The following is a 57,671-nucleotide window of genomic DNA, read 5'->3' as shown; positions in this document are numbered from 1 at the left end:
CCGGTCAAGACTTTTGAAGGGGGCATTATTGAATATTTTCAGGGGATAGAATCACTTTGGTTTTAGGGGGCATCTTACACTGGATTTTCCACACGGGTATTGGATCAGCATATTTTCAAGGATATGCAAAAAGTGAATAGCTGTTTATCAGAGTTGGCTATATAATTATTATCTGGCAGTCTGTCCTTTCACACTTCAAAACAAAAGGATGGACTGCCATTATACAAAATAAATACAACCTCAGTTTTTAAAATTTTCTAATAGGCTTATCTTATTTGTAATATGTGATAAAGTAAAAATTCCTCTATATTGATGTTCTGTCCATTCTAGAGCTTCAACTAAAGTCTTATTATCCATAAATTTTGTAGTAAATAAAAGTTCACGATTTTTATTTGGTTCTTTGTCTGTTATCAATGAAACGTGAGCATATCCTTCAACCGCATAACATGCTATTAACTGAGCAATAGTAAATAAGAAAAAACGATTGCGATACTTATTATATGATTCATCTACTTTAAATATGCATTGAGGAATACTATTTTCTAGCCGATCTACCAAACCTTGAATATCATAATTCTTATGGCATATCTTCTCATATAAGTCCGATTCGCATATATGAAAATAAGTTAGCAAGAAAAGTACATCAGGACAAATATATTCATTATGCGAAAACATTTTTAATGACAACCGAGTATTTGTGAAAATTTTCTCTATTTGCCTTAAAGTTAAATTCTTATGTTTAAAAAGAGCTTGAGCGATTTTGAGAAAGTTATCCTGTTCATTATCTCGTTTGAAATATTGCCCCCTTTCTTCTGTTCCAAAGAATGCATCAAAATTATAAAATTCATATAAATAGCTACTGAATTTATCTACATCAGGATCTGGTAAGGTATATTCAATATCAATAAATCTCTTTAAGTATTCATCTGCATCTATTAAATCACTACCATAATATCCTCGTATAGAATTACTTAATTGTTGTTTATCTATGGATATAACAAATACAATATTAGGTATATTGAAAAGATGTTTTATCCTTTCCAATACCTTTACAGCATAATAAGGATTACACCTATCTAGTTCATCAACAATGAAAACCAAAGGTTTGTCGTTGCAAATATCTAACACAAAATTCGATAATTCGGCATGGAATTGCTCTAAACATAATTTCTGCTTCTCATAGCTTTCAATTTCTTCCTTTAATAAAGAAGCTCCTTCTTCTATACTATCGGAGCAAATATCAACAACATCTTCACCTGCATATTTTTTTAGTATTCCTTTAGCTATTGCAGGGGCTGCTTTCAGAACTATTTTTCCTGCTGTGCTTATAACTGATAAAAGTGCATCTTCTTTCTTCTTTTGTGAACTTACCTTTTTTAGTTCACCTAACAAACCAACAATCGGATCTGAAATAAAATCATTTTCCCATGCATTAAAATATAATGTATGAAAATCATCTAGTTTCAAATATTTTGCCCACATCTCAACAAACGTAGTCTTCCCGGTTCCCCACTTTCCATTTATAGCTAATACACACCCCTCATTGTAAGTCAAAACAATTGCTTTCAATATATCTGCATATTTTTCTCTGCCCAACTTACAGTTTAAGAAAGGATTCTCATCTGGTATATCTAGTTTTTGCAGTTTACATTTCATAAACGTATTATTATATTGTTAGAAATAAATATTCAAGATCTATAAATATCACAGCAAATATAGCGCATTTTAATGATTTAATTTTAAGTAGCATAAGTTTTCCAGAACTCAATATGAAGCATTGACAAAGGTAAGTTCCGTATTTAACCTGTTCAAGTCCAAGCCTTCGGTTTAGATGAAAATCTTCCTCTCATTTCATTTCGAGCGTATTTTCATCTAAAGACTTGCACAGACTAAATACTTCACTGGAAAAGTCAATGATTCAAATTAAATTCCGAAAAACAATGTTTTCGGGGTTGGCAATGAAGAAAACGTCTTCCACTTGAATAGAATTTAAACAAGTTTTTCATACAGTTTGAACCAATCCAGCCCGTAGTTGCCAAAGCCTAAATCTACGGTATCAATGTATTCAAAACCGCATTTCTCATAGAGGGAGATTGCCGGAAGATTATTTTCATACACATCCAAACGAATGGATTTTATGCCTGATTGTTGAGCTAATTCAAACGAATAGTTCATCAAAGCACGACCAATACCCATTTTCAAGAATGAGGGATGCACTACAAAAGTGCGTATCACAAAAATACGGTTATAGTCAGCTTCAATTTTCCACCTTACATTGTTATAGGCTTCATCGGGATGATGGTCTAAGATAATAGAGCCAGCTATCTTTTCATCATGCCTGACAACAAAAAGAGTATTATTTTCTATGCCAGCAACCGCATCTTCACGAATAGGATAAATGCCTTTTATCCATCCGGGATAATTGGTGGTAGCTGATAGATAATCATTCAGATCATCATATAACTTTTCTAATTCGTCAATGTCGGCAGTCGTACCGGATTCTATTACAAACTTCATAATTTCAACTGTTTGGGATGCAAAGGTATAATTTCCACCTTAATTAAAGAGCTTTCCTTTTAAGATAGTGGAAATCATACTCTTTTAGATAGTTATTCTTTCCAGCTTTCAAAGTAGTGCTTTTGGAGCAGCTTATCAATATCGCTCTGGCGATAGATGATTTTACCTTTTATCTGGATAAAGGGGATTAGCCCTGTATCTCGCCACTCTTGCAGGGTTCGCAAACTGACATTCAGTTTCTTGGAAACTTCATTATTAGAAAGAAAGCGTTCCCCGTTCAAGTGGGGCTTGTAATGCTTAACTATAGATTCAATGCCATTCAGCATCGAATCGAGTGAAGAAATAAATTCTTTGACTTGTGGGGTATCTTTATTTATTAGTTCCATGATTGAAAGATTGTTTTATTGAAATATTGATTTCAAGATGGCTAGATGGCTGGTTAGTTACACAGATAGTTACCCAGCGATGAAATGCTAAGTACATCTTTTGCCGGATCATAATCTACATAGAGCCGTTTGGATGTAATGGTAATAAAATACTGGCTACCATCTTGCTGTATCTCATAAGTAACGGGTGAAGCCTGTTTGGTGGGCGACAAGATATACAATTCTATAATATACTGATATTATGTTTTATGATTATTATTTAAGGCTAAATCCGCAAATTAGTACCATTTTAGTATCACTATTTAGCCTTTATGTAAATTATGGCTCACCTTAATATTTTGCCACTTTATCGGATTGATATATAGTGATGTTTGCGCACTGACGTAGGGACACAGAAGATTATGGATGAAAAGCTAAAAGTCTATAAGCGACAATGTGAATATCAATATCGACGCCATTTGAAAGTATTACCTTTCTTGCAGATTTTCACAATAATTCGACGGTGTCATTCCTGTTTGCTTTTTGAACATCCGGCTGAGATGCTGTGGATATTCGAAGCCCAATCCGTATGCTACCCGTGCAATGCTTTCACCTGTGGCAAGTTCGTTTTTTGCCAGTTGTATTATGTATTGGCGGATATAATTGCTTGCAGTATCACCCGTTGTCTTTTTTATCATATCCCCGAAATAATTCGATGACATGCAAAGTTTGTCGGCGCAATACTGCACCGTCGGCAAGCCGTGTGTCAGTTGCATGTTCCCGTCAAAGTAATCGTGCAACAAACGGTCGAATTTCATCAACATATCCGAATTATCGAGTTTCCGGGTGATGAACTGGCGGTTATAGAAACGCTGGCAGAAGTTCAGGACCAACTCGATATAGCCCACAATGATGGAGTCTTGAAGTTCATCGTGCCTTTTCTGGAGTTCATCCCTTATCTGGCGCATCAGTGCTGTCAAGATACCATGTTCTTCGTCGGTCATGTGCAGGGCTTCATTGACACGGTAATCGAAAAAGGAATAATTCTTTATCGCCTTTTCCAATGGAGTGCCGTGCAACAGGTCGGGATGGAACAGCAACGCCCAGCCCGTCAGTATCACCCGTTCGCCGTTGTCCTCTTTCCCGCCGATCTGTCCGGGGGCAACGCAAATGACCGTTCCCTTCTTGTAGTCGTACTTCCCGCAACCGTATGCCAGGTTTATTTCCGCTTCGTTATGAAAGAAAATGCCATAGATGCTGTAATTGTTCAGGCTATGACGTATAGGGGATACTTCCGCGTAGTCAATGACACTGACCAGCGGATGCCTGTCGGTATGTCCTACCCACCGGCTATAATCGCCCACGTTTCTGACCTTCAGAATTTTGTTCATAGCATCTTATATAACTCCTTTCTTGCGAATGCAAAGATACATTATTTCAATCACATAGCCGAATGTCAGGCATGAAATTCAGTAAAAGTGATACAAGTTACCCACTTATCGTTAAGTCCGCTGTCATGTAAGCCGGTAATTTTGCATCATCAAAAGAAATCAAATGATGAATGAACGAATTGACATTCCAGCGGAATTGTATGAAGATGAAGTCGTGTGCTTCTTTGCAGACCGTTATCATACTTCTACCGAAAATGTAGTGAGATGTTTTCTCGTGCAGGACGGGATTTGCCCGGAACAGGAAAATGAACCCATAATTTTCCGGTTGGAAGATAATGAAATGGAGATTATGCGGGGCTTGACTTATGGAGGTCATTCTTAAAAATTACAAGATTTATGGACAGAAGAGATTTTTTGAAAATGTCATCAATGACGGCCTTACTGGCAGCTGGGGAATGGACGGGATTGTCGAAAGTCTTTGCCCAATCTACGTCGCGGTCTAAAAACGGTTATTCGAACGGGAATAATCCATCGGGGAATATGGAATACAGAAACCTCGGAGGATTGGACGTGTCGGCCATCGGTCTGGGCTGCCTGCCGATGGTAGGCTATTATGGCGGGAAATATGAAAAAAGGGATATGATTGCCCTAATCCGACGTGCATACGACAAAGGTGTGACCTTTTTCGATACAGCGGAGGTGTACGGGCCGTACACCAGTGAGGAATGGGTGGGCGAAGCCTTGCAGCCGTTCCGAGACAAAGTGAAGATAGGGACGAAGTTCGGTTTCGGTGTGGAGGAAGGTAAGCCGACCACACTCAACAGCCGACCCGACCATATCCGCCGTGCCGTGGAAGGTTCGTTGCGCCGCTTGCGTACCGACCATATCGACTTGCTTTATCAGCACCGTGTGGACCCGCAGGTGCCGATGGAAGAAGTGGCAGAGATGGTAAAACAACTGATGCAGGAGGGAAAAGTGTTACATTGGGGATTGTCTGAAGCCAGCGCACGCTCCATCCGTCGCGCTCATGCCGTATGTCCTTTGTCGGCGGTACAGAGCGAATATGCTATCTGGTGGCGAGAACCGAAAACAAAGATATTTCCGACGCTTGAAGAACTGGGCATCGGTTTCGTTCCCTATTGCCCGTTGGGACGTGCTTTTCTCACGGGCGTAATCAACGAGAACAGCCACTTCAAACAGGGAGACCGCCGATGGAATCTGCCGCAATTCACACCCGAAGCCTTGAAGCAGAATATGCCGCTCGTCGCCCTTGCCCGCAAATGGGCGGAGCGCAAAGGCATTACTCCGGCGCAGTTCGCCCTCGTGTGGATGCTTTCGCGCAAGGCGTGGATAGCCCCGATACCCGGAACGACCAATCCCGCCCATCTCGATGATTTTCTCGGTGCGGCAACCGTTCGTCTCACTCCCTACGAAATGGAAGAGTTCGACAAGGAATATGTGCGAATAGACCTCATGGGACACCGCGCCGACCCGTTTACCGAAAGCCAAATCGACAAATAAAGAGTATAAATGATGAAAAAGTTTTTATTGATTCCGTTTTTATTGTTTGCCGTCTTTTCCATGGCGGCTTGCGGAGGCGGTTCTGACGAGCCGTTCACTCCTGAACAGCCCGAACAGCCGGAAAATCCGGGCGGCGGTGATGATTCCGACGATAACCCCGACACGCCTACTCCCGGTGGGAACGGTCGTTACCTCGTCCTTTATGCTTCCCGCACGCACAATACAGAGCGTGTGGCGCAACTGATTCGGAAGACACTCGACTGCGATATGCTTGAAGTGGAGCCGGAAACGGCATACGACAATGATTACAACTCCATGTTGGAACGGTCGCAAGAAGAACTGGCTGCCATCCGTCAGGGCAATTATCCGCCTGTCAAAACCTCGATGGAGAGTTTTGACGGTTACGACATCGTATTCGTCGGTTATCCAATCTGGTACGGCAGTATGGTAACACCGATGCAAACATTTCTACATTCCCATGCCTCCAAACTTGCCGGAAAACGAATCGCCCTGTTCGCCACCAGCGGCAGCAGCGGCATTTCCACTTCTGTCAATGAAGCCCGCTGTCTTTGCCCCGATGCAACGATAATTGATCGAACCCTGTTACTGACCTCTTCGGGCCTTTCGCAAATGGCGACACATGTCCCGTCATGGCTTGAAGAAATCGGGGCAAACCGGGATGAAACGGAAAGACCTGGAGAAACATCCATGAAAGTAAAATATCGGTCGGCAACCGCACTATTACCGCCACGATGGAGGACAATGCGGCAGGCAGGGATTTCCTCTCCCGTCTCCCGTTAGAGGTTACGCTGAACGATTACAACAACACGACCGAAAAAATATTTTATCCCGATCCGGCTCTGACGACCGAAGGAGTGACACGCGGCTGCACCCCTACACCCGGCGACATCACCATCTATGCGCCGTGGGGCAACGTGGCGATTTTCTGCAAAAGTTGGTCTTATAGCAACGACCTAATTAAAATAGGCCGTATCAATGGTGACGGCATCGAGGCTCTGAACATTGGTGGCGATATAGTAGTAAAATTTGAAAGGCAATAAGTATGACTATAGAAGATTTCAAGACATACGTAAAGACACGGAAGCCTCTTGATACGGAGGAAATACACCGTTTTATGGACGAGATGAGTAACGAGGCCCGTCGCGTCACGTTCCGCCTGAATACGGCTTATCATACGCCGGATGAAGTGCGCGAATTGCTTTCCGAGTTGTTCGGTTATGAAGTACCGCAATCGCTTCGTGTTTTCCCACCCCTCTATGCGGATTTCGGGAAAAACATCACCGTAGGCGAAAATATGTTTATCAACGCCTGCTGTCATTTTCAAGACCACGGTGGAGTCATGATAGGCGACGGATGCCAGATAGGTCATAATGTGGTCTTTGCTACGCTCAACCACGGTCTTGCACCAGAAGAACGAAAGTCCACTTATCCTGCACCTATCGTATTAGGCAGGAATGTGTGGGTCGGCTCGAACGCTACCATTCTGCAAGGCGTAACCATTGGCGACAATGCCGTCGTTGCGGCAGGGGCGGTCGTCACGAAAGACGTAGCGGCAAACACGGTCGTGGGCGGTGTCCCTGCACAGTTCATCAAGAATATTAACGACAAGTAATAACTTAAAAACAGACTGATATGTTAGGCAATTTCACTTTTCACAATCCCACGAAACTATACTTCGGGGAAAACTCATTGGAGAATTTGGGTAAAGAACTGGGCAAGTACGGAGAAAAAGTAATGCTGGTGTACGGCGGCGGGTCTGTCTGCGACTATTGCAAGGCGGTAGCCGGTTCTACCTACTGCGAGCATGACCCGTGGGAATATTATTTCAACAATTTCGGGGAAATGACCTGCCGTTGGATTCCTGTCGGCTGCGTGCTCACGATGGCGGGAACGGGGTCGGAAATGGACAGCTGTTCTGTTATCTCCAAGCACAGCGAGAACCGGAAGAAGTTCTATTATTTCCGCAATCCCGATTTTTCCATTCTCAATCCCGTTTACACCTATACCGTGCCCAGACATCATACGGTGACAGGCATTTACGACATCATGTCGCACATTTTGGAACAATACCTTTCGGGGACGGACGACAACACGACCGACTACATCGCTGAAGGGCTGATGCGTTCCCTCGTTGTCAGCTCCCGGAAAGTGCTCGGCAACCCTGAGGATTACGAAGCACGCAGCAACATCATGTGGACCGCGACATGGGCTTTGAACGGACTTCTCGCCTGCGGCAAACCCACCGACTGGATGGTACACATGCTGGGGCAGGCTGTCGCCGCCTATACCGACGCGACCCACGGGCACACGCTTTCGGCTGTCAGCGGGGCTTACTACCGTCTGCTCATCAAGCGTTCCGAAGAGGCGGTGAAGAAATTCCGCCGGCTGGCAACCATCGTGTGGGATGTTGTCCCGGCAGGAAAGACGGACAAGGAAATTGCGTTGGAAGGGCTTGCACGGATGGAGGCATGGATGCGGGAACTGGGACTGGCGATGGACATCACGGCTTGCGGTGCCGATGCGTCGCAGCTTGAAGGCATGGCCGATGCATGCCCCATCAACGAAAGCGGCTATGTCATCCTCACCCGTGAGGATGTAATCGAGGTGTTGCGTCAAAGCCTTTAATACCATTTTGAGGATGAGTAAATCAATATTGACCATCTTGTTTCTCTTACTTTTGCTGTCGTGCAATACGCGACCGGCAAAGGAGGGAAACAAACAAAACAGTACGGAAATGGGAAAGAAGAATATCGGAAACCTGCTTGCTCTCTATCCCAAACCGCTGACCGTTGTCGGTGCGGAGGTCGAGGGCAAGGTGAACTGGCTCGTCGTGGGGCATACGGGTATCATCGGTCACGACCGGATTCTCGTGAGCATGAGCAAAAGCCATCATACTAATCAAGGGATAAGGAAGTCGAAGAAGCTATCGATTAACCTTGTCAGTCGTGAAATGTTGCCCAAGGCCGACTATGTGGGCAGCGTGAGCGGCGCATCGGTCGATAAATCAAACGTATTCGAATACCATTGGGGAGAGAACGGTACGCCCGTAATCGACGCCTCGCCACTGACGATGGAGTGCGCCGTGGTGGACATCTATGAAACCGAAGGCTTCGACAATTTCATCTGTTCCGTGGCAAACACCTACGCCTCGCCCGATGTGCTTGACAACAACGGGAAATTGGATTATACGAGGCTGAAACCAGTCTTGTTCGAGTTCCCGACATACTCTTATCTTGCTACGGGAGAAGTTATCGGCAAATGCTTGAACTTGGACAAGCAGCCGGGAATGTGCGCCAAGGAGCCGATGACCGCCGACGGTATGGTGCGCCTGTCGAAAATCGAGGTTTACCCGCAATATCTCGACGAATATATGAAATACGCAACCGAGGTGGGCGAAGTCTCCCTGCGTACCGAACCGGGCGTATTGACGATGTACGCCGTCAGCGAAAAGGAGAATCCCTGCAAGGTAACAATTCTTGAAACATACGCAAGCCGTGAAGCATACGAGAAGCACATCGCCTCGGAACACTTTCAGAAATACAAGCAGGGAACGCTGCACATGGTCAAGTCATTAGTGCTGGCAGACCAGACGCCGCTCAACCCTGCGAACAAAATCAATAACTTCATTCAGTAAAGAATCATGAACCGAATTATTTTAATTACAGTATTCACCGTTTTAACATTTAATGTTATGGCACAGGAAAAGATAGTACAGACAGCCGGGCGCAACCAGTTAGGCGAGTTCGCCCCGAAATTCGCAGAACTCAACGACGATGTTCTTTTCGGCGAGGTATGGAGCTGCATCGACAAGCTCGGTCTTCGTGATCGCAGCTTGGTAACGATTACCTCTCTTATCAGTCAAGGTATTACGGACAACTCGCTGACATATCATTTGCAGTCGGCGAAGAACAATGGAATCACCCGTACCGAGATAGCCGAAATCATCACGCATATCGGTTTTTACGCGGGTTGGTCCAAGGCTTGGGCGGCATTCCGTCAGGCGAAAGACGTATGGGCGGAAGACACGACCGGCGAGGATGCTAAGGCTGCCTTCCAACGCGAAATGATTTTCCCCATCGGCGAACCCAACACGGCGTATGCCAAATATTTCACCGGCAACAGTTACCTCGCACCGGTTTCGCGTGAGCAGGTAAACATCTCGAACGTGACTTTCGAGCCTCGCTGCCGCAACAACTGGCACATCCATAAGGCCACGAAAGGCGGTGGACAGATGCTTATCGGTGTGGCCGGACGCGGCTGGTATCAGGAAGAAGGCAAACCGGCGGTAGAGATTTTGCCCGGCACGGTCATCCACATTCCCGCCAGCGTGAAACACTGGCATGGTGCGGCAGCCGATAGTTGGTTCGCTCACCTTGCATTCGAGATTACAGGTGAGAACACCTCCAATGAATGGTTGGAACCAGTCACCGACGAAGAATATGACAAACTCAAATAGTAAACATCATGTATAGGTTTTTATTGATATTGCTGTCGGTGGTAGGCATGGCGACCACCACCGACGCACAGCAAAGAAAGGATATGAGCAAAGGAAAATCAAACAACAATGTACTGGTTGCCTATTTTTCGGCGACGGGAACGACGACGCGAGTTGCCGAAAAACTGGCGAACGCTACGGGCGGAGAGCTTTATGTGATTACGCCTGCCAAATCTTACACGAGTGCCGACCTCGACTGGAACGACAAGCAGTCGCGCAGTTCGGTAGAGATGAACGACCCGAAGTCGCGGCCGGCAATCAAGAGCAAAAAGGAAAACATCACCGATTACGATGTCGTCTTCATCGGTTATCCCATTTGGTGGGATCTTGCGCCACGTATTATCAATACGTTCATCGAAAGCCACGACCTGAAAGGTAAGGCAGTCATTCCTTTCGCCACATCCGGAGGCAGCTCGCTCACAGGCAGTGCTGCGGCATTGAAGAAAACCTACCCCACGCTGAACTGGAAAGAGGGACGCCTGCTTAATCGTGCTGATGAGAGAAGCATTCGTGCATGGCTCGACAAGTTGGGGTATTAACGGTTTCCATTACACTGATCATTCGGAAACGACTGGTTAAAACAACAATAATTCAAGAATGAAAAGAATACTGATTTTAGGAGCATCCGGGACATTCGGGAAAGCTCTTGTCGAGAAGTTGAGCAATGACGAAGAGTGTCATCTGACACTTGCGTCCCGTCATGCCTCAGCTTTCTACCACGAAAGCGATCGATGCCATGTCATCGATTGTGACGCCATGAAAACTGATGATTTACAACAGGCGATGACGAGTTGCCATGTGGTGTATTGCGCCATTTCAGGTGACAATTTGCCTATCATCGTTGAAAACACGGTATCAGCCATGAAGAAGGCCGGTTTACGCCGTCTTATCTTTATGGGAGCCGTGGGAATCTACGATGAAATTCCGGCGGACATGGACGATGAAGACAACGTGAAAAACAATCCCGACCAAATACCCAACCGCAAAGCGGCGGATATTGTGGAAAACAGCGGTCTGGATTACACGATACTTCGTCCGGGATATTTACGGGACGGGGATAAGGATGATTACACATTGACTTTCAAAGGTGAACAGGCGAAAGGATATGTTTCGACCATCCCCTCCGTTGTCGGACTTGCCGTTCGTCTTATACATGATGACACGCTCTATGTCCGTCAAGGCGTGAGTATTACCCGTGATATGTTGCACACATAACTGATTCTAATGAAACATATTTCAAAAACAATCTTTGCCATGGTCCTTGCATTGGGAATGGCAATTCAAACAAACGCACAGAAAATGAATAAAGTACCAACAGTAAAACTGAACAACGGCATGGAAATGCCACAACTGGGAGTCGGCACGTTTCTGGTCAAGGACGATGCCGCAGAAAGAGTATACCATGCCATCAAGGTCGGGTTCCGCCTGATCGACACGGCACAGGGCTACGGAAACGAGAAAGAGGTGGGCGAAGGCATACGCCGGAGCGGAATAGAGCGCCGTGAGCTGTTCATCACCACGAAAGTGAACACTACGGAAATGCGCAACGGCACCGTGCGCCAGTCGCTTGATAAGAGCCTTACCGACCTCGGGACAGACTATATCGACCTTGTACTCATCCATTGGCCCGTAAAAGGACATATCAAGGAGACTTGGCAGATATTGGAGGAATACGTGGACAAGGGGAAAATCCACAGTATCGGTGTAAGCAACTTCAACCCGCACCACCTCGACGAGTTGCTGGAATGTGCACGCATACGCCCCGTCGTCAATCAAATCGAGATTGAACCGTACATGACCCAGCACAATGTCGTCGGCTATACGTTCCGCAAGGGCATTCAGTTGGAAGCATGGGGACCGTTGGGACAAGGCATTACCGGCGTGATCGATGACCCTGCAATCGGCGAGATTGCCGCCCGGCACGGCAAATCCGCTGCACAAGTCATCCTGCGTTGGCACATGCAGCGCGGACTGGTCACCATTCCACGTTGCGACAACGATGCGTACACAGACGAGAATATTCGCATCTTCGATTTCAATCTTTCGCTTGCCGAAATGGAGATTATTACCGGTCTGAACCGCAACCAGCGTGCAAACGAGAAGAACGATCCGGATAATTTCCCGTGGTAGCCGATAAATCACATCGGGGAATCAGTTGGCGGTTCGGTGAAAACAACCAACCAATATAGACGTTTTTTATTCAAAAGTGGCGTTTTCGTCCCTAACAGAAAATTTGAAGCATAGATGATACTTGTTTCTGTAAATTCTCCAATCATACCGTCCTTTGATAACATAATTCACTTCATAAGGGCAGACTGTCTTCTTATTCGGAGAGTCTGCCTTTTATGCTTTATAGCCTATCATTTTATACAAAAGACTTCTTCGTTTGCACCTTTTTCGTTCTTTTCTGATTTATTTACTTTGATTTTCGGATTCCTTTCTAACGACTTTGACCTGTTCACTGAATATGGTCAAAGTCGAATCTGAGCCAACCGTTTCCACCAGTTTCTCGTATGCCCCAACGGTTACAGCCAGTTCCGGATACAATTCGTTGAGCATGACCGTAGTCACTTGGTGTTTATCCGCAACCGTTCTTAACTGCCTGTTTTCTTCCCGGTAGTCATGCCATTGCACCCAACTGACGGCAAACAGGGCAAAGAACACGAGCATACAGCCTATACCAGCCCATGTGTAAGGGTTCTTGTGCCAGCCATCGGGAACTCTGTTCCATAACAGCCTTATTGCGTTTAACGCCTTGTTCGGGCGGATTGCCTGCCACAGTTCCGGTATGACACCTTGCTTTTGCCGCACCTGTTCCGAAGCCTGCTTGTCTTTCTCCACATGGGCAGTCAGCATTTCCAGTATCTTGTTGAGCTGTTCCTTAATAGTGGGAACACCATGCTCGCGCATATCCTTGTCGTTGGCTTCGGTATATAACCGTAAGCTCACAACCATTTCATCGCCCAATGATTTTTTATATTCCTCGATGGCTTTCTTGCTCCCGAAAATCCCGCTGATATTTTCCGGTGCATTGCCATTGAAGAACCGTATAACAGGCTCCAGCTTCTCCACCAGCCTTTCCAATGTTTCGTCATTGTCCGGGCTGTCCTTTACATCCAGCTTCTTCTTGATTTCTTCGATGTCCTCCGCCAATGCCCCGATAAGGTCGGCTATATTCTGTAAGTTGTCCTTCATCTTCTTCTCCTCCTTGGTTTATGTTTGTCCTTTTCGTTATCATTGTCACCCCAGCTGCTTTCGTTTCCTCCACCTCCGCCGCCGGATGAGACCTTAGCTTGGTTCGGCTGTACGCACAACTCCATGAGTGCGCCGATGGTTACTTGAACGATGTTTGAGCCGGATTCAGCAGGACTGCCGCCGTTGCTGTCCGTTTCCGCTCCGGATGGCAATGGTTGTCCTATAAAAGTCTCTGCCGTATGGCTGTCTGATACCACCTTCTGCCGGGTTGGTTGTGTCCGTCCGTCAAATCCGTTGTCCGGCAAACGGGGCTGCCATTCCATGCCGTCGGCGATGTGGCTCCCGAACAGCTTATCCAGCTTATAAAAGCTCATGCTCCGGTCTATCCGTGAGCCGCTGAACGAGATTTCATCCTTTGTGAACGACACTCCGAGGATTTTACCTTCGTTTCTATTGTATTTGAATTTTACCCCGATGCCTTGTTCTGCTAGCCTGTCGCACAAATCCGACCAGCAGTTACAACAGGGCAATGCCGCCTTGATAGCATCATAAATTTGGTATTTCACCTTGTCCTTTATTAAATGTGGCCTTAACACGTGCCAAGCAACGGTTTGTGGCTGTGGGAGATGGGGCGATTTGGTTGAGACAACCTTATTTCAGTAAGTTGAAAAATTTACAATAACTCTTAGCAATTCCAGTTAGTTTTTACCTTTTTTGATTCGTTTTTCTATGGCGATGGCACGCAGCGTTGCTTCTATCCGGACATCTTCCGTAGAATAATTGTCAAAAAAGTTTTCTTTAAGCTGGGCAACCATATACATCATTTATTATTTTATGCTTACCGTTTCTTTTGAATGTGATTCTTTATGGAATATGTAACGATTCCCCAAATAATAAAGTCATTTTCTGCTGTTACTTTAATAGGTTATTCGTATTTTGGATAAACAGAAAAAACGCTATAAAGCTCAATAATAAATTGAAAAAATTATTGAATGTTGCAGCTTTCGGGTTTAATGTGTGAACCATATAGCAATTAGCCCTGTTAGAGGCCATATAAACCGATTAAACTGTAGAGATTATGAAAGCAAAGGATACAAAAGAAAATGAAAACATAGAGCGTTTGGAAAATAAATATCCTGTAGAGCAATTTGCTACTGAAAATGCTCATAAAGTAACAGACAAGGAGGTTGAAGAAGCTGTTAAAGAGATAAATCCTGATAAAGACAGCCTGGGAAGCAGAGGATAAATAAATAAATCGTATCTTCGTCTGATATATGTAGCAAAAGTTTGTAATACTATTTTGGATATAAGATGCGATTCGTTGTTTTAACTGTTTTTGTTGTGTCTGGGCTTGTTTCTTGTTCTTTGAAACAAGAAGCGGTTTTGAATGAAAAAGAATTGCTTGGTAAAGCGATCTTTTTCGATGAGAATTTATCGGAACCGGCTGGGGAATCGTGTGCAACCTGCCATACTCCCGAAATTGGTTTTGCTGATAAGTATTCACGTATTACTTCTGAAGGCGCTGTTAAAGGACGGTTCAGTAACCGGAATTCAATGACTTGCGCTTATTCATCCTCCGTTCCTCCGTTGTATTATGATGAAAAGGAAGATACATATATAGGTGGCCTTTTCTGGGACGGTCGCGTTAATACACTGGAAGAACAGGCTGCCCAACCATTTGTTAACCCTTTGGAAATGGCGAATAAAGATTATCTGATGGTTGTGGAGAAAGTGAAAAAAGCATCCTATTATCCGCAGTTTATAAAAATTTATGGAGAACCATTATCTGATGATTCGATTTACGAATGTATTAATAATGCTTTATCTGTTTATGAGCGTTCTGCAGAAGTAAATCCGTTAACATCTAAATTTGATGCATGGAAAGAGGGAAAATGTAAACTTACCAAGCAAGAAAAGAAAGGATATAAATTATTTAAAGATAAAGGCCTTTGTGCCGAATGCCATATATTGGATAAAGACGAACGTGCCGGCCGTATATTGTTTACCGATCATACATATGATAACCTGGGAATACCTTGTAACCCTGAGAATCCATTTTATATGGTATCAGAACCTTATAACGTTCATGGCCGTGATACGATTGATTTAGGATTGGGGTCTTTCCTGAAAGATAGTGCCCAATATGGTAAATTCCGTGTTCCTACTTTACGGAATATAGCATTGACTGCTCCGTACGGACATAACGGATATTTCAGAACGCTGGAAGAAATAGTGCATTTTTATAATGTGCGTGATATCGAAGATTTTCCTCCTGCCGAATATCCGGCTACGGTTAATAAAGATGAACTTGGAAATCTGGGTCTTACAGTTGAAGAAGAAGCAGCTATCGTTGCTTTTATGAAGACATTGACAGACGGTTATCAAACTGACTAGAGCAACTGGAAATCTTTACCGGCTTCCGCAAAACTTTTTTGTTTCGGATATAGTTTTTATAAAACATAATAACGAAACAAAAAGCGAATTATCATGGCAAAGAAAGTTGCGGATCAATTGGTAGAGACACTCGAAAAAGCGGGAGTAAAGCGCATATATGCTGTAACAGGCGATAGCTTGAATGAAGTCAATGAGGCAGTTCGTAAAAATGGAAAGCTTGCGTGGATTCATGTACGTAATGAAGAAACCGGAGCTTTTGCTGCGGCGGCAGAAGCTCAGTTGACAGGCGAATTAGCTTGTTGTGCCGGAAGCAGCGGACCCGGACATGTTCATCTGATTAATGGATTGTATGATGCTCACCGTTCCGGTGCTCCGGTTCTGGCTATAGCCTCGACATTACCTTCTTATGAATTCGGCACGCAATATTTTCAGGAAACGAATACCATAAAGTTATTTGACGATTGCAGCTATTATAATCAGGTAGCTACAACAGCAGACCAGTTTCCCCGTATGTTGCAGGGGGCTATTCAAGCGGCCATATCTTCCCGCGGTGTAGGTGTGATAGGTCTGCCAGGCGATTTGGCAGCAGAGGATGCACAAGCTCCTCTTTCTTCTCCACAACCATTTGCTACACGCCAGCGTGTTTGTCCTTCTCAAAAAGAAATTGAAGAATTGGCCGGTTTGCTGAATAAAGCGGATAAGGTCACTATTTACTGCGGAATAGGAGCAAAAGACGCTCATAAGGAATTAGTCGAACTATCTCAGATACTTAAAGCTCCGGTTGCTTATTCATTCAAGAGCAAAATGGAGATACAATATGAAAATCCGAATGAAGTGGGAATGACAGGCTTGCTGGGTATGCCTTCCGGTTATTATAGCATGCATGAAGCGGATGTCTTATTGTTGCTGGGAACGGATTTCCCTTATGAGTCTTTTATGCCGGGCAACAATACAATTGTACAGGTCGATATTAACCCGAATCGTTTAGGCCGTCGTGCTAAAATCAAAATGGGACTTTGTGGCGACGTGAAAGATACTTTGCATGAATTGATTCCGTTGATTCATGAGAAGATAAACGATAGTTTTCTTCGTGAACAATTAAGTCATTATGAAAAAGTAGTCAAACATCTTCGCGAATCTGCCCGGATAAAGGGGAAAATAGATAAAATACAACCGGAGTATGTGATTTCCGTAATAGATGAACTGGCAGCGCATGATGCCATATTTACTGTCGATACGGGTATGACTTGTGTTTGGGGCGCCCGTTATCTGCAGGCTACAGGAAAACGGAAGATGCTGGGATCGTTCAACCACGGTTCCATGGCAAATGCAATGCCTCAGGCTATAGGCGCTGCTTTAGCTTATCCGGACAGGCAAGTGGCAGCTTTATGCGGTGATGGTGGCCTTTCGATGTTACTGGGCGACTTGGCAACGATAGCACAGTACAAATTACCGGTTAAATTGATTGTGTTCAACAACCGTTCATTAGGTATGGTAAAATTGGAAATGGAGGTTGCCGGATTGCCGGATTGGCAGACTGATATGTATAATCCCGATTTCTCACGTATTGCTCTTTCTATGGGCATGCCCGGATATAATGTGAGTAATCCCGATGATGTTATGCCTACACTGGTTACAGCTTTCGATACGAAAGGTCCGGTTCTTGTTAATATCATGACAGACCCGAACGCATTGGCTATGCCTCCTAAGATAGAGTTTAATCAGATGTTTGGTTTTGCCCAGACAATGTACAAGTTAATGATGGAAGGCCGTTCGCAGGAAGTGCGCGATACGATAGAGACAAATTTAAAGCATTGGAAAGAAGTGTTCTAAAGGTTCGTCTTATTTCTTCCCGATGATTTAAAAAAAAGATCCCGATGATTTTGTAAAACCATCGGGATCTTTTTTTATTTTATTTCAATCACTTTCCCCGTTTGCGCACTTTTGATTGCCGACTCCAGTATTTGTACAACAATCAGGTTGTTTTCCAAAGAAGCCAGGTCTGTGGGCTTCACTTCTTTTTGTTTGCGTACGGCAGCTTTCAGGTAATAGAATGAATCATTGTCGGGCACTACCAGTTTAGAAGCCGTAAGAGATTTTTCTTTTGCTTCTTTTTGTGTGTAAACACGCATTTGGGTTGGTGTGTCTTGGTAAATATAGCCTTTGCTTCCGTAAATATGCATATCTTTCCGGTTCATCGGCCAGTTCCACGAAGCCATAATCTGCACGGTCAGATCCGGATATTCAGCTATGATTGTTGCATCGTCATCTACTTTTGGATAAACAGCTGGTTTTTGTTGGTTCAGTACGGCGTAGACGCGGGTTGGTTTCTGTCCGTTCAATAGCCATGTAACAAGGTTTGCTCCGTAACAGCCAAAATCCATAACGGCGCCTCCTCCGTTTTGTACGGGATCGGTCAGCCAGTCGGTAAAGTCTTTTCCGCAACCTATTTCTATCGGGCCTTGATGGCCGTCATATACATTAATACGGGTGATATTGCCGATTGCTCCGTCTTGTATCAGTTGGTAAGCTTGGTGGTTGGTGTCGTACCAGGACGTTTCATAGTTGGTAAGGACTAATGTTTTATTGGCGCGTGCCAGTTCTGCTATTCTTGATGCATGCTGCATATTGACTGCCAATGGTTTCTCAACCATTACATCGATACCTCTCGGTGCACAGGCTTCCACTACTTCCAGATGATCGTATATACTGCCGTAGGCTACTACTGCTTCCGGCTTGGTTTTGTCCAGCATCTCGCCCAGATCGGAATAGAAAAGGGAGGCATCCAGTTTATTACGCAGGCCGTTGTTGTTTCTTATTTTGTCATCTTTTTCGGCAACGCCAACAATCTGGAAGTCGCCACGATCCATGCGGATAATAACTTCATGCAAATGAGCATGCGATACACCGGCAACTGCCAGTCGCAAAGGTTCTCCATTTTGTCCGAGAGAGTAAAAGGATGTGAGTAAAAGAGTGCTTAATACAGCAATGTATGCTCTGATTCTGTTTATCTTCATGGTATGTATTGTTTTGTGTTATAGTATTTCTGTTATGGTGTACAAAGATAAACGATAATTTTATACCTTTGCCTCCCGTTATAAAATATAAAAATTAAGAATATTATAATTATAAAGAAATGGCAAAAGAGCTGAAGGAACTTACTCCTAGAAGTGTGAACTATTCACAGTGGTATCAGGATTTGGTAATTAAAGCGGACTTGGCGGAAAACTCTGCCGTACGCGGTTGTATGGTGATCAAACCATACGGTTATGCAATCTGGGAAAAGATGCAACGTATATTGGACGATATGTTCAAGGAAACCGGTCACGTAAATGCTTACTTCCCGCTCTTAATCCCCAAGTCGTTCCTGAGCAGGGAAGCCGAACACGTAGAAGGATTTGCTAAGGAATGTGCCGTTGTGACGCATTATCGTCTGAAAACAAATCACGATGGGACAGGTGTGGTTGTAGACCCGGCTGCCAAACTGGAAGAAGAGCTGATTATCCGTCCTACCTCGGAAACAATCATCTGGAATACGTATAAGAACTGGATTCAGTCTTATCGCGATCTGCCTATCCTGTGTAACCAGTGGGCTAACGTTATGCGTTGGGAGATGCGTACCCGTTTGTTCCTTCGTACAGCCGAGTTCTTGTGGCAGGAAGGACATACGGCCCATGCTACGCGCGAAGAAGCAGAAATAGAAGCAAAGAAGATGCAGGAAGTGTATGCCAACTTTGCCGAAAACTATATGGCTATGCCGATTATCAAAGGGGTAAAGTCTGAAAGCGAACGTTTTGCAGGTGCACTCGATACTTATACGATTGAAGCAATGATGCAAGACGGAAAAGCCCTTCAGGCCGGTACTTCCCACTTCCTCGGACAGAATTTTGGTAAGGCATTTGATGTAACCTTTATTGATAAAAATGGTAAGACGGATTATGCCTGGGCTACTTCGTGGGGGGTTTCGACCCGTCTGATAGGTGCGCTTATCATGTCGCATTCGGATGACAACGGTTTGGTATTGCCTCCGCATCTGGCTCCTATTCAGGTGGTGATTGTTCCTATCTATCGCAGTGAAGAGCAGTTGGCTCAGATCAGTGAAAAGGTAAGCGGCATTATGGCTACATTGAAATCGATGGGCATCTCTGTTAAGTATGACGATTCCGATAACAAAAAGCCGGGATGGAAGTTTGCCGAATATGAACTGAAAGGTGTTCCGGTACGTTTGGCTATGGGTGGCCGCGATCTTGAAAACAACACGATAGAAGTTATGCGCCGTGATACGTTGGAAAAGGAAACCATCACTTGCGACGGCATAGAAGAATATGTAAAGAACCTCTTGGAAGAAATCCAGCAGAATATCTTTAAGAAGGCGCTGGATCATCGTACGGCCAATACCATTACGGTTGATACGTATGACGAGTTCAAAGAAAAGATTGAAGATGGCAACTTTATTCTTGCTCATTGGGACGGTACACCCGAAACGGAAGAGCAGATAAAGAATGAAACGAAAGCCACGATACGCTGCCTGCCTTTGGAAGGTGACATGACACCCGGCAAATGTATGGTGACAGGAAAGCCTTCGGCTCGTCGCGTATTGTTTGCAAGAGCTTATTAATATCAAATAACGTTATGAGAAAGACCAAAAGTATTTTGTTTGTATTGCTGTTATTAATCGCTTTTTCAGTAAGGGCAGGAGTTGTAGATACGATAAAAGTTTACAGCCCTTCAATGAAAAAAGATATTCAGGTTGTTGTTGTTATTCCTGAAAAGAGTAAAACTCCCGTTCCGGTTGTTTATTTGCTGCATGGTCATGGTGGTAATGCAAAAACGTGGGTTACAATACGGCCGGATTTGCCCCAGTTGGCCGATCAGTATGGAATTATGTTTGTTTGCCCCGACGGTAACCGCAATAGCTGGTATTGGGATAGCCCGAAAGATCCTTCTTTACGGTATGAAACTTTTGTTTCCGGCGAATTGATAAAGTACATAGATTCTCATTATTCTACAATCGAAGATCGTTCGGCTCGTGCCATTACCGGCCTGAGTATGGGCGGACATGGAGCTATGTGGCTTTCTTTGCGCCATAAAGACGTGTTTGGTGCTGCAGGCAGTACAAGTGGAGGGTTGGATATCCGTCCGTTCCCTAATAACTGGGAAATGGCGGAGAAGTTAGGAACAGAATCCGAAAATCGTGAAATATGGGAAGCCCACACTGCAATCAATCAGATTGATCGTTTGCGAAGCGGCGATTTAGCTTTAATTTTTGATTGTGGCTATGACGATTTCTTTTTTGAAGTGAACAATGATTTTCATAAGAAACTTTTAAAATATAAAATTGGTCATGATTTCATTGTCCGTCCCGGAGGTCATACCAACGAATACTGGAAGAATGCTATTGGTTACCAGATATTATTCTTCAAGAACTTTTTTGACAGGAACAGGAAAAAATGAATGTATATAAAAAACAGCCGTTGAAATATTTCAACGGCTGTTTTTTTGTCTGTTTTATAGGTTCGGATTTTAACTTAGCCCTTCAACCATACCATTAACAATATCTATATTTTTGGCTTGGGGTTCTTTGGGCAACCCCGGCATACGCATAATCTCACCCATTATAACGACGATCATTTCAGCTCCGTTGTTGATGATAATGTCGCGAACCTTTAACTCAAAATCTTTGGCGACACCATAGGCTTTAGGGTCGGATGAGAAAGAGTATTGCGTCTTGGCAATACAGATAGGATAGTGGGAAATTCCCAGGCTTTCTATCTGTTTTATCTTTTTGTCGGCCAACGTAGTATATACAACTGAAGAAGCTCCGTATATATTTTCAGCTACTTTTTTCACTTTTGTACGTACACTGTCTGTTTCTTCGTAAGTATATTTCAACGGTTCGGATGGATTGTTTTCTATTGTATCTGCTACCAGTTTTGCAAGTTCAATACCTCCTTCACCTCCTTCGGCAAAGACCGTATTCATGGCAAATCCTACACCCATTTGTTTACAATGCTGTGAGACAAGTTCAATTTCTTCGTCCGTATCAGAAGCAAAACGGTTAAAAGTGACGATTACTTGCTGGCCGAAACCTTGTATGTTCCGGATGTGTTTGTCTAAATTGGCCAGGCCGTTTTTTAATCCTTCTATGTTTTGTTCTTTTATTTTGTCTTCTGACACACCGCCGTGCAGTTTCAGGCTTTGTGCAGTTGCTACGATAACAGTTAGCTTGGGATTAAGCCCGGCTTTCCGGCATTTGATATTGAAAAACTTTTCGGCTCCTAAATCAGCGCCGAATCCGGCTTCTGTAATTACATAGTCTCCGTAGGTCAAAGCCATTTTTGTTGCAAGGATGGAGTTGCAACCATGGGCAATATTGGCAAACGGGCCGCCATGAACGAACGCTGCTGTATTTTCGGTTGTTTGCACCAGGTTTGGCAGTAACGCGTCTTTCAGCAGGACAGTGATGGCTCCGGCTACTCCCAAATCACTTACAGTAAAAGGTTTGTCGTCATAAGTATAGCCCAATAATATATTGCCTATGCGGCGTTTCAGGTCTTCCAGGTCTGTTGCCAGACAAAGAATTGCCATTATTTCGGATGCGGGAGTAATGTCGAATCCGGTTTCAGTCGGTATTCCGTTTGCTGAACCACCCAGCCCGGATACTATATTTCGCAGGCTACGGTCGTTAACATCCAATACACGTTTCCATTTAATCTCTTTAAGTCCTTCACAGCTGTTGCGGGTTTGATAAATGTAATTATCCAGTAAAGCCGTTATCATGTTGTGGGCTGAAGTAATAGCATGGAAGTCTCCGGTGAAGTGAAGGTTGATGTTTTCCATAGGCAGCACTTGCGAATAGCCTCCGCCGGCCGCTCCGCCTTTCATCCCGAAACACGGGCCTAAAGATGGCTCACGTAATGCTACAATCGCTTTTTTACCGATTTTATTCAATCCGAGGGCAAGGCCGATTGAGACTGTTGTTTTACCGACACCTGCTTTATTGGGAGTGATGGCTGTTACTAAAATAAGGTTGTGTTCCTTTATTTTTTGATCATTGATGAGATGATTGGGAATTTTGGCAATATATCTGCCGTAATTTTGTACTTCTTCCCGGGGAATACCAAGTCTTGAAGCAACCTCTTTTATTTTGCACAGAGAAACTTCCCGTGCAATTTCAATGTCCGATTTCATGTGTTATGTCAGTTTAAAATGTAAACAAAATAAGTGATTTTTAATTTAATAACAAAAAGATAGATGATAAGGTTTGTTATCGGTAGATAGAATGTTATTATCTGTCATTTTGGATTTGTGGTAATAAAATTGGTTAATTTGATTTTATGTTGATAGGTTTATGTGTCATAAATAAGTCTTTTTGCTTACTGGAGTTGGCAAAAATGATACATTTTGATTGTTTTAGTCTTAAAGAATTATAAAATTGCTGTCCTGTTGTTGTGTGTGTGATAATTTGTTTAATTTTGTGCTGTGATGATATTAAAAAGAAATAATAAATCGTCTTTGTGTGATAAAAAGAAAGATGAAGCGATTGGGATGATGATAGAAGTATAATTTATGTAAGATTTGGTATTATGTCAACAGTAAGATTTAGTTTGGTAACGATCGCTACTAAATCGGTAGTAGCAGAAGTATGGGAAAAGGTTATGTCCGGCATCTTTAACAGCCGCGTGGAATCTGATAAAGACGGATTGAGTGAGTCGAAATGGGAAACAGAATTGCGGAAGCTCCAGGAAGAAGTACATTCATTGTGCCACCATGCTATTCACCAACTTTTACCTATGGCTGGAGTTTACCAACAAAGTCTGCTTGATAATTCGTTGCAAGCTTATTCAGTATATGCTCCGGAAGAAGCTGAAAAGGTCTTTAACGAAGGCAACCGGGTTATTGAAAATATTAAAGGGCATGTTTCCGGTATTCGTTACAATGCTTGCGAAATGCGTAAAGCCAATCGCAAATTGAACGAGCTGGAAGATATGCATGCGAAAGCTATTATGTATCACAATACGGTTAAACCTTATATGAATACATTATGTTATCATATGGAGCAATTAAAAGCTATTTTAAGATAGTCAGTTATATACATGTTATGTTATAAAAAGGCCGGCGTGAAGTTATTCTTCAACCGGCTTTTTCGTATTATTATTTTATATACCTTTGCACCCTTAATTTGAGATAGATATGATTACATACATAATTATTGGCATAACAGTTGTTCTCTCCTTTATATGTTTCGGAAACAGGGAGTTGTTTATGAAACTGGCATTTATCCCTTACCGTACGGTTAAGAACCATGAATGGTATCGGTTGGTTACTCATGGCCTCATACATGCAGATATGACACATTTATTGGTAAACATGTTTACCTTCTGGTCTTTTGGCGTATATATGGAGCAAACATTCAAATATATGGGCTTTGGAAACGGAGCTTACCTGGCTTTATATTTTGGAGGGATGATTATTGCTTCGGTTTATGACCTTATTAAGCATCGTAATGATCCGTATTATATATCTATAGGCGCTTCGGGTGCAGTTTCTGCAGTTCTGTTTTCTTCTATATTTTTTGATCCGTGGGGTAAAATCCTGTTTTTTGCAGTCTTACCGATACCGGGTATTTTATTTGGAGTGCTCTATTTGATATATTGCCAGTATATGGCAAGAAAGGCCGGAGATAATATTAATCATAATGCCCATTTCTATGGAGCAGTTTACGGTTTTATTTTTCCGATGTTACTGGAGCCTTCATTGCTGGATATGTTTCTTTCACACTTTGGATTGTAATCCTTACTTTTGCAGCTCCGAAAGAAAAAGCAGATGAATAAAGATAATAATTTCGGTAGATTACTGATACTGCTCCTGATCACATTTGTAATGTGTCTTGGCATGTACCGGTTGCCGGACCGGTTGTTTGGGTATAAAATAAAGAAGGTTGATTTGCTGGCCGATATACGTGTAAAACCACGGTCGCTTTCTCTCGACTCATTAAGGCTGCAATTGGAAGCAGAGAAGATGGTGCCGGTAGACTCGGCTGCTTTTCGCGATTCTATATTGAAAGTTGCTAATATTGATTCGATGGCTTTGGTAATACGTGATTCCTTATATAAAGCCGTTTATGCAGTACAAGGTGCAGATTCGTTAGGTATGCATATTGAAGATTATTCGGCCGGCCATATCGGTTTAAAACGTTTTTTTGCAGCATTGAATAACCGGCAACAAACCAAGCGTCCTGTGAGGATCGCTTTCTTGGGTGACTCTTTTATCGAAGGTGATATTATGGTTGCAGATTTTCGTTCGAATATGCAGAAACGATTCGGAGGAAGAGGTGTGGGTTTTGTTCCTGTAAATTCTGTTGCTGCACAATTCCGTCCGACGATTGAACAACATAGTGACGGTTGGACAATGTGGTCGATGCTTACAGACCATGAACACGCATATACCCTTTCCGGAATGATGTTTGAATCCCGGGGAGAAAAAGCTTCTGTTTCGATGAAAACAACCAACCGTTATCCGGAGCTTCAGAATGTATCTTCATTAAAGTTCATTTATGAACAAAGCAAAAATACAAAAATGAGTGTTGTTTGTAATGGAGAAACTGATACGTTGCATGTGGTGTTGCCGCCTACTGCTATTGTCACTCAGTATGAACTGACAGGCGCATTTAATAAGGCCGATTTTGTGTTTACGGATGCATCGGATTTACGGGCTTTGGGTGTAGCTTTGGAAGATAATACCGGTGTTGTGGTAGATAATTTTTCTTTACGGGGTAATTCTGGGCTGATATTGGAGCGTATGGATATTCCCCGTTGCCAGGCATTGAATAAAATACGTCCGTATGATTTGATTATACTGCAATACGGTCTGAACGTAGTGAGCGAAGATGTTTTACAATATGGCTGGTATACGCAACGAATGGTAGGTGTTATTCGCCATTTGCAGTTGTGCTTTCCCCAGGCAGATATATTAATGTTGGGTGTTTCGGACCGGAGTAAACAAGAAGATGGCGAATTTGAGACGATGCCGGCTGTTTTAGCTTTGTTGCATGCACAACGTCAGGCAGCAAAGCGGGCAGGTGTTCCATTCTGGAATGTGTTTGGAGCAATGGGAGGAGAGAATAGCATGGTTCGTTATGTGGAAAAAAACTGGGCAAGCAAGGATTATACACACCTTAGTTTCAGAGGAGGAAAAGAGATAGCTTCTTTTCTATATGAAGCCATATTGTTGGAAAAAGAATTTTATGATGAAGCAGAAAAAACAATATACTAGTATTGGCATTCTTTTACTGATATGGATATCGGCATTACTTACTCCCCGTTTTACGAAAGGAGTTATAGATGATAATATGCTACCATTATCAGAAGGAGATACACTGACAACTTCTTTTGTCCCTGTTTCCTGGCCGGCAACGACAATACCTGTTACAGATTCTTTATGTCGTATTACGGATGATACCCATTCTATAGAATCGTTTTTTGTAGCATTGGATTCTTTGCGGGCCGGAAAGGATACTGTTATCTCGGTCGTGCATTTAGGCGATTCGCATATTCAGGCGGGGCACTATAGCGGACAGACAATGCGCCTTTTACAGCAGCAGTTCGGTAATGCGGGACGAGGGTGGATTTCACCATTGAAGCTGAGCAAGACAAACGAACCGGATGACTATTTTATTTCGTCAGTCGTTAAAGAATGGATTGCAGGGAGATGCATACAAAAGGTGAAGAAAACGTCTCTTGGCATTGGTGGAATAGGAATTCAGACAGAATCTCCTTCTGTAAACTTTGATATTAGTATTGCTCCTAATAATGGAGCCGGATATTCCTTTAACCAAGCTGTTTTATACAGAGGCGATAAATCCATGCCGATGCTTCCTGCCGGAAAGTCAAAAGAATCTGCTCATGTATCTTTTGATAAGGGGATTCACATTCCCGGAATACTTGCCGATACATTCCATATTTCTTTTTTGACAGATACTCTGCAATTGCATAGTACGCGTCGTAAACAGGGGACAGATACGTTGCTGCCTGCTTCTTCTTTCAATTCCGTATATTACGGATTTAACCTGACGAACGGTAAACCGGGTATTCTTTACCATTCAATAGGAGTAAACGGAGCTATGTTTGTAAATTATACAGATGAGAATTATGTACGCCAGCTGGCGTTACTTAATCCTTCGTTGCTCATTATTTCCTTGGGAACGAATGAGACTTTCGGACGTAATTTTACGTCACAGGAATTTGAAGGACAGGCAAAAGATTTTATCCGGCTTGTAAAAAAGTATATGCCGGATGTTTGCATACTGCTTACTACGCCTCCCGAATGTTATAAACGGGTTAGGGTGAATAAGAAACGTACTTTTGTCCGTAATGACAATACCCAACGTGCTGCAAAAGCCTTGGTTGATGTAGCCCGGAAGGAAGGAATTGCTTGTTGGGATTTATTTAGTGCTACAGGAGGTAAAAAATCGTCACGTAAGTGGCAAGAAAAGCAGATGTTCGGACGTGACCGGATTCATTTTACAAAAGAAGGTTATCAGGAACAAGGAACACTTTTATTCCGTGCTCTGATGGATACATATAATCAAACGAGAGAGAATAAAAGTGAGAATTGAAAATTGTAAATGCAATGGATAGTATGTTTTCATTGGAAAAGTTAGGAGAACTGTTTGTTTACCATCATAATGCGCCGATACTGTTTAGTAGCGGTTTATTCTTTTTCTTGTTTATAGGATTCCTGATAGTTTACATGTCTCTCAGGAAACATTTGTTGGCACGTATAATTTATGTTACTCTGTTCTCCCTTTATTTTTATTACAAAAGTAGTGGATTGTGGTTCGGGTTATTAGTTTTTACTGCAACTTCCGATTTTTGTATAGCACAGGGAATTTTCCATACTTCATCGAAGTTGAGGAAGAAATTATTTGTGACATTAAGTTTATGTGTTAATCTGGGAATGCTGGGCTATTTTAAGTATTTCAACTTTTTACGGGAAGTGATAGCTTCTATCGGCCATGAATTGGGTTATCATTTGGGAAATACAGCTATGCAGAGTATAAACTACCAACCATTGGATATTTTCTTGCCGGTAGGCATTTCGTTTTTTACGTTCCAGAGCATCAGTTATGTTATTGATGTCTACAGAGGACGCATACAACCTCTTAACCGATGGATCGATTACGTGTTTTATGTTTCGTTCTTTCCTCAGTTGGTAGCTGGTCCTATCGTGCGTGCACGCGACTTTATCCCTCAGATTTATAAAACTCCGCAGGTTACCCGTTCAGAGTTTGGCGAAGGCCTTTTCCTTGTTTTATGCGGATTATTTAAGAAGACAGTTATATCCGATTATATCAGCATGAATTTTGTAGACCGTATATTCGATGCTCCGTTGCTTTATACCGGTTTGGAAAATCTGATGGGTGTATATGGTTATGCTTTACAGATCTATTGCGATTTTTCAGGATATTCGGATATGGCAATCGGTATAGCTTTGCTATTGGGTTTCCGTTTTAATATGAACTTTGATTCTCCGTATCAGTCGGCTTCTATTACCGAGTTTTGGAGGCGTTGGCATATTTCATTATCTTCTTGGTTGAAGGATTATTTGTACATATCGTTGGGTGGAAACCGTAAAGGAAGGGTGCGGACTTATATTAATTTGCTTATTACGATGCTTTTGGGTGGTCTATGGCATGGGGCATCCGTTAGCTTTATATTATGGGGCGCATTGCATGGGATTGCATTAGCGGTCGATAAATTTTTTATCGGTAATTTTGGTTTCAAACAACTGGGTGCCGAAATGAAGTCCCTGAATAGGATAGCAGGTATATTGATTACTTTTCACCTGGTATGTTTCGGGTGGATATTATTCCGTGCAAGCTCGATGAAAGTAGTAGGAGAGGTACTTACCCAGATTTTTACAAACTTTCATCCCGAAGTATTTATGCAGTTTGTTATGGGATATAAAGGTGTATTTATACTTATGGTAATTGGATATATACTGCATTTCATGCCGAAAAAAACGGAAAACTGGTTGCAGGGAGTTGTTACCCGTTCTCCTTTGTTACTTCAGGCTGCTATTTTAGCCGCTGCCATTTTTATTGTGGTACAATTTAAAAGTGCGGGAGTACAGCCGTTTATTTATTTCCAATTCTAAAGGTTAAGTTCCGCAGATCCGATCCTGATACATTCTGGAATACACTTAGACCGAATTCCGGAATGACGGCTAAGATATGATCGAAGACGTCGGCTTGTACACCTTCATAAGGAACCCAATCTTTGATAGATGAAAAGAAATAGAGTTCAATAGGTATTCCTGTTTCAGTAGGTTGTAAATGACGTACCATGTAAGTAAGTTCTTTGTTTACATCAGGCAGACTTTGCAGGTAACGTACAAGATAAGCCCGGAAGACTCCTAAGTTAGTTTGTCTTCTGCCATTTACCCATATAGAATTATCTATGTGATGTTCTTCATTATAATGGTGCAATTCTTCTTCTTTCCCATCGATATAATCTGTTATTAGAGATATTTTACGGAATTTATCAAGCATTTCCTGATTACAGAAACATACACTGTTCATATCTATATTTATGGAGCGTTTGATACGGCGTCCGGGAGATTCACTCATACCTCGCCAGTTTTGGAAAGCATCTGTAACGAGAGCATAAGGAGGAATTGTTGTAATGGTATTGTCGAAGTTTTTTACTTTTACGGCATTTAGGGTAACTTCTATTACTGTTCCGTTTGCACCGTATTTATCCATGGTAATCCAATCTCCTGCGCGTAGCATATCATTTGCCGACAATTGTATGCCGGCAACAAAACCTAATATTGTATCTTTGAATACTAGCATCAGGATGGCTGCAGAGGCTCCTAAACCGGCAAATAATGTGACAGGAGATTTATTAATCAGAATACTGATAATGAAGATGAATCCGATAAAGAATATAGTTACCTGAATAATCTGTATGAATCCTTTTAAAGGCTTATCCTTAAATGTTTCTTTCTGATTATAAATTTCATGAATAACGTTCAGTGATGCACTGATGAAACGGAGAGATACGGCTATGATATAAATAGCACATACTTTTTGTAGGAAAATTAATAGTTTAGGAAATTCTTCGGGAGGAAAAGCAAAGGGAACCAGTATATATACCAGTATGGCCGGAATGATATGCATCATTTTATTAATGATTTTCCGTTCCATAATCAGATCATCCCATTGGTTTTTTGTCCTTTTGGCCAGCTTTTTAAACATGCCGAGGAAAATATAGCGGCAAGTGTAATCGATAGCTATTGTAATAAGAATGATAAACAATAGAACAATAGTATTGTCTAATTGGCTGGCTGCATCATTAACAAGACCTAGGTCTGTCAGACGTTCGGTTATCCATTCTTGAATTGTGTGCATATCTGGTTATTTTATCTGATTGTCTATTCCGGTTATCAAAGATAATAATAAATGTAGAGAGTTTTACATTTTACTAAAACATCAGGATCATTTTCTAAAAAGATACCGATGTTTTTAGAAAATGATCCTGATGTTTTTTATAAGAGTATTAGTCTGAATATTGATATACCTTCAGTTCGAATTTGGGAACCATAGCAAAAAAGTGGTCAAAGATGTCTGACTGGATGCGTTCATAATCTTTCCATACTTTGTTACGTGAAAAGAAATAAATTTGGATAGGAACACCATATTCGGTGGATTGCAGCTGGCTGATTATTAAATCCAGCTCGGTGTTAACTATTGGTAAACTGGTTAAATAACGTTCTATGTATACGCGAAATACCTGTGAGTTTGTAGGAATAACACCTTCGGCCGGATTATAATCGGATAAAAGGGGAACATCTTTTTTTAAGGTATCCAGCATTTCCGGTGTGCAAAATTTGATCGTATTCAAGTCCAGAAAAATAGATTTCATTACTCGCCGGCCTCCCGATTCTGTCATGCCACGCCAGTTCTGGAAGGAATTGTTGACCAATGTATAAGGAGGAACCGTCGAAATTGTATTGTCAAAGTTCTGAATTTTTACTGTATTCAACGTAATTTCCTGCACAATTCCGTTCGCATTGGCTGCTGGTATGGTTATCCAGTCTCCGGGTCTGAGCATATCATTGGCCGATAATTGGATTCCGGCAACAAATCCCAGAATCGTATCTTTAAATACTAACATTAAGATAGCGGCAGAGGCGCCTAATCCTGCAAATAAAGTTGCCGGCGATTTGTTGACTATAATGGCTATAATAATAATACCTCCAATAAAAAATACCAATACCTGAAGCACTTGTATAAATCCTTTCATCGGGCGGTTCTTCATGGATTTCTTGAGTGTGGACATATCCAGCATCATTAGCAAAAGACCGTTAATTGCTAATAGTAGGGAAATGACAATATAAATTGAACATATTTTTTGGGAAATGACTAATAATTCTTTGCCGTTAACAAATGCCATTGGTAATAAATTGTACACTAAGAATGCGGGAATTGCGTGTACCAGATTATGCACAACTTTGCGTTTAATCATCAAAGTGTCCCATGTATAGTGGGTTTTCTGGGCTATTTTTCGTACACTACCTACGAAAATAGCCTGGAAAATATAATCTAAACCTATTGCAACAGCTACCATTAAGATAGCAATAATCGACTCGTCGAATGTGTTGGCAATTTTGGGATCTATTCCCCATCCGATAAGCAGTTTGTTCATCCAAGTTCCTAAATTTATCATAATAATCGTTTTCATCTTAATGAGATAACACACGAATCGCTATTTAGTTTATTTTGTTCGTCCGGAAAATTGTATATTTGTTGCAGTATTTATGAACTTATGAAGTTCTGATGAAACATCTATTGCAAATCATGGCACTTACATGTTATACAAATATCCTATCTGCTCAGATACCGGAATCGCTTAAAGTTTATGAGCATACGTTGAGCAATGGTTTAACCGTTTGGCTGAATGAAGATCATACACAACCCAAAGTTTTTGGTGCTGTTGTGGTGAAAGCCGGTTCTAAAGATTGTCCGAATACAGGCATTGCCCATTATTTTGAGCACATGATGTTTAAAGGTACCGATAAAATCGGCACGACAGATTATGATGCCGAAAAGGTAGTGTTGGATTCTATTGCCGCAAAATATGATGAATTGGCTGCTACTCAAGACAGCAAATTACGCTCGTCTATTCAAAAAGAGATTAATGAAATGAGTGTCCGGGCTGCAGAATATGTTATCCCAAATGAGTTCGACCGTTTGATTTCCAGGTATGGCGGTACTAAATTAAATGCCGGGACATCTTACGATTTTACTGTTTATTTCAATACTTTCTCTCCGCAATATATTACGCAATGGGCAGAAATAAACAGCGAGCGTTTGTTGAATCCGGTTTTTCGGCTTTTTCAGAGTGAGCTGGAAACTGTGTACGAGGAAAAGAATATGTATAGCGATATGATCGGTAGCCAGGCAATTGAAAAATTGACAGAACGCTATTTCTATCCGCATCCGTATGCTTATCCGATTATAGGGAGTACCGAAAGTTTGAAGAATCCTCGTTTATCCGAAATGCAGAAATTCTTTGAAACGTATTATGTGGGATCTAATATGGGATTGATACTAAGCGGCGATTTCGATACCAAAACCGTTTTACCTATTTTAGAATCTGCCTTTTCGCGTATCCGTAAAGGTGAAGCGCCTCAGAGGGAGATTGTAGAGATCCCTCCTTTTAAAGGTAAGGAAAAGATGAAAATAAAGGTTCCGATACCATTTGTGAAAGCAATGGCATTGGGGTTCAGAGGCGTACCTGCCAATCATAAAGATAAGGTGGCTTTGAATATAGCAATGGCGCTTCTGAACAATTCAAACGGAACCGGCTATCTGGATAAACTGACAGTGGAGCATAAAGTTATGGCTTCCATGGCTGTGAATGAGAGTATGAACGAGGCTGGCATTCTGGGAATCCTTGTTGTCCCGAAATTGTTTGTCCAATCTTATTCGGCTGCCGAAAAATTGGTTTGGAAGGAAATAAACCGTATTAAAACCGGAGATTTTAGTGAAGAGACTTTCCAGAGCCTGAAACTTGAACAAAAGCGTGAATATGATTCCGGATTAGAAGATATAAGTGTGCGTGCACAAGCTATGATGCGTATCTTTTCACAAGGGAAAAGCTGGAACAATTATTTGGATGAAGTTGCCCGCATTGATGATCTTTCAAAAGAAGATGTTATGGACGTGGCGCGTAAATATTTCAATGAAAACTATTTATATGTAACGAAGAAAACGGGTAAATATCCGAAGGATAATCTTCCTAAGCCGGATTATACTCCGGTAGTACCGAGGAATAAAGATGCTACTTCCAATTATGTGAAGCAATTACAGGAAATGCCGGAAAAAGAGCTGGAACCACGTTTGCTTGATTTTGAGAAAGATATAAAAATACGGCCGGTTACTTCATTGGCAACTATGTATGCTTCTCCTAATCCGGTAAATGATATATTTTCTTTGCATTTGGTTTTTGGTATAGGTGCATTGGAACGGCCTATATTGAACCAGACAGCCGGTTATTTGCATTTTATCGGTACGGATTCTTTGTCATTCAATGATTTTCGTAATCGTTTGCAAACATTGGGAAGTACGTTGGCTTTTGAGGTGAGCGATACGGATTTTGATGTTAAGGTGAGTGGTTTTGAGGCAAATTTACAAGAAACACTTACTTTAGTAGGTGATTTTATGCGTCATGCCAAAGCTGATAATAAAAAGCTAGGCCAAATTGTTGACGATGCGAAGGTAAGCAATAAAGCGTTTGCGAAATCCAGTGAAAGTTTGGCAAAAGCATTGTTGGAAAAAGTGATGTATGGTGAACAGTCCCGTTTCCGGACGAAATTGCCGTTGTCCCGGATAAAGAAATTGAAAGGCCAGGAGTTGGTAGACGCTTTTAACGAGGCTCGTAAAGTAGAATGCTCTATCCATTATTGCGGTTCACACTCTATGGATGAAGTGATTCCTTTGTTAAAAGAGAATTTGCCGGTTCAGGAAATTAATGTTCCTTCTGCTTATCCGTATTATCGGGAAACATTGTCTTATGACGAACCGGTTGTCTACTTCTTCGATATGCCGGATGTGTCGCAAAGTATAGTTTACGGATATATACAGGGAGATGCGTTGAAGGATGAGAAGACGCGTCATGCTGCAAAACTCTTTACCGGATATTTTGGCGGAGATATGTCTTCGTTGATGTTTCAGGAGATAAGGGAATTCCGTTCATTTGCATATCGTGTAAATGCCCGTATTAATCAACCGTCGGCTAAGTTGCCGGACAAGCCTGCTACATTTGTTACTATGCTTTCTACGCAGGGAGACAAAACATTGGATGCAATGACTGTTCTCGATTCGTTGATAAAGAAAATGCCCGAACGTCCGGAAGCGCGTGTCGATGCAGTTAAGCAATCGATATTAAACTCTGTGAATAATGAATATCCTTCATTCAGACAGATTTCTCCTAAAATATATACGGCTTTGCGTAATGGATATAATACAGATCCGAACCGGGAGTTATTGGCGGATATTGAGAATATGCACATGAAAGATATTTCCGGTTTCTATGAAAAACATGTGGCGGGGCATCCGGTAGTATATGCTATTGTAGGCAACTCGAAACATATTGATATGAAAAAACTGGCATCGTTCGGAACGATTATTAAAGTAAAAAGAAAAGACATCTATAAATAATAAATGTATAGTAAAGACGAATTAAAGAACCTGAAAGTAGAGTTTTGGGAAAGCTTTGCTGCTTTTTGTGAAGTTCAGCCTTATCTACGCGGAAGGAAAAAAGTTTGGACGTTGAATACGAAAGTAAAAGGAGTGGAGTTGAAGTTCGACGCTACACGAAACGGTGCTTATGTGATATTGGAGGTTGCTCATCGTCAGGAAGACCAACGTCTTGAGATGTTTGAAAAACTGACCTGGTACAAAGAAGTTCTGGAAAAAGATTTTCCAAACGGACTTATCTGGGATATTTGTTATACACGTGAAGCCGGAAATGAAGTAGCACGTATTTATACGGCAAAAGAAGGTATAGACTTTCATCGTCGGGAGCATTGGGGCGAATTCTTTTCTTTTATGTCGCGCCAGATGTATTTATTAGAAAGAAATTTTATGAAGATTGCTGAGTATCTGAGAGAGTAAAGGTTTTTGTCGTACTTTCGTCTGTTATAACCACAAAATAATAAAAATGAAGAAAAATGTGTTGTTCCAGCTTTTGTTTGCTGGAGTTTTGTTTTTAGGAACATCTTGTTCTAAAGATGATGTGCCAAATGATCCGAAAGGAACGGTTTCCCTTAATATGCTTAACGAGCAAAACGGAAAGACACGACTTGGAACATCTGATGTTTATATAAATAAAGCGAATAATTTCTATACCAATTCGTGTCTGATTTCCGAAATTGGTAATGTTGGCGGAATAGGAAAAGAGGTTGAACCAAGATTAAATAACCTTGTACGTGAGGTTGCTGTGGCAACAGGAAATATGTATCAGGTTTTTGATGCGGAAACTGTCTTTGATTTTCCTTCGGGAACCAGGGCGATAATGGCCGGGGCTGCCTATTATCGTTTTTATGTCGTAGCTCCGATTGCAGTCGATGATGTTCAAACCGGAGCTATTGTGAAATATGTTTCTGTTTATCCTGATGCACAAGGTCTGCCTGAGTATGGAAAATCTCTCGGAACGGTAACTTATGTTGGTGAAACGGTTTCAATGGAATTGCCTAAAAATACGGAATGTTTTTGGTATGACGGCGTTCCTGAAGTATTCGATATTTCTGCCAGCGATGGTGTATTGCGAATGACTTTAAATAGAACACCTACTGAATTTAACGGTGTACCGGGTACATATGAGGTCTATATTCGTTTGGGCAATGTTTACACAAGTGTGACTGTCCGCGTAAACTAATATTGATTAATATAAAATGAGATTATAGCCACACTTATATATGGTATAAATAATAAGTAAGGAAATGGGATGGATTTATTTATTGCTGGGAGGCTTCTTTGAAATAGGATGGCCGGTTGGTATGAAACTGGCACAGACGACGGGATTGCGTTTTCTGTATCTAGCCTTAGCCGTTGTATCGATGGGACTGAGCGGTTATTTTTTGTATATGGCTCAACGAACGATCCCTATTGGTACGGCTTATGTTGTGTGGACAGGCATTGGTGCCGTAGGAACTTTGTTGATCGGTATTTTCTTTTTTCATGACTCGGCAAGTATTTGGCGTTTGCTATCGGCCTTCTTAATTATTGCCGGAATAATAGGTTTGAAATTAGCATCGTAAAAAATTAAGCTGGAATAGATAATATTTTGACAGATTTATTTGTTAAATGAATAATTATTGTAACTTTGTGACGTAAATAATGAAATAAATGAAAAGAATAGCTTTACATCATCGCCATCATCATTACAACGGGCAATAGTTCGGTGGGCTGTGTGATAGTAAAGATTCGCAATAAACAAGTAAGGCTTGCCGTTTATACGGTAAGCCTTATTTTGTTTTTAAGATGATAATTTTAAAACAAAATACTTATGTTACGAATTGCAGTACAATCAAAAGGTCGTTTATACGACGAAACCATGTTATTGCTGGAAGAAGCCGGCATCAAGTTGAACCGGGGGAAACGTATTCTGCTTTTATCGGCAAAAGGCTTTCCTGTAGAAGTATTATTTCTGCGTGACGACGATATACCACAGTCTGTAGCCAATGGCGTGGCAGATATAGGCATCGTTGGAGAAAATGAATACGTAGAAAAGGGTGGGGAAGCCAAACTGATAAAACGTCTGGGATTCAGTAAGTGCCGTTTATCTCTGGCTATTCCGAAAGAGGAGGAATATAAGGGCATCGAATGGTTTGAAGGAAAAACGATTGCCACATCATATCCGGAGATTCTGAAAGCCTATTTGGCCGAAAAAAAAGTAAAAGCTGAATTTCATGTTATCAGCGGTTCGGTAGAAATAGCCCCGGGCATTGGTCTGGCAGATGCCATTTTTGATATTGTGAGTTCTGGCAGTACTTTGGTGAGCAACCAATTGAAAGAAGTTGAAGTAATTATGCAGAGCGAAGCTTTGTTGATTGCAAATAATGAATTGTCGGAAGAAAAGCAAGCTATTTTGGATGAACTATTGTTCCGTTTTGAGGCAATTCAAGTAGCGGAAGGCAAGAAATACGTATTATTAAATGCTCCAAAGGAAAAACTGAATGAGATTATAGAAGTGTTGCCGGGAATGAAAAGTCCGACGGTGACTCCTTTAGCTAATGGAGATTGGGTTTCTGTTCAATCTGTTATAGCAGAGAAACATTTTTGGGAAATTATTGGTAAACTTAAATCATTGGGGGCAGAAGGCATTTTGGTTATCCCTATTGAGAAAATGATATTATAGTTATGGAAATCATTAAATATCCGTCAAGGGAAGAATGGCCTTTATTATTGACCAGACCGGCATTGAATGTAAGTATGTTATTTGATACGGTTCGTCCGGTTTTGAATGAAGTACGCGCAGAAGGTGATGCGGCAGTAAGACGATACGAAGAAAAGTTTGACAATGTAACGCTTTCTGATTTACAGGTTTCCGAAGAAGAAATTAACGAAGCTAAGAATCTGGTGTCAGACGAATTGCAACAGGCAATCCGTACGGCAAAGGGAAATATAGAGAAATTTCATGCTTCACAGCGTTTTACAGGCCAGAAGGTGGAAACGACTACCGGCGTGACATGCTGGCAAAAAGCAGTTGCCATAGAGAAAGTCGGTTTGTATATTCCGGGAGGAACGGCGCCATTGTTTTCCACAGTATTAATGTTGGCTGTTCCGGCGCGTATTGCCGGATGTAAAGAGGTAGTATTATGTACGCCGCCGGATAAAGACGGTAGAGTACATCCTGCCATATTATTTGCGGCAGAAATTGCAGGTGTGAATAAAATATTTAAGATAGGAGGAATACAAGCTATTGCTGCAATGGCTTATGGTACGGAGTCTGTACCAAAGGTGTATAAGATATTTGGTCCGGGAAATCAATATGTGACGGCTGCGAAACAACTTGTAAGTTTGAAAGATGTGGCAATAGATATGCCTGCCGGCCCATCTGAAGTGGAAGTGATTGCTGATGAAAAAGCTAATCCCGATTTTATTGCTGCCGATTTTTTATCGCAGGCAGAACATGGTGTGGATAGCCAGGCCATATTGGTTACAACATCGGAGTATATTGTAGACAAAGTCGTACGGGCTATCGAAGATCAGTTGGAAAAGCTGAGTCGTAAAGAAATTACAGAAAAATCGTTATCCCATAGCCGTATTATTGTTTTGGACAATGAACAGGAAGTGATTGATTTTACGAACCAATATGCCCCGGAACATTTGATCATTCAAATGGAAAACTATTCTGATGTAGCCGAAAAAGTAGAGAATGCGGGAAGTGTTTTCATGGGTGCTTATACGCCGGAAAGTGCCGGCGATTATGCTTCGGGGACAAATCATACATTGCCTACTAACGGTTATGCAAAAGCTTATAGTGGCGTGAATCTGGATAGTTTCATCAAAAAGATCACTTTCCAGGAGATTACTTCCGAGGGGATACGTAATTTAGGTGGCGCAATTCAGACGATGGCTGCAAATGAGTTGCTGGATGCACACCGTAATGCTGTAACTGTTAGACTGAAGACATTATGATAAGTTTGGAAAAATTGGTAAGGCGAAATGTATGGAACATGAAGCCATATTCGTCTGCAAGAAATGAATTTCATGGGGAAGCTTCCGTATTTCTGGATGCAAACGAGAATCCATGGAATACAGCATATAACCGTTATCCGGATCCTTTGCAAATACAATTGAAAGAACGTATTTCGAAACTAAAAGGTGTTGAGACATCTTCTATATTTTTGGGAAACGGAAGTGATGAAGCTATCGATTTAATATTCAGGGCGTTTTGCGAACCCGGGATGGATTGTGCAATTATGATCGATCCTTCGTATGGCATGTATGAAGTATGTGCCAATTTGAATAATGTGGAATGTAAAAAGGTCTTATTAAATAGCAACTTTGATCTGGATGCGGATAAAATAATAGAGTTGGATGACAATTGGACTAAAGTTGTTTTTCTGTGTTCTCCGAATAATCCTACCGGAAATAGTTTAAACCGGAATGAAATCTATAAAATACTGGATAAGTTTCAGGGACTTGTCGTGATAGATGAAGCATATATAGATTTTTCTTCCCAGCCTTCGTTTCTTTCGGAATTAGATAAATATCCCAATTTAATTGTTCTGCAGACCTTATCAAAAGCTTGGGGAGCGGCTGCAATTCGTTTGGGTATGGCATTTGCTTCTCCTGAAATTATAGGTGTCTTTAATAAAATAAAGTATCCGTATAACGTGAGTAAACCTTCACAGGAAGCAGCATTGGCCGTGTTGGAAAATGAGAAAAACATACGTGAGGAATTGCGGGTGATTCTTTATGAACGTGCACGCCTGGAGAAAGCTTTGGTAGAACCTCCTTATATGTTTAAGGTTTATCCTTCGGATGCCAACTTTTTATTGGTGGAAGTAGGAAATGCCAATAATGCATATAATTATTTAGTAAAACAAGGCATAGTTGTACGTAATCGCAATAATGTAACCATGTGCCGGGGCTGTTTACGCATTACGGTTGGTACGCCGGAAGAGAATAAAATGATATTAAATGCTTTGAAAAGTATTCCATTATGAAAAGAGCTCTTTTTGTAGATCGGGACGGGACATTGGTTATTGAGCCTCCGGTAGATTACCAGTTGGATAATCTGGATAAATTGGAATTTTATCCGAAAGTATTCAGAAATTTATATTTCCTTCGTGAAAAGCTGGATTTTGAATTTGTGATGGTTACAAACCAGGATGGTCTGGGAACATCTTCTTTTCCTGAAGAAACTTTCTGGCCGGCTCATAATATGATACTGAAAACGTTGGAAGGAGAAGGGATTGTTTTTGATGATATTCTGATAGACCGTTCTTTTCCTGAAGATAGTTCACCTAACCGTAAACCTCGCACAGGAATGTTAGGAAAATATCTGGATGGCGGGTATGACCTGGCGAATAGTTATGTAATAGGTGATCGTCTTACAGACCTGGAATTGGCGAAGAATTTGGGAACTAAAAGTATCTGGTTAATAGATACTGACAGTGTAGGAGAGGAGGTAATGGCAAAAGGTATGGCGTTGTCTCCGGTACTTATTACTGACGATTGGGATAAAATTACGGAATTTCTGTATGCCGGCGAACGTCGTGCCATTGTACAACGTACAACAAAAGAGACCGATATTTATGTGGAGTTAAACCTGGATGGTAACGGAAAGACAGAAATTGAGACGGGACTTGGTTTTTTTGACCACATGTTGGATCAAATAGGTAAACATTCCGGTATTGATTTGGTTATTCGTGTTAAAGGCGATCTTAATGTAGATGAACATCATACAATAGAAGATACAGCCATCGCTTTAGGTGAAGCCTTGCTGAAAGCTTTAGGAGACAAAAGAGGAATAGAACGTTATGGTTTTACTTTGCCTATGGATGATTGTTTGTGTAGTGTTGCTTTGGACTTTGGCGGACGCCCCTGGTTGGTATGGGATGCCGAATTTCATCGTGAAAAAGTTGGTGATATGCCGACCGAAATGTTTCTTCATTTCTTTAAAAGTTTGAGTGATGCGTCGCGTATGAATTTGAATATAAAAGCGGAAGGTACGAATGAACACCATAAAATAGAAGGTATATTTAAAGCTCTGGCACGTTCTATCAAAATGGCGATACGCAGGGATATTTACCATTATAGTTTACCAAGTACAAAAGGAGTAATTTAAAATGATAAAGAGTTTAATAATTGCAATTGGTCTATTATTGCTGGCCGCATGTAGCAATGATGTTTATGACAAGCTGGATGGCAAATGGCAGTTGCAACAGGTTGAAGAAGATGGTATAGTACAAGATGTTGATACGATATATTATAATTTCCAGACATCCTTGTTTATGTATCAGATTTATGATCCGGCCTCAGACGACATTCGGGATTGCTATGGTTTCAATACCAAAGAAGGAGATAATAAATTACTGCTTGAACTTATATCGAATCCGAAGCCGGTTGAATCTTTCCTGAAATATACGGATTGGACTTCAACTACGCGTGTGTTTATCATTGAAAAAGCAGACCGTAAAAAACTTATATTGGAAAGCGAAGGTAAAAGATATACTTTCCGTAAGTTTTAAATAGCTACATCTTGCCATTTACCGTTGATTAGTTCGCGTGTGGTTCTGAATCCGGCTTCTTTCAGTAAAGAGAAAGCTTCGGTGCGGCCGTCATTTACTAATTGCGGGTAATGGCAATCCGAATTTACCATCACGGGGATATTCATTTGTTGTAATAGGGCTAAATATTTCTTATGAGGGTAAAGTTCTTCTTTTTTCAAAAGGTTTTTGGTGTTTATCTCTACCATGAGTTTTTTTTCCGCAATTAGTTCGAGACAGGCTTTGAAAGGTTTTATATACCAATCTTCATCGATTGAAAAATCGGCGTATTTTTGTCCGTTCATGTAAATTTTATCCATGTGACCTACAATGTCGATGCCTCCGGCTTCAATCATCTCTGATGTTGAGTTGAAATATCGTTTTACAAGCAATCGAATGTCATTGCCAAAATGCTTTTTTACGGATAAAGCGTAATCTTTGAACGAACCGTCTATACAAACCATGTTTTCTTCTGTCAGATGGTCTGATACGGGTAAGAAATGAATGGAACCGATCCTGTAATCGAGCGGAAGATTCAAGAAATAAGGTATCGACGCATTATAGGTTTTATTCAGGTAGTCAATTTCTAACCCGACGTATATTTCTATCCGATCGTTGTATTTTTTCTTTAGCCGTTCTATTTCCATCAGATAGTCGGACATATTATCCTTGGACATATTCCAGAATGTCTCAAAAGGCAGGGGAGAATGAGAAGAAAATCCGTATGCCCTGAATTTGTTGGATATAGCGAATTTTATGAAGTCTTCCGGCAGGCTTCGCCCGTCACAGAATGTACAATGACTATGATAATTGCTAAGTTGCATTCCGTTATTTTATTTATAAAATGTTATAATGACAAAGATAATGCTTACTAACCAGACTAACCTTAATTCTATTGAACAAAAAACGAACTCATAGTTATGATTTTTTTGATTCATAGTTATTATTTCGAAAAGTCATAACTATGAGTTTATATTGCCCATGAAATGGCTCTTTGCCGAGACTTGCATTTGACTGAATTTGGGTAGGCAACTAACCTGAAGAGGATAGGCAACTAAAAAAAGGGTGTTGCGCAAGTTTGTTATGTTATCATACAACATGACTAACTTTTCGCAGCACCCTGATTGGTGTATAGATGTTTATTTTCTTATTTGATTACTTTCAATTCTTTTCCAACTTTGATGAAGGCTGCAATCGCTTTATCCAAATGTTCTTTTTCGTGACCTGCAGATAGCTGAACCCGGATACGTGCTTGCTCTTTCGGTACGACAGGATAATAAAATCCTGTCACATAAATACCTTCTTGTTGCATGCGTGCTGCAAAGTCCTGGGATAATTTGGCATCGTATAGCATAACGGCACATATTGCAGATTGAGTTGGTTTGATGTCGAATCCCGCAGCCATCATTTTATCACGGAAATAGTTAACGTTGTTCATTAACTTGGTGTGTAATGCGTTGCTTTCTTTCAACATTTTGAACATTTCCAAACTGGCACCCACGATAGCCGGCGCAACAGAATTTGAGAATAAATACGGACGCGAACGTTGGCGCAACATATCAATAATTTCTTTTTTGCCGGTTGTAAATCCACCCATAGCTCCACCAAAAGCTTTACCTAATGTGCCGGTAAAGATATCAATTTTGCCATATACATTGAATTGTTCGGCAACACCGTGGCCGGTTGGGCCTGCAACACCTGCAGAGTGAGATTCGTCTACCATGACAAGTGCGTCGTATTTTTCAGCTAATGCGCATATTTTATCCATAGGAGCAACATTTCCATCCATAGAGAATACGCCGTCTGTGGCAATAATACGATGGCGCTGTGCTTGTGCTTCCTGAAGACAACGTTCCAGATCTGCCATATCTGCATTGGCATAACGATAACGTTTAGCCTTGCATAGACGAACACCGTCAATGATAGATGCATGATTTAATGCATCTGAAATAATAGCATCTTCTTCTGAGAACAAAGGCTCGAATAAACCTCCGTTGGCATCGAAGCAGGCAGCATACAGAATTGTATCTTCAGTTTTGAAATAATCGGAGATTGCCGCTTCCAGTTGTTTATGCAAATCTTGGGTTCCGCAGATAAAACGAACGGAGGACATTCCGTATCCGTGTGTATCCATGGCGTCTTTAGCAGCTTTTATTAAACGCCGGTTATCTGAAAGCCCCAGATAATTATTGGCGCAGAAATTTAATACTTCGTCTCCGGCGTTTACTTTAATATCAGCTCTTTGAGGCGTGGTAATGATTCTTTCGTTCTTGTATAATCCGGCAGCTTTAATATTTGCCAATTCGTTAGTCAAGAAATCTTTAAGTTTTCCGTACATAAAACTTTATTTTTTAGTATTATAGATGTGAGTTTTGTTTTTATTATGTTTATGTGACAGACAAAGGTGGTGTTTTTTTTTGAATAATAATATTAAAAAACAGAAGAAAATAGCATTTAAACCGTTTTATTCTCTATACCTTTGCGGCTGAAAAAAACTTAAAGCTAATAAACGCAATGAAGAATGTATTTTTCGTTCTTGTATAATCCGGCAGCTTTAATATTTGCCAATTCGTTAGTCAAGAAATCTTTAAGTTTTCCGTACATAAAACTTTATTTTTTAGTATTATAGATGTGAGTTTTGTTTTTATTATGTTTATGTGACAGACAAAGGTGGTGTTTTTTTTTGAATAATAATATTAAAAAACAGAAGAAAATAGCATTTAAACCGTTTTATTCTCTATACCTTTGCGGCTGAAAAAAACTTAAAGCTAATAAACGCAATGAAGAATGTATTGGTAATTGGTTCTACCGGTCAGATTGGATCAGAGTTAACCATGAAATTGAGAAGCATCTACGGTGGAAATATTGTAGCCGGTTATATTCCTGGTGCAGAGCCGAAAGGTGAACTGTTGGAATCTGGGCCATCTGCAATTGTAGACATTACAAACGAACAACAAATCGCCGAAACTGTCTCAAAGTATAATGTAGACACTATTTACAATCTTGCTGCTTTACTGTCGGCAGTGGCTGAAGCTAAACCTCAGTTGGCTTGGAAAATAGGAATGGGAGGGCTGTTTAATGTCCTGGAAGTTGCACGTGAAATGCATTGTGCAGTCTTTACACCAAGTTCTATCGGAGTATTCGGAAATAATACGCCGAAGGATAAAACACCGCAAGATACGATCCGTAATCCGCGTACTATGTATGGAGTAACTAAAGTTTCCGGCGAATTATTGAGCGATTATTACAATATCCGTTTTGGTGTTGATACCCGTTCGGTACGTTTTCCCGGACTGATTTCTTATGTTACACCTCCGGGGGGCGGAACAACAGACTATGCTGTCGATATTTATTACTCTGCTGCAAAAGGTGAGAAATTTGTTTGCCCTATTAGTGCCGGTACTTTCATGGATATGATGTATATGCCTGATGGATTACGTGCTGCAATAGAAATTATGGAAGCCGATTCTACCAAGTTCGTGCATCGTAATTCCTTTAATATTGCTTCTATGAGTTTTGATCCGGAAATTATATATAACAATATTAAAAAATATGTGCCCGATTTCAAAATGGAATATAAAGTAGATCCGTTGCGTCAGGCTATAGCCGATTCGTGGCCAAATTCTCTGGATGATACTTGTGCTCGTCAGGAATGGGGGTGGAAGCCGGAATATGATTTGGATGCAATGACGCAGGATATGCTGGCTAAACTGAAAGATCATTCTAAGAAATAGAGAAATGATATTAATCAAAAGGCTGGCAGAGAAGTTATAAATAACTATTTGTCAGCCTTTTCTTTTATATGGCCATTCCTGATGAATAATGCTTTGCAACATACTTAACTTATTTTTATACATATCGTTCCTTGTTTAAAATATGCGGGTTTACTTTTGATCATCATAACGTGATCCGAAAAAAGAGAGTGATCATAGATATCTGAATAATTTGGAAAACATGAACTATTGCCAGAAAATACACTATACTGTTTATGCAACACAGAGAGCCGGCTTTCCGGAAATGGTGGATAATCTGTTGTCGCAGCTTCCCGAAAATGAGACAATCCTTCGCTTATCCTTTTTTGGAACTCCTTCATCGAATATAGAATATGTAGAGCAGCGCGTTATATTGCGTAAGAAAATTCGGGCATATTATGGAGATCGTGAGCCTGCGCTTAGCTATGTATCCCAACCACCTATGGATGCTCCTTTAATTATGGAGGTACACAGTTATCGGTTAGAAGATGAAGAACAAGTTACTTTCCGTCATTTCTGCGGATTACCTTATGTTATCCTGGAGAATGAGTGTGCACGATTTCTGTTTGCTGGAGGTTTCCAGGGAGATGTAATCAATTATAATATAGAGCAACAGTCGGCAGATGTTTTCAATACAATCATGATTGTATTGAAAAAAGAAGGTTTCCCAATCAATAGTATTATTCGTCAATGGAATTATATAGAACATATAACGGCTTTTGACGGAGAGAATCAGCATTATCAATCTTTTAATAACGCCCGTACGGATTTTTACAAGAAGGCTCGATGGACGAATGGTTATCCTGCTGCAACCGGAATTGGGGCTGGTTTCGGAGGTGTTTTGGTTGATCTGGATGCGGCCATATTGAAAGATTCTATGCATGTTGTGCCTATCGATAATAAATTACAAGTTGCAGCCCATGCATATTCGGAAAAAGTATTGGCGGTTTCGGGTGAACAAAAGACTACTCCGAAATTTGAGAGGGCAAAAAGTCTTGTATGCGATAAGAACCAGATTATATATATATCGGGTACGGCTGCAATCCGTGGAGAAAATAGTCTGGCGGATATAGGACTTGAGCAGCAATTGCGTATTACAATGGAGAATATTGATCAATTAGCAGGCAATGCCAGACTTTGTATATTAAGGGTTTATTTAAAAGATCGTTCTTTTTATGAAGAAGCTAGGAGATTGATGGAGGCATATCATTTGAACATCCCGGTTTTTTATATGTGCGCTGATATTTGTAGAAATGAGTTGCTTATTGAAATAGAAGGAATAGCCCGGTTATAAATATCATAAATCATTATTATCATCTCTATTTAAACAAAAAACAAATGAAGGCAACTCTTGAAAAGTTTTTTTCCTCTTTCCGGGCAACTGTTGTTTTATTATTAATTTATGCTTTAGGGCTTGCTTTTGCTACTTTTATTGAGAAGTATCATGGAACGATGGCGGCAAAAGCTATGATTTATTATTCTCCATTATTTTTTTTACTTCAGTTTTTGTTGGTTATTAATTTTATTGCAGTTGTAATTAAACATCAATATCTGAAAAGAGGTAAATGGGGACTGATGATTACTCATATAGCTTTTATTATTATATTGCTAGGAGCTCTGGTATCTCATTTTTTTGCAGAAGAGGGCGTTTTACATATTCGCCAGGGTGAATCGAGTGACCAGATGGCTGTTCATACTTCTGATAATACAACTACCTATACGCTTCCATTTACTGTCGAACTCGTGAAGTTTACTTTAACGCGTTATCCGGGATCAGCCAGTCCTTCTTCTTATGAAAGTGAATTGTTGGTGCACGTTGACGGAAAAACATTACATGAACGTGTATATATGAATAATGTAATGGATATAAAAGGTTATCGTTTTTATCAGGCTTCATATGATCAGGATGAAAAAGGTACGGTGCTTTCGGTAAATAAAGATGTTTGGGGGCGTAATATTACGTATATGGGATATATACTTTTAGTGATAGGATTTGTTTTTTGTTTTGTCGGTCAAAATTCTCGTTTCATGAAGTTAAGCCGTCGATTGAAAGAACTTCGGAGTACAACGACTCTATTGTTTTTTTTGTTCCTTCTGACGACCAATCCGATAATAGCAAATCCGGGTTTATCATCTGTTATGGATGCTGTACAGAAATATACTATTAATACCGAACATGCAGCTAAGTTTGGAGCCCTTCCTATCCAGTCAGGAAATGGCCGGATGCTTCCTGTTAATACCTTTTCATCGGAAATTCTCCGGAAATTACATAAGTCGGATAAAATAGGCAACCTTAATTCGGATCAATTTTTGCTGAGCTTGCTGGCATTGCCGGAAATGTGGATACAGGTTCCACTTGTTTCTATGACAAATAAAGAACTGGCATCTTATTATGATTTGACAGACGACGAATGTGCTTATGTAGAGGTATTCGACAGTAACGGGAATTATAAGTTGCAAGAAAAACTGGAAGAAGCGTACAATAAGATGCCAAACGAACGTTCCCGTTTTGATAAGGATTTGTTGAAACTGGATGAACAAATCAATATATTCCATCAATTGATTAACTTTCAGATGCTCAATCTCTTTCCGAAGGAAGGAGATCTGAACCATAAATGGTATTCTCCCGGAGATAACCTGTCGGTTTTCAGTGGTAAAGATTCGATGTTTGTTTCTCATATTATGAATTGGTATTTGGAAGAAGTCCGGGACGCAATGAAAACAGGCGATTGGAAGAAAGCCGATGAAATTGTAGGAATGATCAATACGTATCAGCAGGCAAAAGGTAGTTCGGTAAATATTAGTCCTGAAAAGATACAGGCTGAGATTAAATATAATAAAATGGATGTTTTTCGCCTTTGTAAAATAGGCTATCTTATATTAGGCGGTTTATTGCTGTTTTTTTCATTCATTATGTTATTTAACCGGAAACGTTGGCTCAATATTGCTTTTTGGTTGCTTGGAATAGCTGTATTAACCGTATTTTCTTTCCATATATATGGTATGGGTATGCGTTGGTATATTGCGGGCTATGCTCCCTGGAGTAATTCATATGAAACGATGGTGTATGTGGCATGGGCTACTGTTTTGGCAGGGTTGCTGTTTGTACGTCGTAGCCCTGTTACATTTGCTTTAGCCACTTTATTCGGGGGGATTATTTTGTTTGTTTCGGGTTTGAGTTGGATGGACCCGCAGATTAACCCATTGGTTCCCGTATTGAAATCTCCGTGGTTAATGTTCCATGTGGCAGTTATTGTGGCTGCTTATGGATTCTTTGGGATTTGTTGTTTGATAGGGTTGACAAATCTTGCTATGATGTGCATTATGAAAGATAATAACCGTAAGATGTTATCTGCACGTATCCGTGAATTGACTATTGTGAATGAGATGTCTATGTTGGTAGGACTGGCATTGATGACTATCGGAACATTTCTAGGTGCCGTATGGGCTAATGAATCCTGGGGACGATACTGGGGATGGGACCCAAAAGAAACCTGGGCTCTTATTACTATGATTGTGTATGCAATAGTTATTCATGCCCGTTTAATTAAGAAACTGGATACCCTGTGGGTATTTAACTTTGGCTCTGTTGTCGCTTTTGCCTCTGTGTTGATGACTTTTTTTGGCGTAAATTATTTTTTAAGCGGAATGCATTCATATGGTCAAAACGATAACGTGAATGGGGTTTTTGTTTATCTTTATGCGGCTTTTGCTATGATCGGGATAGTTGCAGTTTGGGCTTACCGGAAGAGATTGTAGTGATATTTACTTGTAACAAATAGATTTTAATATTTTAAATATAATAGTAATGAGAACACTTAGTCATGTAGGAATCCCTACGAAAGAGAAGAAAGAAGGAGCTGTGTTGAACGAAGGATTGAAAGTTTGGTTAACCGATCATTCAAAAAGTCCGAATCATTTGGAATTTTTGCGTTTTGAAGCCGGAAGCTGCCTCCCGGAATTGGTACAGACTACAGCGCATGTAGCTTATATTGTTCCTTCGATAGAAGAAGAGTTGAAAGGGAAAAAAATACTTTTTGGTCCGGCCGTTTGTGATGAACACCTCACAATAGCGTTCATTGAAGAAGAAGGTATTGCGGTTGAAATAATGGAAATGAAGTGATTTATATGTCTGATGGCCCGGTTGCCATTTTGATATAAACTACGTATATTTGCATGCATGAAAAACACAATTAAGACATGAGTGAAGATAAATCTACCAAACGCCGCTATAGTCCGATGACCTGGATTCCCAGCGTCTATTTTGCGATGGGATTTCCTTTTGTTGTATTGAATATGGTTGCTGTACTGATGTTTAAAGGATTGAAAATATCCGATTCACAGATAGCCCTTTGGACTTCATTAATTATGATACCCTGGACATTGAAACCCTTGTGGAGCCCCTTGTTGGGCATGTATCGTACCAAGAAATTCTTTGTCGTACTGACGCAGCTTCTTACCGGTTGTATATTTGGTTTGGTGGCTTTAGTGCTGAATATGCCTAACTTTTTTGCAATTGCAATTGCTTTGCTTGCTATAATTGCTTTTAGTGGTGCCACACATGATGTTGCCACCGATGGTGTATATATGGACGAACTTTCGGCTGAAGATCAGGCTAAATATATTGGCTGGCAGGGAGCTTTCTATAATCTGGCTAAGATCGTGGCAACCGGGGGATTGGTCTATCTGGCAGGTTATATGATTAGTTATTTTTCGCGGAAATATGATGGTGAAAATGCTATTGTATATGCATGGATGTCGGTTATGCTTCTTTGTGGTGTCATAATGGTGCTGCTTGGTTTGTATCATACGAAAATGTTGCCTTCGGGCAAAGCCGCTAAAGAGAATGTCTCTTTGAAAGAAAGTATGATAGAACTGTGGGATGTATTCCGCGAATTTTTTACCAAGAAACATATCGTCTGGTATATCTGTTTTATCATTCTTTACCGGTTTGCAGAAGGATTTGTTGTTAAAATTGTGCCCTTGTTTTTGAAAGCTCCGGTTGATCAACAGGGATTGGGATTATCGGAACAGGAGATAGGTTTGTATTATGGAACCTTTGGTGCGGCGGCATTCGTATTTGGTTCGGTGCTGGCTGGATATTATATCTCTGCAAAAGGATTGCGTAAAGTGCTGTTCAGACTATGTTGTTGCTTTAATATTCCTTTTCTTGTATATATGTTTCTGGCATTCTACCAACCTGCAAGCGGAATATTGATTGCTGCAGCCATTATATTCGAGTATTTCGGTTATGGATTCGGGTTTGCCGGTCTGATCTTGTTCATGATGCAACAGGTTGCAGCAGGCAAGCACCAGATGGCACATTATGCTTTTGCGTCGGGAATTATGAATTTAGGAGTCATGGTTCCAGGTATGATTAGCGGATTTATCAGCGATTGGATCGGCTATAAATACTTTTTTGTATTTACAGTAATTGCTATGATTCCGTCATTTTTAGTCGCATATTTTGTTCCTTTTACATATAATGATAAAGGCGAAAAATTGAAAGATTGACATTTAATACAAATAATAGATATGGATAAATTAAAGATTGCCGGTAGTGCATTGCCGGATATGCCTTGGGAAGATCGTCCGGAAGGATGTAATAATGTATTGTGGAGATATTCGGAAAATCCGGTAATTCCACGTGATATACTGCCTGCTTCCAACAGCGTATTCAATAGTGCTGTAGTTCCTTTTAAAGGTGGTTATGCCGGTGTATTCCGTTGTGACGATACAAACAGACGTATGCGCCTTCACGTAGGGTTCAGTGCCGATGGTATTCATTGGAATATTAATGAAAAGAAACTTGAATTTGAATGTGATGATAAAGAAATAGGTGAATTTGTATATGCGTATGATCCTCGTGTATGTTTTGTTGAAGATCGTTATTATGTAACCTGGTGCAATGGTTATCATGGTCCTACAATCGGAGTTGCATATACGTATGATTTTGAAACATTTCATCAATTGGAAAATGCTTATTTACCATTTAACCGTAATGGAGTTATGTTCCCCCGGAAGATAAATGGCAATTTTGCAATGCTGAGTCGTCCGAGTGATAATGGCCATACCCCGTTTGGAGATATTTTCTATAGTGAATCTCCTGATATGTGTTTCTGGGGAAGACATCGCCATGTGATGTCTCCGGCACCGTTTGAAGACAGTGCATGGCAGTGCATGAAGATAGGTGCGGGTCCTATTCCGATTGAAACATCTGAAGGCTGGTTGCTGATATATCATGGCGTGTTGCATTCTTGTAATGGTTATGTGTATAGCTTTGGTTCTGCTCTTTTGGACTTGGAACAACCTTGGAAAGTTAAATTCCGCTCAGGTCCTTACTTGCTGTCTCCGCAGAAAGATTACGAATGTATGGGTGATGTACCTAATGTGGTATTTCCATGTGCCGCACTTCATGATCCGGAAACTCGCCGTATAGCTATTTATTACGGATGTGCTGATACGGTAACCGGACTGGCATTTGGATATATCGACGAAATTATAGAATTTACAAAGAAGAACTCGATTATTTAATATAGAGGAAAGACAATTTCGAAGAACCTTTTAAAGGATTCTTCCGGGAGAAATTTAAAACCCATTCGGATGGAATATTGGTTCCATTCGAATGGGTTTTTTTGTTAGAAGAATATCTTTTCAGACGCTGTAGTACAAACGGTCATCAATGATTTAGCAAAACAGTATTTTAAACGATGAAATCTTGAACAAAATAAGTTATAAATGCGTTATGTTTATATAATACATCATGATAGGTTTGAGTGTATGGAGAATAGATTGGGATTGTACTTTCAGGACTTATAGACAGACTCTATTTTCTCATAGACATTTTCAAATGAAAGCAATTATACTATTTAATATATTTGTAAAAAGCCTGCAGATAAGGTGTTTGATAATCTAAAAACTACAAAATATGGTGCAAGACATTGAAATGCTGGAAGAGTTCTATTCCAAATTCCCAAAACGGGTAGATAACGCACGAAAAAGTTTAGGCCGTCCGATGACTTTGGCCGAAAAAATCCTTTATGCTCATTTATATGATGAACATTCCGTACGTCTTTATAAACGGGGTGAAGACTATGTAAACTTCCGTCCAGACCGCGTAGCAATGCAAGATGCTACAGCACAGATGGCATTGTTGCAATTTATGAATGCAGGGAAAGACAGATCTGTAGTGCCGGCTACTGTGCATTGCGATCATCTTATACAAGCTAACATTGGTGCAAAAGCTGATATACAGACAGCAACCGATGGAAACCGTGAAGTATATGATTTTCTTAAGACAGTATCGGGTAAATATGGCATCGGTTTCTGGAAGCCGGGTGCAGGTATTATCCATCAGGTGGTTTTAGAGAACTACGCTTTTCCCGGAGGTATGATGGTGGGAACGGATTCGCATACGCCAAATGCCGGAGGATTAGGGATGGTTGCTATCGGAGTTGGAGGTGCTGATGCTGTAGACGTGATGACTGGTATGGAGTGGGAGTTGAAGATGCCAAAATTGATTGGCGTTAAACTGACCGGACGGTTGAGTGGTTGGGCTTCTCCCAAGGATGTGATTCTTAAACTGGCTGGTATATTAACGGTAAAGGGCGGAACAAACGCAATTATTGAATATTTTGGTCCTGGAGCATCTTCTTTGTCGGCGACGGGAAAGGCAACTATCTGTAATATGGGTGCTGAAGTAGGAGCAACTACTTCTCTTTTTCCGTTCGATAATAATATGGCTGCTTATTTGCGGGCAACCGGTCGTGAAGGTATTGCAGTTAAAGCGGAAGCGATTTCATCGTATTTGGAGGCCGATGAAGATGTACGTGCTAATCCTGATATGTATTATGATCGCGTGATAGTGATTAACCTTTCTGAACTGGAACCATACATTAATGGTCCTTTTACTCCGGATGCAGCAACTCCTATTTCAGAGTTTGCCGCTAAAGTAATAGAAAACGGCTATCCTCGTAAAATGGAAGTCGGATTGATCGGTTCTTGTACCAATTCCTCATATCAGGATTTGAGCCGGGCAGCTTCGATTGCCCGTCAGGCGTATGAAGATAAGATTCCTGTTGCTGCCCCGCTGATCATTAATCCGGGTTCCGAGCAGATTCGGTATACGGCGGAACGGGATGGTATAATAGGAGACTTTGAACGTATAGGTGCAGTAATAATGGCGAATGCTTGTGGACCATGTATTGGACAGTGGAAACGTCATACGGATGATAATACCCGGAAGAATTCTATTGTAACCTCTTTCAACCGCAACTTTGCAAAGCGTGCGGATGGCAACCCGAATACACATGCTTTTGTGGCTTCTCCCGAGTTGACATTAGCGCTGACTATTGCTGGTGATTTGTGTTTCAATCCTCTTAAAGACACATTAAAGACTGAAGATGGCCGCGAAGTAAAATTAAAAGAACCTCAGGGAATGGATTTCCCTGCCAGAGGCTTTGCGGTAGAGGATAACGGCTTTATCGCTCCCTCAGCTTCGCCGGATGAGGTAAAAATCAATGCGGAATCTTGCCGTTTACAAGCATTGAAACCGTTTGCTCCTTGGAATGGTGCCGACTTGTTGGATATGCCGTTACTTATTAAGGTGGAAGGTAAATGTACAACCGACCATATTTCGATGGCTGGTTCTTGGCTCCGTTTCCGTGGTCATCTGGAAAATATATCCGATAATATGCTGATGGGGGCGGTGAATGCATTTAATGGTAAAACGAATTATGTTTTGAATCAGCTGGATGGTATGTATGATGCCGTGTCGGCTGTTGCCAAGCAATATAAGAAAGAAGGTATTTCATCTATTGTTGTAGCCGAAGAAAATTACGGGGAAGGCTCATCGCGCGAACATGCAGCGATGGAACCGCGTTTTCTGAATGTAAAAGTAATCTTGGCGAAAAGCTTTGCCCGTATTCATGAAACAAATCTGAAGAAGCAAGGTATGCTTGCCCTGACCTTTGCCGATAAGGATGACTATAATAAGATCCGAGAAGATGACAAAATATCAATTATCGGTTTAGATGCTTTTGCTCCGGGTAAACCTTTAATTGCCGTACTGCGTCATTCGGATGGTTCCGAAGAATCTTTTCCTGTACATCATACCTATAATGAATTACAGATAAAATGGTTTAAGGCAGGTTCTGCACTGAATGCGGCACATGAATAATCTAAATAGAATAGTATGGACAAGATAACAAAGCAAAAAGACCGTTTGATTGTACCCGATCAGGTGGTAATTCCTTATATAGAGGGCGATGGTGTAGGATCGGAGATTACTCCTGTAAGTCAGAAGATTGTGAATGCTGCCATAGTAAAGGCCTATAATGGTAAACGTGCAATTCATTGGAAAGAGGTTTTGGCCGGTGAAAAGGCGTTTACTAAAACGGGAAACTGGCTTCCTGATGAGACGATGAATGCATTCACCGAGTATATGGTGGGAATAAAAGGACCGCTAACAACGCCTATTGGCGGAGGTATCCGTTCATTGAATGTGGCACTTCGCCAGACATTAGATTTATATGTATGTCTTCGTCCGGTCCGGTGGTTTAAAGGAGTTGTTTCTCCTGTAAAGGAACCGCAGAAAGTGGATATGTATATCTTTCGCGAAAACACCGAAGATATTTATGCAGGGATCGAATGGCAGCAAGGCACACCCGAAGCTCAAAAGTTTTTGAAGTTTCTGACCGATGAAATGGGAGTAAAGAAGATTCGTTTTCCCGAGACCTCTTCGTTTGGAGTGAAACCGGTATCTATGGAAGGTACCGAACGTTTGGTACGTGCTGCTATCGAATATGCCTTAACAAATCATTTGCCAAGTGTGACACTGGTTCATAAAGGTAACATTATGAAATTCACCGAAGGCGGGTTTAAGCTCTGGGGATATGCATTAGCCGAACGCGAGTTTGCCGGTCAGACTTTTACCTGGCCGCAGTACGAAAAGATTAAGAAGGAAAAAGGAGAGGCGGAAGCCGAAATAGCTTTAGCTGAAGCGTCTAAGGCAGGAAAGCTGATTATAAAAGACGTCATTGCTGATGCTTTCTTGCAAAACACGTTGCTGATTCCGAAAGAATACTCGGTTATTGCTACCCTGAACCTGAATGGAGATTATATATCTGACCAGCTGGCAGCTATGGTAGGCGGAATCGGAATCGCTCCGGGGGCAAATATCAACTATGTAAGCGGACATGCTATTTTTGAGGCGACTCATGGTACGGCTCCTACTATTGCAGGTAAAAATATTGTGAATCCATCGTCCTTATTGCTCTCTTCGGTAATGATGTTGGGATATATGGGATGGAATGAGGCGGCTTCACTTATCACTTCGGCTTTGGAAAAAGCCTTTGAGAAGGGAGAAGCAACTCACGATCTGGCTCGTTTTATGCCTGGCGGTAAATCTCTTGGCACCAAAGAATTTGGTGAACTTATAATATCACTTTTATAATATTAAAATAGTATCGCAATGAAGAAAGAATATCTTATTTATAAATTATCGGAAGAGGCAAGAGGCGCGTGTAAAATAGATAATGAGTTATTCCCGATGTATAATGTGAAACGTGGCTTACGTAATGAAGACGGAACCGGTGTATTGGTAGGATTAACTAAAATTGGTAACGTAGTAGGATATGAACGCCTTCCTGAAGGTGGCCTGAAAGCTATTCCCGGTAAACTGTTCTATAGAGGATATGATGTCGAAGATATTGCACATGCACTTATTAAGGAAAAACGCTTTGGGTTTGAAGAAGTTGCTTTTTTGATGTTGTCGGGTAGGCTTCCCGATAAAGAAGAATTGAGCTCTTTTAGAGAGCTGATCAATGATAATATGCCTTTAGAGCAGAAGACAAAGATGAATATTCTGGATCTGGAAGGTCAGAACATCATGAATATTCTGGCTCGTAGTGTATTGGAAATGTACACTTTTGATCCGAATCCCGAAGATACCTCGCGCGATAACCTGATGCGCCAATCTATTGAGCTAATCTCTAAGTTTCCTACGATAATAGCTTATGCCTATAATATCTTCCGCCATAGTACGCAAGGACGTTCATTACACATCCGTCATCCGCATGAGAATCTTTCTATTGCGGAAAACTTCCTTCACATGTTGAAACGCGATTTTACCGACCTGGATGCCCGTACACTGGATTTATTGCTTGTGTTACAGGCCGAACATGGCGGCGGTAACAACTCTACATTTACCGTACGTGTAACCAGTTCTACAGGGACAGATACCTATTCTGCCATAGCTGCCGGTATCGGTTCGCTGAAAGGCCCGTTGCATGGAGGTGCAAACATACAGGTCGTAGATATGTTCAATCATCTGAAAGAACATATTGCCGACTGGAAAAATGTGGATGAAATCGATACCTATTTTATGCGTATGCTAAACAAGGAAGCTTATAATAAGACCGGTTTGATTTATGGTATCGGCCATGCTGTTTATACGATTTCCGATCCTCGTGCGATCGTATTGAAAGAATTGGCTCGCGAACTGGCTAAAGAAAAAGGACGTGAAGAAGAATTTGCATTTCTTGAATTACTGGAGGAACGTGCCATCGAATGTTTTGCCAAGCATAAAGGAACAAAGAAGCGTGTTTCATCTAACGTAGATTTCTATTCGGGCTTCGTATATGAAATGATAGGGCTCCCACAGGAAATTTATACACCGTTGTTTGCCATGTCGCGTATTGTAGGTTGGACAGCTCACCGCATTGAAGAACTTAACTTTGAAGGAAAGCGTATCATTCGTCCGGCATACAAAAACGTACTTGACGAGCAAGTTTATACCTCGCTTAACGAACGCTGAAAAAATTAGGGTGCTGCTCTTTATAAAATGAGTATTGATAAACTGCCGTTGTTCCATTTGCAGGAAAACGGCAGTTTTCTTTTTCTTGTATTGTATGCGTATTTGTTTTGGCTTTCTTATCTTTGCAGTTGTTTTGCTGTTAAGAGCAGCAGAATAAAACAAATAATTGTGTGTATGAAAGAATCTGTACGTGTTCTTCGTTTTGTTTTGGTAGGAACATTAAATGCTTTAATTACAGCTATTGTAATTGGAGTATTGATGGATATGCTGGATTGCAATTATTTATGGTCAAATGTTGCCGGCTATGTGGCTGCCTTGATAAATAATTTCTTTTGGAGTAAGTATTGGATTTTTTCTTCAGGCAACGGACAATTTAAAAAAGAAATTCCTTTGTTTATGGTCGCTTTCGGATGTGCATACGGCGCCCAGTTTCTTTCCCTTTTAATGATGGTTGAAGTTGCAGACGTGAACGAATATTTGGCTCAGTTCCTTGGACTTTTTGTGTATGGAGCTGTTAACTTTATGATGAATAAAAAGATTACGTTCAGGCACTAACCATATGTATTGACTTTGAATACTTTCCGGTCAAAGTTGCGGATATCCTTTTCCCTGATTTAAAACATCGTATAATTTAGAAAAAAGTTCAGGACTTTTTATTCTTTTTACCTGGCTGAAAATTGATTTTGTCCTAGCTTAAAATTAATTTTGACCCAGGTGGAATTTAATTTCGACCCGAGTCAAAAGAATAAATGTATAGTACCTTTTTATTAAAATGTCCGGTGAAAAGAATTAAACGGATCGTTTATTATAATTGGCAAAACCACCAGTACAGTTTTTCAGAACGAAAAGTAAAAAAATAAAAAGCATTTAAGAACCATTTAATCGGTTCTTAAATGCTCTCAATCAACATTGATA

The 57,671-nt window shown here is 41.1% G+C and carries 51 protein-coding genes and 4 pseudogenes; 41 read left to right on the top strand and 14 right to left on the bottom strand.

Annotated elements, in window-relative coordinates:
• Positions 1-87 precede the first annotated feature (87 nt).
• Positions 88-165: pseudogene (locus tag CTY47_RS00265) on the top strand (tyrosine-type recombinase/integrase); the annotation flags it as partial.
• A 75-nt stretch (positions 166-240) separates the two neighbouring features.
• On the opposite strand, the gene CTY47_RS00260 reads toward CTY47_RS00265, so the two are convergent.
• The 5 genes from CTY47_RS00260 to CTY47_RS00240 all read right to left on the bottom strand — a co-directional run bounded on the left by CTY47_RS00260 (position 241) and on the right by CTY47_RS00240 (position 4,273).
• Positions 241-1,656 carry a KAP family P-loop NTPase fold protein gene (locus CTY47_RS00260; RefSeq protein ID WP_099462890.1) on the bottom strand — a complete coding sequence of 472 codons (1,416 nt, stop codon included), beginning with the start codon at positions 1,654-1,656 and terminating at the stop codon, positions 241-243.
• 333 nt (positions 1,657-1,989) lie between these two features.
• Complete coding sequence (locus CTY47_RS00255; RefSeq protein WP_099462889.1) at positions 1,990-2,517, bottom strand: GNAT family N-acetyltransferase; 528 nt, start codon at positions 2,515-2,517, stop codon at positions 1,990-1,992.
• A 92-nt stretch (positions 2,518-2,609) separates the two neighbouring features.
• Complete coding sequence (locus CTY47_RS00250) at positions 2,610-2,903, bottom strand: helix-turn-helix domain-containing protein (protein ID WP_004293696.1); 294 nt, start codon at positions 2,901-2,903, stop codon at positions 2,610-2,612.
• A gap of 53 nt (positions 2,904-2,956) precedes the next feature.
• Complete coding sequence (locus CTY47_RS00245) at positions 2,957-3,133, bottom strand: DUF3876 domain-containing protein (RefSeq protein WP_099462888.1); 177 nt, start codon at positions 3,131-3,133, stop codon at positions 2,957-2,959.
• A 237-nt stretch (positions 3,134-3,370) separates the two neighbouring features.
• Positions 3,371-4,273: a helix-turn-helix domain-containing protein gene (locus CTY47_RS00240; RefSeq protein ID WP_099462887.1), complete on the bottom strand. Its 903-nt coding sequence runs from the start codon at positions 4,271-4,273 to the stop codon at positions 3,371-3,373.
• A gap of 163 nt (positions 4,274-4,436) precedes the next feature.
• On the opposite strand from CTY47_RS00240, the gene CTY47_RS00235 reads away from it, so the two are divergent.
• From CTY47_RS00235 to CTY47_RS00190, 11 genes and pseudogenes are all read left to right on the top strand, one after another.
• On the top strand, positions 4,437-4,655 hold the full coding sequence (locus CTY47_RS00235; protein ID WP_233202050.1) for a hypothetical protein: 219 nt from the start codon (positions 4,437-4,439) through the stop codon (positions 4,653-4,655).
• Positions 4,656-4,669: 14 nt separating this feature from the next.
• The gene (locus CTY47_RS00230; protein ID WP_099462886.1) at positions 4,670-5,794 is read left to right on the top strand and encodes an aldo/keto reductase; all 1,125 of its coding nucleotides are present in this window, start codon (positions 4,670-4,672) and stop codon (positions 5,792-5,794) included.
• 9 nt (positions 5,795-5,803) lie between these two features.
• Positions 5,804-6,370: pseudogene (locus CTY47_RS00225) on the top strand (flavodoxin); the annotation flags it as partial.
• Positions 6,371-6,424: 54 nt separating this feature from the next.
• Positions 6,425-6,855 (top strand): annotated as a pseudogene (locus tag CTY47_RS17515) (cyclophilin-like fold protein).
• A 2-nt stretch (positions 6,856-6,857) separates the two neighbouring features.
• A complete protein-coding gene (locus CTY47_RS00220; protein WP_099462885.1) occupies positions 6,858-7,427 on the top strand; it encodes a DapH/DapD/GlmU-related protein in 570 nt (189 codons plus the stop codon).
• Between the two features lie 20 nt (positions 7,428-7,447).
• Complete coding sequence (locus tag CTY47_RS00215; RefSeq protein WP_099462884.1) at positions 7,448-8,440, top strand: iron-containing alcohol dehydrogenase; 993 nt, start codon at positions 7,448-7,450, stop codon at positions 8,438-8,440.
• 13 nt (positions 8,441-8,453) lie between these two features.
• Positions 8,454-9,449, top strand: coding sequence for a flavin reductase (locus CTY47_RS00210; protein WP_099462883.1), 996 nt, complete (start codon positions 8,454-8,456; stop codon positions 9,447-9,449).
• A gap of 6 nt (positions 9,450-9,455) precedes the next feature.
• On the top strand, positions 9,456-10,271 hold the full coding sequence (locus CTY47_RS00205) for a carboxymuconolactone decarboxylase family protein (RefSeq protein ID WP_099462882.1): 816 nt from the start codon (positions 9,456-9,458) through the stop codon (positions 10,269-10,271).
• Positions 10,272-10,279: 8 nt separating this feature from the next.
• Positions 10,280-10,849: a flavodoxin gene (locus CTY47_RS00200; RefSeq protein ID WP_099462881.1), complete on the top strand. Its 570-nt coding sequence runs from the start codon at positions 10,280-10,282 to the stop codon at positions 10,847-10,849.
• Positions 10,850-10,907: 58 nt separating this feature from the next.
• Positions 10,908-11,525, top strand: coding sequence for an NAD(P)H-binding protein (locus tag CTY47_RS00195; RefSeq protein WP_099462880.1), 618 nt, complete (start codon positions 10,908-10,910; stop codon positions 11,523-11,525).
• Positions 11,526-11,534: 9 nt separating this feature from the next.
• The gene (locus CTY47_RS00190) at positions 11,535-12,440 is read left to right on the top strand and encodes an aldo/keto reductase (RefSeq protein WP_099462879.1); all 906 of its coding nucleotides are present in this window, start codon (positions 11,535-11,537) and stop codon (positions 12,438-12,440) included.
• A 282-nt stretch (positions 12,441-12,722) separates the two neighbouring features.
• Here the strand turns inward: CTY47_RS00190 and CTY47_RS00185 are convergent, their stop codons facing one another.
• The 3 genes and pseudogenes from CTY47_RS00185 to CTY47_RS17510 all read right to left on the bottom strand — a co-directional run bounded on the left by CTY47_RS00185 (position 12,723) and on the right by CTY47_RS17510 (position 14,329).
• The gene (locus tag CTY47_RS00185) at positions 12,723-13,505 is read right to left on the bottom strand and encodes a hypothetical protein (protein ID WP_099462878.1); all 783 of its coding nucleotides are present in this window, start codon (positions 13,503-13,505) and stop codon (positions 12,723-12,725) included.
• Positions 13,502-14,080, bottom strand: a pseudogene (locus tag CTY47_RS00180) (relaxase/mobilization nuclease domain-containing protein); the annotation flags it as partial. The pseudogene CTY47_RS00180 and the gene CTY47_RS00185, both read right to left, overlap by 4 nt.
• A 123-nt stretch (positions 14,081-14,203) precedes the next feature.
• On the bottom strand, positions 14,204-14,329 hold the full coding sequence (locus tag CTY47_RS17510) for a hypothetical protein (protein ID WP_262497719.1): 126 nt from the start codon (positions 14,327-14,329) through the stop codon (positions 14,204-14,206).
• Positions 14,330-14,583: 254 nt separating this feature from the next.
• Here CTY47_RS17510 and CTY47_RS17045 point away from each other — a divergent pair, with 254 nt between their 5' ends.
• The 3 genes from CTY47_RS17045 (at position 14,584) to CTY47_RS00165 (ending at position 17,732) form a co-directional block, all read left to right on the top strand.
• Positions 14,584-14,751, top strand: a complete 168-nt coding sequence (locus CTY47_RS17045; RefSeq protein ID WP_199163375.1) for a hypothetical protein — start codon at positions 14,584-14,586, stop codon at positions 14,749-14,751.
• A 65-nt stretch (positions 14,752-14,816) separates the two neighbouring features.
• Entirely contained in the window at positions 14,817-15,899 is a 1,083-nt protein-coding gene (locus tag CTY47_RS00170; protein WP_099462877.1) for a cytochrome-c peroxidase, read from the top strand.
• 93 nt (positions 15,900-15,992) lie between these two features.
• On the top strand, positions 15,993-17,732 hold the full coding sequence (locus tag CTY47_RS00165) for a thiamine pyrophosphate-dependent enzyme (protein ID WP_099462876.1): 1,740 nt from the start codon (positions 15,993-15,995) through the stop codon (positions 17,730-17,732).
• 74 nt (positions 17,733-17,806) lie between these two features.
• On the opposite strand, the gene CTY47_RS00160 is transcribed toward CTY47_RS00165, so the two are convergent.
• Positions 17,807-18,916, bottom strand: a complete 1,110-nt coding sequence (locus CTY47_RS00160; RefSeq protein WP_099462875.1) for a Gfo/Idh/MocA family protein — start codon at positions 18,914-18,916, stop codon at positions 17,807-17,809.
• 119 nt (positions 18,917-19,035) lie between these two features.
• Between CTY47_RS00160 and proS the strand changes: the two genes are divergently transcribed.
• Entirely contained in the window at positions 19,036-20,517 is a 1,482-nt protein-coding gene (gene proS / locus CTY47_RS00155; protein WP_099462874.1) for a proline--tRNA ligase, read from the top strand.
• A gap of 14 nt (positions 20,518-20,531) precedes the next feature.
• The gene (locus CTY47_RS00150; RefSeq protein WP_099462873.1) at positions 20,532-21,353 is read left to right on the top strand and encodes an alpha/beta hydrolase; all 822 of its coding nucleotides are present in this window, start codon (positions 20,532-20,534) and stop codon (positions 21,351-21,353) included.
• 69 nt (positions 21,354-21,422) lie between these two features.
• Here CTY47_RS00150 and CTY47_RS00145 read toward each other — a convergent pair whose 3' ends face one another.
• Positions 21,423-23,090: a formate--tetrahydrofolate ligase gene (locus CTY47_RS00145; protein WP_099462872.1), complete on the bottom strand. Its 1,668-nt coding sequence runs from the start codon at positions 23,088-23,090 to the stop codon at positions 21,423-21,425.
• A 395-nt stretch (positions 23,091-23,485) separates the two neighbouring features.
• On the opposite strand from CTY47_RS00145, the gene CTY47_RS00140 reads away from it, so the two are divergent.
• The 5 genes from CTY47_RS00140 to CTY47_RS00120 all read left to right on the top strand — a co-directional run bounded on the left by CTY47_RS00140 (position 23,486) and on the right by CTY47_RS00120 (position 29,057).
• Complete coding sequence (locus CTY47_RS00140; RefSeq protein WP_099462871.1) at positions 23,486-23,983, top strand: glutamine synthetase; 498 nt, start codon at positions 23,486-23,488, stop codon at positions 23,981-23,983.
• A gap of 109 nt (positions 23,984-24,092) precedes the next feature.
• Complete coding sequence (locus CTY47_RS00135; protein WP_099462870.1) at positions 24,093-24,692, top strand: rhomboid family intramembrane serine protease; 600 nt, start codon at positions 24,093-24,095, stop codon at positions 24,690-24,692.
• A gap of 33 nt (positions 24,693-24,725) precedes the next feature.
• Complete coding sequence (locus tag CTY47_RS00130; RefSeq protein WP_099462869.1) at positions 24,726-26,174, top strand: SGNH/GDSL hydrolase family protein; 1,449 nt, start codon at positions 24,726-24,728, stop codon at positions 26,172-26,174.
• On the top strand, positions 26,146-27,516 hold the full coding sequence (locus CTY47_RS00125; RefSeq protein WP_099462868.1) for a GDSL-type esterase/lipase family protein: 1,371 nt from the start codon (positions 26,146-26,148) through the stop codon (positions 27,514-27,516). The genes CTY47_RS00130 and CTY47_RS00125 overlap by 29 nt, the downstream gene beginning before the upstream one ends.
• Before the next feature lie 14 nt (positions 27,517-27,530).
• On the top strand, positions 27,531-29,057 hold the full coding sequence (locus CTY47_RS00120) for an MBOAT family O-acyltransferase (protein WP_099462867.1): 1,527 nt from the start codon (positions 27,531-27,533) through the stop codon (positions 29,055-29,057).
• Here the strand turns inward: CTY47_RS00120 and CTY47_RS00115 are convergent.
• A complete protein-coding gene (locus CTY47_RS00115; protein ID WP_099462866.1) occupies positions 29,038-30,312 on the bottom strand; it encodes a mechanosensitive ion channel family protein in 1,275 nt (424 codons plus the stop codon). The two genes, CTY47_RS00120 and CTY47_RS00115, sit on opposite strands and share 20 nt — an antisense overlap.
• A gap of 148 nt (positions 30,313-30,460) precedes the next feature.
• Complete coding sequence (locus CTY47_RS00110) at positions 30,461-31,630, bottom strand: mechanosensitive ion channel family protein (protein WP_099464007.1); 1,170 nt, start codon at positions 31,628-31,630, stop codon at positions 30,461-30,463.
• Positions 31,631-31,761: 131 nt separating this feature from the next.
• Here CTY47_RS00110 and CTY47_RS00105 point away from each other — a divergent pair, with 131 nt between their 5' ends.
• The 9 genes from CTY47_RS00105 (at position 31,762) to CTY47_RS00065 (ending at position 41,171) form a co-directional block, all read left to right on the top strand.
• Entirely contained in the window at positions 31,762-34,626 is a 2,865-nt protein-coding gene (locus CTY47_RS00105; protein ID WP_099464006.1) for a M16 family metallopeptidase, read from the top strand.
• 3 nt (positions 34,627-34,629) lie between these two features.
• On the top strand, positions 34,630-35,082 hold the full coding sequence (locus tag CTY47_RS00100; RefSeq protein WP_099462865.1) for a DUF4268 domain-containing protein: 453 nt from the start codon (positions 34,630-34,632) through the stop codon (positions 35,080-35,082).
• 46 nt (positions 35,083-35,128) lie between these two features.
• Positions 35,129-35,845 (top strand): DUF5036 family protein, encoded by a 717-nt coding sequence (locus CTY47_RS00095; RefSeq protein ID WP_099462864.1) that lies wholly within the window; start codon positions 35,129-35,131, stop codon positions 35,843-35,845.
• A 64-nt stretch (positions 35,846-35,909) separates the two neighbouring features.
• Positions 35,910-36,227, top strand: a complete 318-nt coding sequence (locus CTY47_RS00090) for a DMT family transporter (protein WP_099462863.1) — start codon at positions 35,910-35,912, stop codon at positions 36,225-36,227.
• Positions 36,228-36,475: 248 nt separating this feature from the next.
• Positions 36,476-37,327: an ATP phosphoribosyltransferase gene (gene hisG / locus CTY47_RS00085; protein WP_099462862.1), complete on the top strand. Its 852-nt coding sequence runs from the start codon at positions 36,476-36,478 to the stop codon at positions 37,325-37,327.
• 2 nt (positions 37,328-37,329) lie between these two features.
• Positions 37,330-38,610, top strand: coding sequence for a histidinol dehydrogenase (gene hisD, locus CTY47_RS00080; protein ID WP_099462861.1), 1,281 nt, complete (start codon positions 37,330-37,332; stop codon positions 38,608-38,610).
• Positions 38,607-39,644, top strand: coding sequence for a histidinol-phosphate transaminase (gene hisC, locus CTY47_RS00075; protein WP_099462860.1), 1,038 nt, complete (start codon positions 38,607-38,609; stop codon positions 39,642-39,644). The genes hisD and hisC overlap by 4 nt, the downstream gene beginning before the upstream one ends.
• Positions 39,641-40,768: a bifunctional histidinol-phosphatase/imidazoleglycerol-phosphate dehydratase HisB gene (gene hisB, locus CTY47_RS00070; protein WP_099462859.1), complete on the top strand. Its 1,128-nt coding sequence runs from the start codon at positions 39,641-39,643 to the stop codon at positions 40,766-40,768. Before hisC ends, hisB begins: the two co-directional genes overlap by 4 nt.
• A 1-nt stretch (position 40,769) precedes the next feature.
• On the top strand, positions 40,770-41,171 hold the full coding sequence (locus CTY47_RS00065; RefSeq protein ID WP_099462858.1) for a lipocalin-like domain-containing protein: 402 nt from the start codon (positions 40,770-40,772) through the stop codon (positions 41,169-41,171).
• Here the strand turns inward: CTY47_RS00065 and CTY47_RS00060 are convergent.
• Both CTY47_RS00060 and kbl read right to left on the bottom strand, forming a co-directional pair.
• Positions 41,168-42,013, bottom strand: a complete 846-nt coding sequence (locus tag CTY47_RS00060; protein ID WP_099462857.1) for a histidinol-phosphatase — start codon at positions 42,011-42,013, stop codon at positions 41,168-41,170. The two genes, CTY47_RS00065 and CTY47_RS00060, sit on opposite strands and share 4 nt — an antisense overlap.
• Before the next feature lie 323 nt (positions 42,014-42,336).
• A complete protein-coding gene (gene kbl / locus CTY47_RS00055) occupies positions 42,337-43,527 on the bottom strand; it encodes a glycine C-acetyltransferase (RefSeq protein ID WP_099462856.1) in 1,191 nt (396 codons plus the stop codon).
• 442 nt (positions 43,528-43,969) lie between these two features.
• Here kbl and CTY47_RS00050 point away from each other — a divergent pair, with 442 nt between their 5' ends.
• The 10 genes from CTY47_RS00050 (at position 43,970) to CTY47_RS00005 (ending at position 57,311) form a co-directional block, all read left to right on the top strand.
• The gene (locus CTY47_RS00050) at positions 43,970-44,923 is read left to right on the top strand and encodes an NAD-dependent epimerase/dehydratase family protein (RefSeq protein ID WP_099462855.1); all 954 of its coding nucleotides are present in this window, start codon (positions 43,970-43,972) and stop codon (positions 44,921-44,923) included.
• Positions 44,924-45,143: 220 nt separating this feature from the next.
• Positions 45,144-46,235: a chorismate transformation enzyme, FkbO/Hyg5 family gene (locus tag CTY47_RS00045; RefSeq protein ID WP_099462854.1), complete on the top strand. Its 1,092-nt coding sequence runs from the start codon at positions 45,144-45,146 to the stop codon at positions 46,233-46,235.
• Positions 46,236-46,279: 44 nt separating this feature from the next.
• Positions 46,280-48,700 carry a cytochrome c biogenesis protein CcsA gene (gene ccsA, locus CTY47_RS00040; RefSeq protein ID WP_099462853.1) on the top strand — a complete coding sequence of 807 codons (2,421 nt, stop codon included), beginning with the start codon at positions 46,280-46,282 and terminating at the stop codon, positions 48,698-48,700.
• 49 nt (positions 48,701-48,749) lie between these two features.
• Positions 48,750-49,064, top strand: a complete 315-nt coding sequence (locus tag CTY47_RS00035) for a hypothetical protein (protein ID WP_099462852.1) — start codon at positions 48,750-48,752, stop codon at positions 49,062-49,064.
• A gap of 77 nt (positions 49,065-49,141) precedes the next feature.
• Complete coding sequence (locus CTY47_RS00030; RefSeq protein ID WP_099462851.1) at positions 49,142-50,455, top strand: MFS transporter; 1,314 nt, start codon at positions 49,142-49,144, stop codon at positions 50,453-50,455.
• A gap of 21 nt (positions 50,456-50,476) precedes the next feature.
• Positions 50,477-51,475, top strand: a complete 999-nt coding sequence (locus CTY47_RS00025) for a glycoside hydrolase family 130 protein (RefSeq protein WP_099462850.1) — start codon at positions 50,477-50,479, stop codon at positions 51,473-51,475.
• A gap of 394 nt (positions 51,476-51,869) precedes the next feature.
• Positions 51,870-54,119: an aconitate hydratase gene (locus CTY47_RS00020; RefSeq protein WP_099462849.1), complete on the top strand. Its 2,250-nt coding sequence runs from the start codon at positions 51,870-51,872 to the stop codon at positions 54,117-54,119.
• Between the two features lie 15 nt (positions 54,120-54,134).
• Positions 54,135-55,394: an NADP-dependent isocitrate dehydrogenase gene (icd, locus tag CTY47_RS00015; RefSeq protein ID WP_099462848.1), complete on the top strand. Its 1,260-nt coding sequence runs from the start codon at positions 54,135-54,137 to the stop codon at positions 55,392-55,394.
• Between the two features lie 18 nt (positions 55,395-55,412).
• Positions 55,413-56,756: a citrate/2-methylcitrate synthase gene (locus CTY47_RS00010; RefSeq protein WP_099462847.1), complete on the top strand. Its 1,344-nt coding sequence runs from the start codon at positions 55,413-55,415 to the stop codon at positions 56,754-56,756.
• 174 nt (positions 56,757-56,930) lie between these two features.
• Positions 56,931-57,311, top strand: coding sequence for a GtrA family protein (locus CTY47_RS00005; protein WP_099464005.1), 381 nt, complete (start codon positions 56,931-56,933; stop codon positions 57,309-57,311).
• The last annotated feature ends 360 nt before the right edge of the window (positions 57,312-57,671 follow it).

The organism is Parabacteroides provencensis (genome assembly GCF_900232875.1).
Lineage (GTDB): Bacteria > Bacteroidota > Bacteroidia > Bacteroidales > Tannerellaceae > Parabacteroides > Parabacteroides chinchillae.
Note: the sequence above shows the minus strand (reverse complement) of the source record. Positions and strands in the feature narration are given on the sequence as shown.

Bases quoted from the DNA above. Each gene is read 5' to 3' on its own strand.
- CTY47_RS00260 (WP_099462890.1), bottom strand. From the start codon at position 1,656: ATGAAATGTAAACTGCAAAAACTAGATATACCAGATGAGAATCCTTTC.
- CTY47_RS00255 (WP_099462889.1), bottom strand. From the start codon at position 2,517: ATGAAGTTTGTAATAGAATCCGGTACGACTGCCGACATTGACGAATTA.
- CTY47_RS00250 (WP_004293696.1), bottom strand. From the start codon at position 2,903: ATGGAACTAATAAATAAAGATACCCCACAAGTCAAAGAATTTATTTCT.
- CTY47_RS00240 (WP_099462887.1), bottom strand. From the start codon at position 4,273: ATGAACAAAATTCTGAAGGTCAGAAACGTGGGCGATTATAGCCGGTGG.
- CTY47_RS00235 (WP_233202050.1), top strand. From the start codon at position 4,437: ATGATGAATGAACGAATTGACATTCCAGCGGAATTGTATGAAGATGAA.
- CTY47_RS00230 (WP_099462886.1), top strand. From the start codon at position 4,670: ATGGACAGAAGAGATTTTTTGAAAATGTCATCAATGACGGCCTTACTG.
- CTY47_RS00220 (WP_099462885.1), top strand. From the start codon at position 6,858: ATGACTATAGAAGATTTCAAGACATACGTAAAGACACGGAAGCCTCTT.
- CTY47_RS00215 (WP_099462884.1), top strand. From the start codon at position 7,448: ATGTTAGGCAATTTCACTTTTCACAATCCCACGAAACTATACTTCGGG.
- CTY47_RS00210 (WP_099462883.1), top strand. From the start codon at position 8,454: ATGAGTAAATCAATATTGACCATCTTGTTTCTCTTACTTTTGCTGTCG.
- CTY47_RS00205 (WP_099462882.1), top strand. From the start codon at position 9,456: ATGAACCGAATTATTTTAATTACAGTATTCACCGTTTTAACATTTAAT.
- CTY47_RS00200 (WP_099462881.1), top strand. From the start codon at position 10,280: ATGTATAGGTTTTTATTGATATTGCTGTCGGTGGTAGGCATGGCGACC.
- CTY47_RS00195 (WP_099462880.1), top strand. From the start codon at position 10,908: ATGAAAAGAATACTGATTTTAGGAGCATCCGGGACATTCGGGAAAGCT.
- CTY47_RS00190 (WP_099462879.1), top strand. From the start codon at position 11,535: ATGAAACATATTTCAAAAACAATCTTTGCCATGGTCCTTGCATTGGGA.
- CTY47_RS00185 (WP_099462878.1), bottom strand. From the start codon at position 13,505: ATGAAGGACAACTTACAGAATATAGCCGACCTTATCGGGGCATTGGCG.
- CTY47_RS17510 (WP_262497719.1), bottom strand. From the start codon at position 14,329: ATGATGTATATGGTTGCCCAGCTTAAAGAAAACTTTTTTGACAATTAT.
- CTY47_RS17045 (WP_199163375.1), top strand. From the start codon at position 14,584: ATGAAAGCAAAGGATACAAAAGAAAATGAAAACATAGAGCGTTTGGAA.
- CTY47_RS00170 (WP_099462877.1), top strand. From the start codon at position 14,817: ATGCGATTCGTTGTTTTAACTGTTTTTGTTGTGTCTGGGCTTGTTTCT.
- CTY47_RS00165 (WP_099462876.1), top strand. From the start codon at position 15,993: ATGGCAAAGAAAGTTGCGGATCAATTGGTAGAGACACTCGAAAAAGCG.
- CTY47_RS00160 (WP_099462875.1), bottom strand. From the start codon at position 18,916: ATGAAGATAAACAGAATCAGAGCATACATTGCTGTATTAAGCACTCTT.
- proS (WP_099462874.1), top strand. From the start codon at position 19,036: ATGGCAAAAGAGCTGAAGGAACTTACTCCTAGAAGTGTGAACTATTCA.
- CTY47_RS00150 (WP_099462873.1), top strand. From the start codon at position 20,532: ATGAGAAAGACCAAAAGTATTTTGTTTGTATTGCTGTTATTAATCGCT.
- CTY47_RS00145 (WP_099462872.1), bottom strand. From the start codon at position 23,090: ATGAAATCGGACATTGAAATTGCACGGGAAGTTTCTCTGTGCAAAATA.
- CTY47_RS00140 (WP_099462871.1), top strand. From the start codon at position 23,486: ATGTCAACAGTAAGATTTAGTTTGGTAACGATCGCTACTAAATCGGTA.
- CTY47_RS00135 (WP_099462870.1), top strand. From the start codon at position 24,093: ATGATTACATACATAATTATTGGCATAACAGTTGTTCTCTCCTTTATA.
- CTY47_RS00130 (WP_099462869.1), top strand. From the start codon at position 24,726: ATGAATAAAGATAATAATTTCGGTAGATTACTGATACTGCTCCTGATC.
- CTY47_RS00125 (WP_099462868.1), top strand. From the start codon at position 26,146: ATGATGAAGCAGAAAAAACAATATACTAGTATTGGCATTCTTTTACTG.
- CTY47_RS00120 (WP_099462867.1), top strand. From the start codon at position 27,531: ATGGATAGTATGTTTTCATTGGAAAAGTTAGGAGAACTGTTTGTTTAC.
- CTY47_RS00115 (WP_099462866.1), bottom strand. From the start codon at position 30,312: ATGCACACAATTCAAGAATGGATAACCGAACGTCTGACAGACCTAGGT.
- CTY47_RS00110 (WP_099464007.1), bottom strand. From the start codon at position 31,630: ATGATAAATTTAGGAACTTGGATGAACAAACTGCTTATCGGATGGGGA.
- CTY47_RS00105 (WP_099464006.1), top strand. From the start codon at position 31,762: ATGGCACTTACATGTTATACAAATATCCTATCTGCTCAGATACCGGAA.
- CTY47_RS00100 (WP_099462865.1), top strand. From the start codon at position 34,630: ATGTATAGTAAAGACGAATTAAAGAACCTGAAAGTAGAGTTTTGGGAA.
- CTY47_RS00095 (WP_099462864.1), top strand. From the start codon at position 35,129: ATGAAGAAAAATGTGTTGTTCCAGCTTTTGTTTGCTGGAGTTTTGTTT.
- CTY47_RS00090 (WP_099462863.1), top strand. From the start codon at position 35,910: ATGGGATGGATTTATTTATTGCTGGGAGGCTTCTTTGAAATAGGATGG.
- hisG (WP_099462862.1), top strand. From the start codon at position 36,476: ATGTTACGAATTGCAGTACAATCAAAAGGTCGTTTATACGACGAAACC.
- hisD (WP_099462861.1), top strand. From the start codon at position 37,330: ATGGAAATCATTAAATATCCGTCAAGGGAAGAATGGCCTTTATTATTG.
- hisC (WP_099462860.1), top strand. From the start codon at position 38,607: ATGATAAGTTTGGAAAAATTGGTAAGGCGAAATGTATGGAACATGAAG.
- hisB (WP_099462859.1), top strand. From the start codon at position 39,641: ATGAAAAGAGCTCTTTTTGTAGATCGGGACGGGACATTGGTTATTGAG.
- CTY47_RS00065 (WP_099462858.1), top strand. From the start codon at position 40,770: ATGATAAAGAGTTTAATAATTGCAATTGGTCTATTATTGCTGGCCGCA.
- CTY47_RS00060 (WP_099462857.1), bottom strand. From the start codon at position 42,013: ATGCAACTTAGCAATTATCATAGTCATTGTACATTCTGTGACGGGCGA.
- kbl (WP_099462856.1), bottom strand. From the start codon at position 43,527: ATGTACGGAAAACTTAAAGATTTCTTGACTAACGAATTGGCAAATATT.
- CTY47_RS00050 (WP_099462855.1), top strand. From the start codon at position 43,970: ATGAAGAATGTATTGGTAATTGGTTCTACCGGTCAGATTGGATCAGAG.
- CTY47_RS00045 (WP_099462854.1), top strand. From the start codon at position 45,144: ATGAACTATTGCCAGAAAATACACTATACTGTTTATGCAACACAGAGA.
- ccsA (WP_099462853.1), top strand. From the start codon at position 46,280: ATGAAGGCAACTCTTGAAAAGTTTTTTTCCTCTTTCCGGGCAACTGTT.
- CTY47_RS00035 (WP_099462852.1), top strand. From the start codon at position 48,750: ATGAGAACACTTAGTCATGTAGGAATCCCTACGAAAGAGAAGAAAGAA.
- CTY47_RS00030 (WP_099462851.1), top strand. From the start codon at position 49,142: ATGAGTGAAGATAAATCTACCAAACGCCGCTATAGTCCGATGACCTGG.
- CTY47_RS00025 (WP_099462850.1), top strand. From the start codon at position 50,477: ATGGATAAATTAAAGATTGCCGGTAGTGCATTGCCGGATATGCCTTGG.
- CTY47_RS00020 (WP_099462849.1), top strand. From the start codon at position 51,870: ATGGTGCAAGACATTGAAATGCTGGAAGAGTTCTATTCCAAATTCCCA.
- icd (WP_099462848.1), top strand. From the start codon at position 54,135: ATGGACAAGATAACAAAGCAAAAAGACCGTTTGATTGTACCCGATCAG.
- CTY47_RS00010 (WP_099462847.1), top strand. From the start codon at position 55,413: ATGAAGAAAGAATATCTTATTTATAAATTATCGGAAGAGGCAAGAGGC.
- CTY47_RS00005 (WP_099464005.1), top strand. From the start codon at position 56,931: ATGAAAGAATCTGTACGTGTTCTTCGTTTTGTTTTGGTAGGAACATTA.